At 71.4% G+C, this 57,671-nt stretch carries 44 protein-coding genes (1 of these 44 running past the window's edge); 21 read left to right on the plus strand and 23 right to left on the minus strand.

Annotation, left to right across the window (positions count from 1 at the left end; all coding sequences use genetic code 11):
• Positions 1 to 212: 212 nt before the first annotated feature.
• The 5 genes from BMX97_RS11370 to BMX97_RS11390 form a co-directional block, all read right to left on the minus strand.
• Positions 213 to 1,493 (minus strand): glycosyltransferase family 2 protein, encoded by a 1,281-nt coding sequence (locus BMX97_RS11370; RefSeq protein ID WP_091749549.1) that lies wholly within the window; start codon positions 1,491 to 1,493, stop codon positions 213 to 215.
• Positions 1,494 to 1,553: 60 nt separating this feature from the next.
• Positions 1,554 to 2,318, minus strand: coding sequence for a class I SAM-dependent methyltransferase (locus tag BMX97_RS11375; RefSeq protein ID WP_091749552.1), 765 nt, complete (start codon positions 2,316 to 2,318; stop codon positions 1,554 to 1,556).
• Between the two features lie 37 nt (positions 2,319 to 2,355).
• Positions 2,356 to 3,780 (minus strand): GlcNAc-transferase family protein, encoded by a 1,425-nt coding sequence (locus BMX97_RS11380; protein ID WP_091749555.1) that lies wholly within the window; start codon positions 3,778 to 3,780, stop codon positions 2,356 to 2,358.
• 90 nt (positions 3,781 to 3,870) lie between these two features.
• Positions 3,871 to 4,671, minus strand: coding sequence for a flagellin N-terminal helical domain-containing protein (locus BMX97_RS11385; protein WP_177202187.1), 801 nt, complete (start codon positions 4,669 to 4,671; stop codon positions 3,871 to 3,873).
• A 1,259-nt stretch (positions 4,672 to 5,930) separates the two neighbouring features.
• A complete protein-coding gene (locus tag BMX97_RS11390; RefSeq protein WP_091749561.1) occupies positions 5,931 to 6,317 on the minus strand; it encodes a flagellar biosynthesis repressor FlbT in 387 nt (128 codons plus the stop codon).
• A 325-nt stretch (positions 6,318 to 6,642) separates the two neighbouring features.
• On the opposite strand from BMX97_RS11390, the gene BMX97_RS11395 reads away from it, so the two are divergent.
• The 3 genes from BMX97_RS11395 (at position 6,643) to BMX97_RS11405 (ending at position 10,144) form a co-directional block, all read left to right on the plus strand.
• A complete protein-coding gene (locus tag BMX97_RS11395; RefSeq protein WP_177202188.1) occupies positions 6,643 to 8,046 on the plus strand; it encodes a GGDEF domain-containing protein in 1,404 nt (467 codons plus the stop codon).
• Between the two features lie 185 nt (positions 8,047 to 8,231).
• Positions 8,232 to 9,653 (plus strand): phosphatase PAP2 family protein, encoded by a 1,422-nt coding sequence (locus BMX97_RS11400; RefSeq protein ID WP_091749567.1) that lies wholly within the window; start codon positions 8,232 to 8,234, stop codon positions 9,651 to 9,653.
• Positions 9,654 to 9,919: 266 nt separating this feature from the next.
• On the plus strand, positions 9,920 to 10,144 hold the full coding sequence (locus tag BMX97_RS11405) for a hypothetical protein (protein ID WP_091749570.1): 225 nt from the start codon (positions 9,920 to 9,922) through the stop codon (positions 10,142 to 10,144).
• A gap of 100 nt (positions 10,145 to 10,244) precedes the next feature.
• On the opposite strand, the gene BMX97_RS11410 is transcribed toward BMX97_RS11405, so the two are convergent.
• The 4 genes from BMX97_RS11410 to BMX97_RS11425 all read right to left on the minus strand — a co-directional run bounded on the left by BMX97_RS11410 (position 10,245) and on the right by BMX97_RS11425 (position 15,453).
• Positions 10,245 to 10,436, minus strand: a complete 192-nt coding sequence (locus BMX97_RS11410; protein ID WP_143074604.1) for a hypothetical protein — start codon at positions 10,434 to 10,436, stop codon at positions 10,245 to 10,247.
• A 322-nt stretch (positions 10,437 to 10,758) separates the two neighbouring features.
• Positions 10,759 to 12,234 (minus strand): methyl-accepting chemotaxis protein, encoded by a 1,476-nt coding sequence (locus BMX97_RS11415; RefSeq protein ID WP_091749576.1) that lies wholly within the window; start codon positions 12,232 to 12,234, stop codon positions 10,759 to 10,761.
• Between the two features lie 665 nt (positions 12,235 to 12,899).
• Positions 12,900 to 14,627 (minus strand): class I adenylate-forming enzyme family protein, encoded by a 1,728-nt coding sequence (locus tag BMX97_RS11420; protein ID WP_091749580.1) that lies wholly within the window; start codon positions 14,625 to 14,627, stop codon positions 12,900 to 12,902.
• Between the two features lie 52 nt (positions 14,628 to 14,679).
• A complete protein-coding gene (locus BMX97_RS11425) occupies positions 14,680 to 15,453 on the minus strand; it encodes an SDR family oxidoreductase (protein ID WP_091749583.1) in 774 nt (257 codons plus the stop codon).
• 244 nt (positions 15,454 to 15,697) lie between these two features.
• Between BMX97_RS11425 and BMX97_RS11430 the strand changes: the two genes are divergently transcribed.
• The 5 genes from BMX97_RS11430 (at position 15,698) to BMX97_RS11450 (ending at position 24,034) form a co-directional block, all read left to right on the plus strand.
• Entirely contained in the window at positions 15,698 to 16,900 is a 1,203-nt protein-coding gene (locus BMX97_RS11430) for an acetyl-CoA C-acyltransferase (RefSeq protein WP_091749586.1), read from the plus strand.
• A 76-nt stretch (positions 16,901 to 16,976) separates the two neighbouring features.
• On the plus strand, positions 16,977 to 19,067 hold the full coding sequence (locus BMX97_RS11435; RefSeq protein ID WP_091749589.1) for a 3-hydroxyacyl-CoA dehydrogenase NAD-binding domain-containing protein: 2,091 nt from the start codon (positions 16,977 to 16,979) through the stop codon (positions 19,065 to 19,067).
• A gap of 252 nt (positions 19,068 to 19,319) precedes the next feature.
• A complete protein-coding gene (gene pimC / locus BMX97_RS11440; protein ID WP_091749592.1) occupies positions 19,320 to 20,528 on the plus strand; it encodes a pimeloyl-CoA dehydrogenase large subunit in 1,209 nt (402 codons plus the stop codon).
• Positions 20,529 to 20,779: 251 nt separating this feature from the next.
• Positions 20,780 to 21,928, plus strand: coding sequence for an acyl-CoA dehydrogenase family protein (locus tag BMX97_RS11445; RefSeq protein WP_091749595.1), 1,149 nt, complete (start codon positions 20,780 to 20,782; stop codon positions 21,926 to 21,928).
• Between the two features lie 129 nt (positions 21,929 to 22,057).
• On the plus strand, positions 22,058 to 24,034 hold the full coding sequence (locus BMX97_RS11450) for a transketolase family protein (RefSeq protein ID WP_091749598.1): 1,977 nt from the start codon (positions 22,058 to 22,060) through the stop codon (positions 24,032 to 24,034).
• 55 nt (positions 24,035 to 24,089) lie between these two features.
• Here the strand turns inward: BMX97_RS11450 and BMX97_RS11455 are convergent, their stop codons facing one another.
• From BMX97_RS11455 to BMX97_RS11475, 5 genes are all read right to left on the minus strand, one after another.
• The gene (locus BMX97_RS11455) at positions 24,090 to 25,097 is read right to left on the minus strand and encodes a TRAP transporter substrate-binding protein (protein ID WP_091749601.1); all 1,008 of its coding nucleotides are present in this window, start codon (positions 25,095 to 25,097) and stop codon (positions 24,090 to 24,092) included.
• Positions 25,098 to 25,278: 181 nt separating this feature from the next.
• A complete protein-coding gene (locus tag BMX97_RS11460) occupies positions 25,279 to 26,118 on the minus strand; it encodes an HTD2 family dehydratase (protein ID WP_091749604.1) in 840 nt (279 codons plus the stop codon).
• Positions 26,119 to 26,229: 111 nt separating this feature from the next.
• Positions 26,230 to 27,195, minus strand: coding sequence for a cation diffusion facilitator family transporter (locus tag BMX97_RS11465; protein ID WP_091749607.1), 966 nt, complete (start codon positions 27,193 to 27,195; stop codon positions 26,230 to 26,232).
• A 109-nt stretch (positions 27,196 to 27,304) separates the two neighbouring features.
• On the minus strand, positions 27,305 to 28,099 hold the full coding sequence (locus tag BMX97_RS11470; RefSeq protein ID WP_244538382.1) for an alpha/beta hydrolase: 795 nt from the start codon (positions 28,097 to 28,099) through the stop codon (positions 27,305 to 27,307).
• 355 nt (positions 28,100 to 28,454) lie between these two features.
• On the minus strand, positions 28,455 to 29,807 hold the full coding sequence (locus BMX97_RS11475; RefSeq protein WP_091749612.1) for a dicarboxylate/amino acid:cation symporter: 1,353 nt from the start codon (positions 29,805 to 29,807) through the stop codon (positions 28,455 to 28,457).
• 340 nt (positions 29,808 to 30,147) lie between these two features.
• Here BMX97_RS11475 and BMX97_RS11480 point away from each other — a divergent pair, with 340 nt between their 5' ends.
• Positions 30,148 to 32,049, plus strand: a complete 1,902-nt coding sequence (locus tag BMX97_RS11480; protein WP_091749961.1) for a sensor histidine kinase — start codon at positions 30,148 to 30,150, stop codon at positions 32,047 to 32,049.
• Positions 32,046 to 33,386: a sigma-54-dependent transcriptional regulator gene (locus BMX97_RS11485; RefSeq protein ID WP_091749615.1), complete on the plus strand. Its 1,341-nt coding sequence runs from the start codon at positions 32,046 to 32,048 to the stop codon at positions 33,384 to 33,386. Before BMX97_RS11480 ends, BMX97_RS11485 begins: the two co-directional genes overlap by 4 nt.
• A gap of 400 nt (positions 33,387 to 33,786) precedes the next feature.
• Here the strand turns inward: BMX97_RS11485 and BMX97_RS11490 are convergent, their stop codons facing one another.
• From BMX97_RS11490 to BMX97_RS11515, 6 genes are all read right to left on the minus strand, one after another.
• Positions 33,787 to 34,698, minus strand: coding sequence for an outer membrane protein (locus BMX97_RS11490; RefSeq protein ID WP_091749618.1), 912 nt, complete (start codon positions 34,696 to 34,698; stop codon positions 33,787 to 33,789).
• A gap of 202 nt (positions 34,699 to 34,900) precedes the next feature.
• Positions 34,901 to 36,226 carry a bifunctional folylpolyglutamate synthase/dihydrofolate synthase gene (locus tag BMX97_RS11495; RefSeq protein ID WP_091749621.1) on the minus strand — a complete coding sequence of 442 codons (1,326 nt, stop codon included), beginning with the start codon at positions 36,224 to 36,226 and terminating at the stop codon, positions 34,901 to 34,903.
• 151 nt (positions 36,227 to 36,377) lie between these two features.
• Entirely contained in the window at positions 36,378 to 37,334 is a 957-nt protein-coding gene (gene accD / locus BMX97_RS11500; RefSeq protein ID WP_091749624.1) for an acetyl-CoA carboxylase, carboxyltransferase subunit beta, read from the minus strand.
• 50 nt (positions 37,335 to 37,384) lie between these two features.
• Complete coding sequence (gene trpA, locus BMX97_RS11505) at positions 37,385 to 38,215, minus strand: tryptophan synthase subunit alpha (protein WP_091749627.1); 831 nt, start codon at positions 38,213 to 38,215, stop codon at positions 37,385 to 37,387.
• 119 nt (positions 38,216 to 38,334) lie between these two features.
• Positions 38,335 to 39,288 carry an ABC transporter ATP-binding protein gene (locus BMX97_RS11510; RefSeq protein WP_091749629.1) on the minus strand — a complete coding sequence of 318 codons (954 nt, stop codon included), beginning with the start codon at positions 39,286 to 39,288 and terminating at the stop codon, positions 38,335 to 38,337.
• 19 nt (positions 39,289 to 39,307) lie between these two features.
• Positions 39,308 to 39,616 carry a hypothetical protein gene (locus BMX97_RS11515; protein WP_091749633.1) on the minus strand — a complete coding sequence of 103 codons (309 nt, stop codon included), beginning with the start codon at positions 39,614 to 39,616 and terminating at the stop codon, positions 39,308 to 39,310.
• A gap of 198 nt (positions 39,617 to 39,814) precedes the next feature.
• On the opposite strand from BMX97_RS11515, the gene BMX97_RS11520 reads away from it, so the two are divergent.
• Complete coding sequence (locus BMX97_RS11520) at positions 39,815 to 40,201, plus strand: DUF2293 domain-containing protein (protein ID WP_091749636.1); 387 nt, start codon at positions 39,815 to 39,817, stop codon at positions 40,199 to 40,201.
• Positions 40,202 to 40,246: 45 nt separating this feature from the next.
• The gene (locus tag BMX97_RS11525; RefSeq protein ID WP_091749639.1) at positions 40,247 to 42,433 is read left to right on the plus strand and encodes a primosomal protein N'; all 2,187 of its coding nucleotides are present in this window, start codon (positions 40,247 to 40,249) and stop codon (positions 42,431 to 42,433) included.
• A gap of 393 nt (positions 42,434 to 42,826) precedes the next feature.
• Here the strand turns inward: BMX97_RS11525 and BMX97_RS11530 are convergent, their stop codons facing one another.
• Entirely contained in the window at positions 42,827 to 44,503 is a 1,677-nt protein-coding gene (locus tag BMX97_RS11530; protein WP_091749642.1) for a methyl-accepting chemotaxis protein, read from the minus strand.
• 375 nt (positions 44,504 to 44,878) lie between these two features.
• Here BMX97_RS11530 and BMX97_RS11535 point away from each other — a divergent pair, with 375 nt between their 5' ends.
• Positions 44,879 to 45,940, plus strand: coding sequence for an HD-GYP domain-containing protein (locus tag BMX97_RS11535; RefSeq protein WP_091749645.1), 1,062 nt, complete (start codon positions 44,879 to 44,881; stop codon positions 45,938 to 45,940).
• Between the two features lie 147 nt (positions 45,941 to 46,087).
• Here the strand turns inward: BMX97_RS11535 and BMX97_RS11540 are convergent, their stop codons facing one another.
• Both BMX97_RS11540 and BMX97_RS11545 read right to left on the minus strand, forming a co-directional pair.
• Entirely contained in the window at positions 46,088 to 48,628 is a 2,541-nt protein-coding gene (locus tag BMX97_RS11540; protein WP_091749648.1) for a putative bifunctional diguanylate cyclase/phosphodiesterase, read from the minus strand.
• 180 nt (positions 48,629 to 48,808) lie between these two features.
• On the minus strand, positions 48,809 to 50,266 hold the full coding sequence (locus tag BMX97_RS11545) for a MocR-like pyridoxine biosynthesis transcription factor PdxR (RefSeq protein WP_091749651.1): 1,458 nt from the start codon (positions 50,264 to 50,266) through the stop codon (positions 48,809 to 48,811).
• A 148-nt stretch (positions 50,267 to 50,414) separates the two neighbouring features.
• Here BMX97_RS11545 and BMX97_RS11550 point away from each other — a divergent pair, with 148 nt between their 5' ends.
• From BMX97_RS11550 to BMX97_RS11585, 8 genes are all read left to right on the plus strand, one after another.
• Positions 50,415 to 51,038: an FMN-binding negative transcriptional regulator gene (locus tag BMX97_RS11550; protein WP_091749654.1), complete on the plus strand. Its 624-nt coding sequence runs from the start codon at positions 50,415 to 50,417 to the stop codon at positions 51,036 to 51,038.
• Positions 51,039 to 51,112: 74 nt separating this feature from the next.
• Complete coding sequence (locus tag BMX97_RS11555) at positions 51,113 to 52,009, plus strand: LysR family transcriptional regulator (RefSeq protein ID WP_091749657.1); 897 nt, start codon at positions 51,113 to 51,115, stop codon at positions 52,007 to 52,009.
• A 117-nt stretch (positions 52,010 to 52,126) separates the two neighbouring features.
• A complete protein-coding gene (locus BMX97_RS11560) occupies positions 52,127 to 52,927 on the plus strand; it encodes a putative hydro-lyase (protein WP_091749660.1) in 801 nt (266 codons plus the stop codon).
• Positions 52,928 to 53,065: 138 nt separating this feature from the next.
• A complete protein-coding gene (locus tag BMX97_RS11565) occupies positions 53,066 to 54,316 on the plus strand; it encodes an ABC transporter substrate-binding protein (protein WP_091749663.1) in 1,251 nt (416 codons plus the stop codon).
• 268 nt (positions 54,317 to 54,584) lie between these two features.
• A complete protein-coding gene (locus tag BMX97_RS11570; protein ID WP_091749666.1) occupies positions 54,585 to 55,463 on the plus strand; it encodes a branched-chain amino acid ABC transporter permease in 879 nt (292 codons plus the stop codon).
• Positions 55,463 to 56,503 (plus strand): branched-chain amino acid ABC transporter permease, encoded by a 1,041-nt coding sequence (locus tag BMX97_RS11575; RefSeq protein WP_091749670.1) that lies wholly within the window; start codon positions 55,463 to 55,465, stop codon positions 56,501 to 56,503. Before BMX97_RS11570 ends, BMX97_RS11575 begins: the two co-directional genes overlap by 1 nt.
• The gene (locus tag BMX97_RS11580; RefSeq protein ID WP_091749673.1) at positions 56,500 to 57,231 is read left to right on the plus strand and encodes an ABC transporter ATP-binding protein; all 732 of its coding nucleotides are present in this window, start codon (positions 56,500 to 56,502) and stop codon (positions 57,229 to 57,231) included. Before BMX97_RS11575 ends, BMX97_RS11580 begins: the two co-directional genes overlap by 4 nt.
• Positions 57,224 to 57,671, plus strand: partial view of an ABC transporter ATP-binding protein gene (locus tag BMX97_RS11585; protein ID WP_177202194.1) — the 5' portion only. The gene runs 257 nt beyond the window's last position; the window shows 448 of its 705 coding nt (coding positions 1-448); its start codon is at positions 57,224 to 57,226; the stop codon falls past the right edge of the window. Before BMX97_RS11580 ends, BMX97_RS11585 begins: the two co-directional genes overlap by 8 nt.

The following is a 57,671-nucleotide window of genomic DNA, read 5'->3' on the forward strand; positions in this document are numbered from 1 at the left end:
GTCTGCTGGATGGTCACCAGGGTATCGCGGATACCCGAAGAAAGGGTCACAGGCATGGTCTATCCTTTTGAATTCCAGGAGCACATTTTCGTGCTAACTGACACCCTAGCCCCAGAAAGTTAATAACGCCCCACCATCCATAGTTAATAATGTATTTTCAGGTATTCGGATCGTCTCTACATGTTTCTGGGCCGCGTCGCTTCCGTCGTGTTCTAGGCTTGATAGCGCCGCATGGCGGCGGCGAGGTCGATGACCGCCGTGCAGGGAAAGTCGGGGACGTCGCCGAAGGCGATGTAGGCGGTCGCCTCCGCCTCGCGGGTGTCGCCCTGGCAAAGAAGCGTGACGTCCGGCTCGACCTTGATGACCTCCCGGAAGATCGAGAAGCAGCGCTCGCTGACCACGATCGAGCGGTGTCCGGTGCGGACCAGTTCCAGCACGCAGGCCTCCATGGCCGCGAGCGAGCTCAGCTCCGCGCACACCGACGGCGCCAGCGGCGTGATCCCGTAGGCTTCGAGCCGGCACTTCAGGTGCCAGGCGTGCAGCCAGTTCTTGTTGCCCGAATACAGATGCAGGTTCAGCGCGACCTCCATCCGGATGTTGGTGAACTGCTGGATCCGCTTGAGCAGATCGGGCTGCCCCTGGATCCACGACGGGTCGTGGCGCCGGGCGGCGGCCGCGAGATGCTCGATCCCCCCCCGGTACTCGTCCCAGCCGAACAGGGTCTCCACGTTGCCGACATGGGTGTCGTGCCCGCGCGAGACCGCCGTCACGATCGCGTACGGCTCGGGGGCGAACACGACGTCGCCGATCTCGAGCGCGTTCGAGAGCTGCGAGAAGAAATGGTAGGTCGTCCGGTCGTAAGGACCGGCGATGTCCGCCACCGCGTTCGTCCGGATGATGTACCACTCGGGGAAGACGTGTCGGTCGAGAACGAAGTCGAGGCAGCGCCCGTGCTCGCCGCGATAGAAGCGCATTTCGCTGTCGATTTCGTACGCACGACCGGATATCTTGTTGTCGCTGTACTCGTCGAGCAGGAACCACGGAGCCTGCACCATGACGATGTCGGGGTCTTGCGCCATCCGCAGGATGTGCTGGCGCAGGGTCTCGCCGATCAGCAGGTCGTCGTTGCCGACGTAAGCCGTGAAATGGCCCTTCGCCTCGCGCAGGCACGAGAGGTAGTTCGGCCGGAAGCCGACATTCGTCGCGTGACGGATCGACCGGATGTGCGGGCAGGTCTCCGCCCATGACGCGACGATATCCTGGGTGTTGTCCGGAGACGCATCGTCGACGACGAGGATCTCATAGCTGAATCCGATCTGGTCCAGCATCTTGACGTGGTGCTTGAAGAACCGGTCGAGGAGATCCGTCCGCTTGTAGGTCGGCAGGACGATCGAGAGCACCGGCCGCGCGAGCTGCGGCTCGGCGATGCCGTACGACTCGTCCGACGGGGAGGCATCCCGCGCGGAAGCGGCGGCGGCGTGGGCGAGGGACATGAGGCGCTCCGAAGCTGCCTGACAGAAGTTGGACCCGAGATGGTGCGAAGGGAGGACGGATCAGAGCCAGAACCGGTTGGCACAGAATTCCGGCGAAACCAGCTGGCGCGCGGCCACGGGCTCGGCTTCGTCGATGAGGCGCGCGACGCCGTAATCGGCGAGATCGACGGCCAGCCACTCCGCGACGATGTCGAAGTAGTGCTGCTGCAGGACGGTGGAGGCCGGGTTCAGGTTGGTGAGGAACACCAGCCCGGTCGGGGCGGCATCCGTCGCGATGGCGCGGATGTCCGGCCGGTAGCGCCGCAGGATCGGCAGGAGCTTCCAGACGTCGCCTGCCCAGAAATCGGGATTGCGCGACTGGGCCCGCCGCGGATCGTTCATGCTCCGGGCGGTGATGTGCGCGTCCCCCGGCAGGCAGTCGTGCAGGACGACGACCGAGTTGGGCCGGCAGTGAGCCTCGGTATGGATCAGGTCGCGCAGGAGGAACTCGAACCGATGCATGCCGTCGAGGAACGCCAGGTCGATCGGCGCACCGAAGATCGCCGTCGGATCGTGGTCCTTGAAGAAGGCGTCGCTGGTCTTCTGGAAGAGGTGGAGCACCTGGCATTCGGTGGGAAGCCCGCCGGTGATCCGGAATTCCGGATCGACGGCGATCGTCGGGCAATGCGACAGCCGCAGCGTGTTGCCCGTGAAGGTTCCGACCTCGAGATACGTCGCCGGCCGCAGGTTGCGGTGGATCGCCTTCAGGATCTCGAGGTAGTTGACCCCGCCGACGCGGGCGAAGCAATCTTCACCCGATGCGGGTTTGGTGTGGAGGAACTGCATCGCCGGTATCCTGGAAGCTCGAAAGGCGGAGGTCGTCTCAGGCGCTCAGGGCCTGCGGGGGCGCCTGGCGGGTATCGGGCACCTCCGCCGCCGCGTTGACGCGCTCGACCGAGGCGACGAGGCGGGCGAGTTCCGACACGAGAGCCGCCTGGTCCCAGTTCATGAAGTCGTGCTTCAGGGCCTCCCGGCGCGCGAAGATCTCGGCCCCCTTGCGCATCTGGAAGACGTCGGCGAGATCCGACTTCGCGATCGCCAGCATCACGCCGACCATCTCGTCGGACAGCTGCTCGATGGACCATTCCCGCATCGCGATCCGCAGCAGGCGTTCCGTCTCGCTCATCATGGCCGGCGGCGCGTGCGAGGCCGAATCGAGGCAGGCGACGCTGAACTTGACGACTTCGCTGATGTTCGGGATGTAGCGCGCCCGCAGGGCGTATTCGCTGACTTGCTTGTTGCGGAAATCGACCCCGGAGAAATCCTCGTACGCCGCGAGGGTGCGGGCCTCGCCGAGGCCGAACATGTCGAGGTCCGCCGTGTCCCTCGGATGGGTCGAGCGCCCGTGCCGGGTCATGTGGTCGAAGCGCATGTAGGCGCGCCGGGTCATGTCCATCGTGCGCGCCTCGTGGGCGGCGTCGTAGTTGGTCTTGCGCTTGAGCGTGTTGTTCTGACGGTACTGATGCCACATCGTGCGTTCGGTGACGGAATACACGTCCCAGCCATGCGTGAAGAGGCGCACGGCGTAGGAGGCTTCCTCCAGGGCGAAGCACTGGTAGGGATCGTAGGGCACGTCCCGGATCATCTCGCCCGGCCCGAACACGCCGCCCGCCAGAATGAACGGCATGCGGAACTGCTCCTCGACGGGCTCGGTCGGCCACACGCCGGTGAAGCGGATGCCGCCGCAATCGTGGAAGGGTCCGGTGGACAGGAGGCCGGGATACAGGTCCGACAGCACGTCGCCCGGCGACAGGTAGGGCGGCGAGGCGAACGAGAGCAGCGACTTGTCGTTGGGGCAGCGCCGCAATTCGTCGACGAGCGCCGTGTCCCAGCCCTTCGCGAAGATCATGTGCGCGTCGATCTGGAGGAAATACGCCTCGCCGCGCCACAGGCTCTGGGCCAGGAAGCGCGCCCAGCACACGCCCCGGCTCTCCCGCCAATCGAAGCGCAGCTCGCGCACGCGATCGACCGGGATCTCGGGGCCGGCCAGGTGGTCGATGTCCTCGACGGGGTCCATCTGCCGGACGAGCCCGACCGTGACGCGCTCCGGCCGGTCGGCCTTGGCGAAGAGGTCGGCGATCGTCCTCTGGCATTCCGGATCGCGGAAGGCCGCGATCGAGACGAAGATGCGGTCGTGCCCCCACACCTTGTCGGGAACCGTCGGATCCCCCTCCGCGCGCACGGCGAGGGCGCGCTCGTGGTGGCCCTGCAGGTCCTGGTCCTGTAACGGCCGAGCAAGATGCAGCATCGTAGAGCTCGAAGGCTGGCCGACCGCGGAAGGTCGCGTGAGGCTGGTGCGGGGATCGTCGCCGGGCCGCGGATGGCGGCCGGACGGGGCTTATCTCAGAAGCTGGAGGACCTGCTGGTCGCGCTGGGTGGCGAGCGACAGGGCGGTCTGGGCGAGCTGGCCGCGGGTGTTGAGCGAGCCCGAGCCGCTCTTCAGCGTGTTGACCATCGAGGTCGTGAAGGCCTGGCGCGCCGCCACGATCGCCTGCGTCGAGCCGAGGCCGCTGGCCTCCGTCCGCAGCGTACCGATCGCGGTGCTCAGCTGCGTCAGCTTGGCGGCGATCGCCGCGTCGCCGACCGTGTTGCTCGTCGCCGAGGTACCGCCGGCCACCGTCGTCGCGTTGGTCCACGCGCCCGCGGCCGCCGTCGCCACGCCGAGGTTGTTCGAGGTCAGGGCGCCGGTGCCCATCGAGCCGGCATTCGTCTGGATCGACAAGGTCGAGGTGGTCGACTTGGCGTCGAACGACACCGAGAGCTTGTCGCCGTTGAGCAGGTTGGTGCCGCCGTAGCCCGAGTTCTTCATCAACTCGTCGACCTGGGAGAGGACGGTGTTGAACTGGGTGGTCAGGGTGTTGCGGCGGGTCGGGTCGCTCTCGGCGGCGGCGGAGTTCGCCAGGCCCTGGGCGGTCTGGAACAGCTTGGTCATGCCGTCGATGCCGGAGCTCGCGGCGGTGAGGGTGCGCACGGCCTGCTGCATGTTGTCCTGCAGGCCGGACAGGTCGCTGGCCCGCTGGTCGAGGCCGGCGGCAGCGAAAAAGTTCAGCGGGTTGTCGAGGGCGGAGTTGACCTTCTTGCCGGTCGCCAGCCGATTCTGAGCGATGGTCGCGTCGGCAACGGTCTGCTGAATGGTCACCAGGGTATCGCGGATACCCGCAGAAAGCGTCACAGGCATGGGTCGATTTCCACTTCGTCAAGCCAGTTGCCGTGTTGTACGCCATTAATGATTAATAAAACGTTCTCCTCGCCCCGCCGCGGCCGTACCATGGGGCTCCGGAACGGCGCCTGACGCGGATCACGGCAGCGTCACCGACGACAACCACGCGGTCCGGGATTACTCCGGATTGCATCGACCGGGGCGGATGAGATCAGACGACATGACGACGATCATCATGCCTCGATAGCGGCGGATCGAATTCTTCCCAATATAATATATCATTCAATTTTCGTGTCATATATATTATTTTTTTTCGTTATTTACTATACAAATCAAATTTGATTTCGTTTTTCGTATCATTTATTGATTTTCTGACAGTTTATATCGTAATTCAATGCCGCGATCACGTAGATATCACTCTCGTTGGCCTCGCCGATACACTTCAAATTGGCTCGGAGCATCCGAGCGCAAGATCATATCTATGCCTTTACCGAGCGATGGGCCGCGAACCGGTCGCCGTACGAAGACGCCGACCAGCGGCCTTCGCGCCACTTATTCACAATCCGCCCACGAAAAGGGGAGGCGGGCGCGGCGCAGACAGCCCCGTTCGGTCTCGGCGTTTACTCTTTTCCCGCTGAGAGGAGCCGGCACAGCCCGCGACCGACGATCTCTGCCGGCGCATCCCGGTCTTCCTAAGCAGATTTCGCCGAAGTGGTTACCGGTTCGGCGCCGAAAATCTGCGACGAAACAAGAACCTAAGCGGGCGAAGCGTTGGCCTGCCAACGCAAGTCTGCTTAGGCATCACGTCCTAGGCCGCCCGGTCGAGCGGCTATCGTTCTAAGGGGAGGGCATGGATACCGGGGGGAGCGATCGCGCCGTCCCGGGGGATGGATCGAAACGGCGATCTGCGACCGCGGCATCCCCGAACCCCGCCGCCCTGTCGCGGAACGGGCCGGCGCGCCGATGCCGTCGGGCGGTGGGGCAGGGCAGGATCCTGCCGCCGGTGCCCTCGGCGTCTCGGGGCGCGATCCGCAAGGTGCCGTCCGGCCGTCGGGGCGGAACACCTCGCGAAGGCGATGGCGGAGACACGCGACGCGCCGGGGCATCGAGGGGGTTGCACGCGAGCGGCCCAGGCCGCCGACCCATGCGGGGCGGCGCCCGGGGACGTCCGAGGGGAGAATCGCCGTCGCGATGCGGCCTGACGAGCGCAGGTCAGGCGGCGCGCGGCCGGCCTCGCGTCACTCGACCAGATTCGTCAGGTATTTTTCGTAGTTGATGAGCTCCTGCCCGGCCTTGAGGGCCAGGTAGTAATCACCGTCTTCGATCTTTTTATGGATGTCGGCGATGTACAACCCCATCGACGGTACGCTGGTCATGATCTCGTTCGCGTGCTGCACGAACTCGTTCTCGATCAGGAGATCCTTGTCGGTCAGGTAGATCGCCTGGAGGATGACGTACAGCTTCTCGCAGGCGGTCCTGGCCTGGCTTTCCGTCAGGATGTCCTTCTCGCGCAGGAATTTCGCCTTCGTCTCGAAGGTCAGCGAGGCGCGACGACCGCCGTTGCGGATCGAGACATCGCCGATGATCAGCCGCTCGTGCGGTTTGAGGTCGATGCGCAGGGCCATGAATCGAGCACTTTTTTCCCACCCTTCCTTGCGGCATCACGGTTAATTTTTGCCTAACCATGCCGGCACGGAGGCCTGACGAGGCGGTGCGGCGACACCGCCTGCGGCATGGCCCGGTATCCCGTGGGGGAGCGGTCGCGGCACGCTCCCTTCGGGTGGCCGTCGTGGTAACGGAAGCTACGGAACGGTCCCCGGGCACCTCGCGGGACCGGCGATGCGGCATGCCCCGCCGCGTCGCGAGGCGCGTTCGCAGGCCGTCATGACCCCTTTGCCCGCTCCCTCCCTCCGCCGGCCCGGGCCGGGTACGTCGCCGGCGGGGCGGGCCGTGCGGGATTTCGCCTGGGCCGGGGCGATCGTGCTGCCCTGCGCCCTGTTCGCCGTCCTGGCGACCCGGATGCTGGGGCCGCTCGCCCTGTTCTGGCCGGCCAACGCCGTGCTGCTCGGCATGCTGCTGCGCCATCCCGGCCGCGCCACCCCGGCGGCGTGGCTCGGCGCCCTCGCGGCCTATCTGGCGGCGGATCTCGCCGTCGGCACCGCCTGGCTCCCGACCGTGTGGCTCGCCCTCGCCAACCTGGCCGGCGTCGGGACCGGCTACCTGGTCGCCGGCCGCGTCCTGACGGACGGTGCGCGCCGTCTCGACCAGCCCCGGGCCATGCCGTCGGTGCTGGTCGTCTGCCTTGCCAGCGCCGCGGCCGAGGCCCTGATCGGGGGGGCCGCCGGCGCGGTGGTGTTCGGGCGCGGGTTCGTCGCCAGCCTGCTCGACTGGTTCAACGGCCAGCTCGCCGTGGCGATCATCCTGCTGCCGCCGTTCCTCGCGGCGCCGCGGCGGCCCCTGCGCCTTCTCCTCGAGCGGCTGCGCGCGGGCCCCCGGTGCCGGCGCGAGGACCTCCTGCCGGTGGCCGCCCTCGCGCTGTCGCTGGCCTGCGCGGTCGTCCTCGGGGGGCCGGGGGTGCTGGCACTGCCCGTCCCGGCCCTGATCTGGTGCGCCCTGCGCTATCCGGTCTTTCCGACGCTGGTGCTGACGGCATCGATCAGCGTCGTGCAGCTCTTCGCCATCGCGGTGGGCCTGCTGCGGCTGCCGGACAGCAACTTCCTCTACATCAACTCGGTGATGTCGGCGCGGCTCGGCATCGCCCTGGTGGCGCTCGGACCGATGGCGGTGGCCATCGTCAACGGCGCCCGCAACGATCTGCTGCGCCGGCTCGACCACCTGGCGCGGCACGACCACCTCACGGGCGTCCTGCGGCGCGGAGCCTTTTTCGAGCGGGCCGGCGCGATCCTGGCCGAGCTCGCCGCCGCGGGCCGGCCGGCGGCGGTGCTGATGATCGACATCGACCACTTCAAGCAGATCAACGACCGCTTCGGCCATGCACAGGGGGACCGGGTTCTGGCGGCGGTCGCCGCCGGGCTGCAGGCGGGCCTGCGCGAGGGCGCGATCCTGGGACGGCTCGGCGGCGAGGAATTCGCCGTGCTGCTGCCGGCGGCCGGGGCGAGCGAGGCTTGGCTCGCCGCGGAGCGCCTCCGCCTGCGGGTGGCGGCGCTGTCCGTGCCGGCCGAGGACGGCGCGGGCGGATCCGTCCCGCCCCTGTCGGGGATGAGCGTGAGCCTGGGTCTCGCGGTCGCGGACGCGGACCGGCCGCCGTCCCTGGAGGCGCTGCTCGCCCAGGCCGACGCGGCGCTCTACGCCGCCAAGGCGGCCGGGCGGAACCGGGTGGAGCGGGCCGCCTGACATCGGCGGGGCAGAGCGGCGTGGGGCTGGATCCGCGTTCGACCTCCGATGCCCACCGCCCGACCCGTCGGGATGCGAAAGGTCGCGGTCCGGGCTGGACAGGAGGCGGCCACCGCGCCCAACAGGAGGCGGGCGGCCCCGTCTCGCGGCGGCGCCATCGAGCCACGCGGCGGGAGGCCGACATCATGCGCAGGGCGACGATTCACGGTGCGGCGGTTCGCGGTGCGGCACTGGCCTGCCTGCTGCTGCCGCTTCCGGCGGAAGCGCAGACCGCGACGAACCTCACCGCCCTGAAGGGGCTCGCCACCGTGAGCGCGCTGCCGCGGACCGAGGCCGGGCGGGCGGCGCTCGCCGCCAACCTGCGGGTCACCGGCGACATCCAGTCGGGCGCCGGGCAGCAGCCCTACCTGATGCCCCTCGACGAGCAGCGGCAGCTCGCCCTGCGCGACTGCTTCATCACCGACGGCAACGCCACCGAGCTCGCCGACGGGCTCGGCAGCCGGCTCGGTACGATCTACCAGGAGCGGGCGCGCTACACCGACTACAAGACCTTCGGCAACGTGACCCAGTCGGTCGCCGACGTGATCGGCTACACCAACAACATCACCAAGTCGGATTCGAACTCCGGAAAATACTTCTTTGCCAACGGCACCACCGACGGCAAGGCGCCGGTCTCGGAGGCGGCCGCGGCGATCCTCGCGGCACGCGGCGGCGTCGCCGACGTGTTCGGCAAGGCCTACGAGCGGCCGGCCGGCGCCAAGGGTGCCGACGCCTACGGCAATTCCCGCCCGTTCCAGACCCTGGCGCGGCTCACCGCCTATCGCGGGGCCGACTATTTCGGGCAGGGCTCGCACAGCCTCGACTGGCTGCACGGGCCGAGCCAGAACCTGACCGACAGCCCGTCCTATCCGAGCGGCCACACCACCTACGGCTACACCGAGGCCCTGGTCCTCGCGCTCCTCGTCCCCGAGCGCTACCAGCAGATGATCGTGCGGGCGGCCGAGTACGGCAACAACCGCATCGTCGTCGGCGCGCATTACGCCATGGACGTGCTCGGCGGACGCACGGTGGCGCTCCACGCGGTCGCCCACCTGCTCGCCAACGATCCGGCCTATGTCGGCCAGATCCGCAAGAACCCGGCGGTGATCGGCGAGATGAGCCGGGCCACCAACGACGCGGTCGCGATCACCGATTACCGCGCCGCCCTGGAGGCCGCCCGCTCCGACCTCGCCCGGGTGCTCAAGGAGGTCTGCGGCGACGCGGTGGCGACCTGCGCGCAGGCCGATACCGGCCGGTTCCGGGACGCCACCGCCAACGCCGCCTTCTACGAGACGACCCAGACCTACGGCCTGCCGGTGGTCCATGCCGAGACCGCCGGCACGGTCGAGGACGTGGCCAAGCTCGCCCCCGAGGCGGGTCACCTCCTGACCGCGGCCTTCCCGTCCCTGTCCCTGGCGGAGGCGAACGTCATCCTGACCGAGACGCAGGGGCCGGGCGGCGGCTTCCTCGACGACGGCTCGGCCTTCGGGGTCTATTCGCGCCTCAACCTCTACGCGGCTTCGGGCAAGGCGGCGGAACTGGCCGCGCGCAAGCAGGCCGGACGCTGAGGCGATCCGGGCGGCGCCGATCCGGCGGGCGGGACGCCCGGTCGCCGGATCGCGCGGGCACGAGACGGCGCCGAGATGAGGGGCCCTCGATAGGGGGCCCTGCTCGGATGCGGTCTGACGATGTCGCGCTCCGATACCGGGGCTTCAAGGATGCGGTCCGCGGCTTGGGATTCTGAGGCAAGAAACTGGGACGCAGCGACGTTTCCCGCATGTCGCATCCGTGTTTGAACTTAAGCCACGACAAACCTGCAGTGGCTCATCCGACCATGTCGAAGCGAAGCTCCTCCTCGATCCCGGCCTGGCTGCGTCGTCGCGGCTACTCCCCCCGCGCGATGGTGGCGATCGCCGCCGCGATCCGGCGGACCGGCCGGAGCCGCGACGCCGAGGCGACGGAGCGCGCCTGCCTGATCATCCCGTTCCCCAAGCGCCCGCTGTCGTCGGCTCCCTCCGTGGCGGCCGGCGAGGGCGGCCTGCTCCAGGTCGGCGCCTGAACTGAGAAAGGCGCCCGCGCCTGATCACGCGCCGAGCCCGAGCGGGCGCGTGAACCTGAAGGAGGCCCGCCGAGCCTACGGACCGGCCGGGCGTTCCTCCTCAGCTGCCCGGGTTGACGAACAGGCTGTCGAATTCGCCGGGCTCGTAGTCGCGGCCGGTGATGTCGGTGATCACGACCCACTCGTGGCCGTCCGCCGCGAGTTCGTCGGCCTTGTCCAGGGCCGCCTGCGGCGAGGTCCGCTGGTAGGAAAGGTGCCCATCCGGCGTATGGGCCGTCACAACAAGATGCATGGCTCTCCCTGTCTGTCGCAGGAGCCATACTACCGGAACATGACTGCCGGAGCGAGTCGGTGGCGGTGGCGGGATCGTCCGGACCGCGCTGCCGCACCGTCACGGAGCGGCCGTACTCCGGCGCTAGCCCTCGCTCGAGCGCTAGCCCCTAGCGCATCGCCGCTGTCCCGGAGGTCGTCCGATGCCCGTGCTGCTCGCCGCAGGCTCCTGCCTCGCCCTCGGCATCGCCCTCGTGGTGCTGCTCGGGCTCAGCGCCTGACGGGTTCGCACCCGGGCGGCCTGCCGTCGCGCGGGCTCGCGCTTGCGCGAGCCGGAGTGAGGGTCACAGCAGCGCCCGCGCGGCCTGCGCGATCTTGCGCACCGAGACGTCGACCGACTCGGCCGAGCCGCTGATCCGCTCCACCGTCCGGCGCACCGCGGCGACGCCCTCGGCGGCGCCCTGCATGCTGGCCGACATGTCGCGGGTCGCGCCGGCCTGCTGCGCGATGGCGGAGGCGACGCCGACCGAGATGTCGCTGACCTCGCCGATCGCCGCCGCGATGGCGTCCATCGCCGACACCGCCGACGCGGTGGCGCCCTGCACGGCCGCGATCTGCGTGCCGATCTCGTGGGTCGCCTTGGCGGTCTGCCCGGCGAGCTCCTTCACCTCGGCGGCCACGACCGCGAATCCCCGGCCGGCCTCGCCGGCCCGGGCCGCCTCGATGGTGGCGTTGAGGGCGAGCAGGTTGGTCTGGTCGGCGATGGCGCGGATCAGCGACACCACCTCGCCGATCCGCCCGGCGGCCTCGGCCAGCCCGTTGACGATGGAGCCGGCGTCCCGGGCCTGGCGCAGCGCGACCTCCGAGGCGGCGCGAGCCTCCTCGGCGTGGCGGCCGAGCGCGGCGACGGAGGCCGAGAACTCGCCGGCACCGGCGGCCACCGCCTCGACGCTGTCGGCGGCCCGGACCGTCTGTTCGGCGCTGGCGCGGGCCTGGTCCGACACGTCGGTGACCGCGAGCGTGACCGCGGCGATGTCGGACTCGATCGCCCGCTGGCCGGCGGCCAGGCGTTCGCGGTCCCGGACCTCGTGGGTGATGTCGGTGGCGAACTTCACCACCGCGCAGGGCCTGCCGTCGAGGCCGAGCACGGGGTTATAGGCGCCGAAGATCCAGACCTCCCGCCCGTCCTTGCCGACGCGGCGGAACTCCCCCGCCTGGTGGCGGCCCTCGGCCAGCGCCCGCCAGAACGCGAGGTAGGCCGGGTCGTCGCGCTGCGCTTCGGGAACGAACAGGCGGTGGTGGTGCCCCACCACCTCGTCGCGGGCATAGCCCATGGTGGCGAGGAAGGCGGCATTGGCCTCGGTGATCACGCCCTCGGGCGTGAAGTGGATCACCGCCTGCGACCGGTCGAGGGCTGCGACTTGGCCCGCCAGGTAGGCGTCGCGCTCCTTGCGGGCGGTGATGTCGGAGGCGAGCTTCACCACCCGGACGACGCGGCCGCGGCGATCGAGCACCGGGTTGTAGGACGCCTGGATCCAGATCGAGCGGCCGTCCTTGGCGATGCGGCGGAACTCGCGGGTCTCGAACCGGCCCTGCCGCAACCCGTCCCAGAACGCGGCGTAGTCCGGGCTCTCGCGCTCCTCGGGCGGCATCAGCAGGCTGTGGTGACGGCCGCGGAGCTCGGCCAGCGAGTAGCCGATGAGGGCCAGGAAACACGCATTCGCGTCCCGGATCGTTCCGGCGGGGTCGAACTCGATCCGTCCCTGGGATCGGTCGACCGCCGCGAGGAGCGCGGCATGGCGGGATTGCAAGAAGGGCACGGCGTCGACCTCTCGGGGACTTGCCCGTCACGATGCACCACGAATCTTATTGGATAGTGAAGGACAGGATGCGTCCTGTCCAACATCTAACAGTAAATGGATGCGGCTTTTCGCAAATGCTCAATCGGAAACACATGTTAAATGACAGCAGGCGTGCAGCGATGCGCGGTACCTCCGGGCAAACCTGGCCCATGGCCTCGGGACGGAAGGCAAGTTCGACAATGGAGCGTCGCCGTGGCACCCATCCGCGCGAGCCGAAGCCGATCGGCCGCCGCGGGACCGGTCGTGCGGGATCGACGCTCTCGATCGCCGCGGTCGCGCCGGCAGACGGCAGCCAGACGCGCCGATGTTTCGGGGCGAGGCCCTCCGCCCGATCGATTGTCCGCCCGCACGCCTGGATTACGGGCGCAGCCCGGAGCGACATGGAGGATGGCCGATCCGGCCGCGTCGGGATTGTCGCCCGTCCCGCGCCGGCCGGTCGATCGCGCTGCGAACGCTGCGCGGTCACCTTCGCGAGATCGGGGGCCGTTCGACCGGCTCCGAAGACCGGGTCTTTCCCCGACCTCGCGACGAGGCCGCGGGCAGGAGGCAAGACCCCTCGGGCAAGAATCGTCGGGCAAGAATCGTCGCGCAAGACCCTTCGGGACCGAACAGCGGATTGCCGTTCAGAACAGCTTCTTCAGCTCGCTCTTCAGGATCTTGCCGTTGGGGTTGCGCGGCAGGATCTCCTCGTGGAGCAGGACGCGGACCGGCACCTTGAACGAGGCCAGGCGGGCGGCCACGAAGGCGCGCAGCTCCTCCTCGCTCGTCTGCGCACCGCGGGCGATCGCCACCACGGCGCCGGGCTCCTCGCCGAGCGTCGGATGCGGGATGCCGACGAGGGCGGCGTCGACCACCGCCGGGTGCTCGTAGAGGACGCTCTCGACCTCGCCGCAATAGATGTTCTCGCCACCGCGGATCAGCATGTCCTTGGCCCGGTCGACGATGGTGACGAAGCCCTCCTCGTCGATCCGCGCCAGGTCGCCGGTGCGCAGCCAGCCCTCGCGCATCACCTCGGCATCGGCGTCGGGCCGGTTCCAGTAGCCCGCCACCACGTTGGGGCCCTTGACCCACAACTCGCCGACCTCGCCGGGGGGCAGGGTGCGGCCCTCCGGGTCCACGGCGCGAGTCTCGCAGACCGGCAGGGCCGGGCCGCAGCTGTCGGGGCGGTGGACATAATCCTCGCCCTGGTGGTGCGTGAAGGTGCCGGAGGTCTCGGTCATGCCCCAGCCGGTGGCGGGCTGCGCCTTCGGGAAGGCGGCGCGCAGGCGCCGGACCAATTCGGCCGGGGCCGGGGCGCCGCCGTAGCTGATCGTCTCCAGGGAGGAGAGGTCGTGGGTGCCGGCCGCCATCCCGTCGAGGAGCTGGAACGCGATCGTCGGCACGCCGCCGGCACTGGTGCAGCGCTCGCGCTCGATCAGCGCCATGGCGCGGGCGAGGTCCCAGCGCCGCATCATCACCAGGCGCCCGCCGCGATAGAGGTTCGGTACCAGGGTGGCGAAGCAGCCGGTGACGTGGAAGAGCGGGATCGACAGCAGGGCGGCCCGCTGGGGCGCGGCCGGGTCCGGCGCCGGCACCGGCTCGCCCCGGCGCAGGAAGGCCCGCGCGGCCGAGAACGGATGCGCCATCACCCCGCAGGCGCCGGCCCGGTGGGTGCCGATCGCGCCCTTCGAGCGGCCGGTGGTGCCGGAGGTGTAGAACAGGGTGGAGACGTCCTCGGGGCCGACCGCGACCTCCGGCAGGCTTCCCTCCGGCAGCCCGGCCCACTCGGCGACCGGGCCGATGATGTCGGACAGGCTCTCGGTACCGGGCGCGACCGGCGCGCGGGCGAGGAGCACCCGCGCGAGCGCCGGGTAGGCGGCGCGGCGCTCCGCGATGCGGGCCCAGCGCTCCTCGTCGACGATGGCGACGCTGGCGCCGGAATCCAGGAAGCCGTGATCGAGCTCGGGGCCGGTCCACCAGGCGTTGAGCGGCGTGACGACCGCGCCGGCCAGGATCGCGGCGAAGAACGCCACCGGCCATTCCGGCAGGTTGCGCATCGCCACCGCCACCCGGTCGCCGGGCCGGACCCCGCCGCGGATCAGGTCGGCGGCGAGCGCCAGGGTGGCGCGGCCGAACGCCTCGAACGTCGCGCGCTCGTCCTCGTAGACCAGGAAGGTTTTTTCGCCATGCGCCCGCCCGGCGACGAAGACGTCGCGCAGGGTCAGCGGCGCGTTGGCCCAGATCCGGGTCGGCACGCCGCGGATCGGGGTCTCGGCGACGGCGAAGGGGGAACCGGGCGCGGTCAACCGGGCGGTCGCCTCGGCGAAGGGGAGGGCGGGCCAGAGAGGCGCGGTCATGTGCGGCGCAGTCATCGGCGGGCTCGTGATGGGTGGACTCTCGGGCGGTGCGGAAGGGGATGGGCGCTCAGGTGATGGTCTGGCCGCCGTCGATCACGATGCTCTGGCCGGTCATGAAGGCGCCGGCCGGGCTCGCCAGGAAGACCGCCGCTCCCGCGATCTCGTCGGGCTGGCCGATGCGGGCGAGCGGCGTGCGCGCCGTGTAGGCGGCCCGCGACGTCGGGTCCTCCCACAGGGCGCGGGCGAAGTCGGTCTGGATCAGGCCCGGCGCGATGCAGTTGACCCGCACGTTGTGGGGCCCGAGCTCGACCGCGAGGTTGCGGGCGAGCTGGAAATCGGCCGCCTTCGAGACGTTGTAGGCGCCGATCACGCCCGACCCCTTCAGGCCGCCGACCGACGAGACGAGGATGATCGACCCGTCCCTCCGCTCGATCATGCCGGGGGCGCAGAAGCCGATCAGCCAGTGGCTGGCAATCACGTTGTTGTCGAGGATCTTGCGGAACTGGTCGTCCGAGATGCCGCTCATCGGCCCGTAATACGGGTTCGAGGCGGCGTTGCAGACGACCGTGTCGATGCGGCCGAAGCGGTCCTCGGTCCCCTTGGCCAGCCGCTCGAGGTCGGCCTTCGACGAGATGCTGGCGGGGATCACGATCGCCCGCTCCTCGCCGTGGCGGGCGTTGATCGCCTCGGCCACGGGTGCGCAGGCCTCCGCCTTGCGCGAGGAGACGACGACCTTCGCGCCGTGCTCGGCCAGGCGCTCGGCGATGGCCCGGCCGATGCCGCGCGACGAGCCGGTGACGACGGCGACGCGGCCGGTCAGATCGAAGAGCGGCGTCTGCATGGAGCGTCCTCCCGGGTGGGCCTTTGCCAAAACAGGCCTTGCTTTTGCGCCGACCTTAGCCCCGTATGACGATTAAGCAAGCCGCCTTTTCGAAAACGCGGCCGTGGGGAGGGATGGACGCGGGGCTTACCCCTCGCTCAGGTCCCGGTTTCGGGGCCCTTGCGGCACCATACCCAATCCCCGATAATGAGGCAGAACCCCGTGCTGCCGGAAGAGCGGCGCCGGGACCATCGGAGGAACCGAGATGCGGGAAGCCGTCATCGTCGCCACCGCGCGCACCCCCATCGGCAAGGCCTACCGGGGCGCGTTCAACGACACGCAAGGGCAGGCGCTCGGCGGCCACGCCATCGCGCATGCGGTGCAGCGCGCCGGCATCGACCCGGCCGAGATCGGCGACGTGGTGATGGGCGCCGCGCTCCAGCAGGGCTCGACCGGCGGCAACGTCGCCCGCCAGGCCGCTCTCAGGGCGGGCCTGCCCGAGACGGTGGCGGGCATGAGCCTCGACCGGCAATGCGCCTCGGGCCTGATGGCGATCGCGACGGCCGCCAAGGAGATCATCACCGACGGGCTCGCCGTCGCGGTGGGCGGCGGGCTCGAGTCGATCTCGCTCGTCCAGAACGACAAGGTCAACCGCTTCCGCGGCCAGGATCCGTGGCTCGTCGAGCACGTGCCGGCGATCTACATGACGATGATCGAGACCGCCGAGAACGTCGCGGCGCGCTACGGCATCAGCCGCGAGGCCCAGGACGCCTACGCCCTGCAATCGCAGCAGCGCACCGCCAGGGCGCAGGCCGAGAACAAGTTCGCCGACGAGATCGTGCCGATGGACGCCCGCATGGCGGTGGTCGACAAGGCGACCGGCGCGGTCTCGCACAAGGACGTGACGCTCTCCCAGGACGAGGGCAACCGGCCCCAGACCAAGCTCGAGGACCTTCAGGGCCTCAAGCCCGTGTTCAAGGACGGCCTGCGGATCAAGGAAGGCCGGTTCATCACCGCCGGCAACGCGAGCCAGCTCTCCGACGGCGCGGCGGCGGTCGTGCTGATGGAGGCCCGCGAGGCCGAGCGCCGCGGCCTGACGCCGCTCGGCGCCTATCGGGGCATGGCGGTGGCCGGCTGCAACCCGGACGAGATGGGCATCGGTCCGGTCTTCGCGGTGCCCAAGCTCCTCAAGCAGCACGGGCTCAGGGTCGAGGACATCGACCTGTGGGAGCTGAACGAGGCCTTCGCCAGCCAGGTGCTGTATTGCCGCGACACGCTCGGCATCCCGGACGAGCGCCTTAACGTCAACGGCGGCGCGATCTCGATCGGCCACCCCTACGGCATGTCGGGCGCCCGGATGACCGGTCACATCCTGCTGGAAGGCCGCCGCCGGGGCGCCAAGTACGGCGTGGTGACGATGTGCGTCGGCGGCGGCATGGGCGCCGCGGGCCTGTTCGAGATCTACTGATCCTGCCACATTCCGGCTCGTGACGGCGCCCGCCGAGAGGCGCCCGGAGGAGACCGGCAGAGGGACGAAGCCGAAGATGGCTCAAGACGTGAACGCGAACGACAACGTCGTGTCGACCGCCCGCGAGGGCGCTGTCGCGGTGCTGACGCTGCAATCCGGCCCGGTCAACGCGCTCGGCACTGCGCTTCGCCAGGGCATCCTGGCGGCGGTCGAGGCCGCGGAGGCCGATGCTGCCGTCGAGGCGATCGTGCTGATCGGCGGCGGCCGGATGTTCTCGGCCGGGGCCGACATCACCGAGTTCGGCAAGCCGCAGAGCGGCATCAGCCTGCCCGACCTCCTCAACCGCATCGAGGCATCGACCAAGCCGGTCGTCGCGGCGATCCACGGCAACGCGCTCGGCGGCGGGCTCGAGACCGCGCTCGCCTGCCACTACCGGGTGGCGGTGCCGAGCGCCAAGGTCGGCCTGCCGGAGGTCAAGCTCGGCATCCTGCCGGGTGCAGGCGGCACCCAGCGCCTGCCGCGGGTGGTGGGGCCCCGCAAGGCCCTCGACGTCATCGTCGGCGGTTCGCCGATCGGCGCCAAGGCGGCGGCCGCGATGGGGCTGATCGACGAACTGGCGCCGGAAGACGGTCTTCGCGCCCACGCGGTCGCCTTCGCCGAGCGGGTGGTGGCGGAAGGCCGGCCGCTCCTGAAGATCCGCGACCGCGACGACAAGATCGCCGAGGGACGCGAGAATCCCGGCCTGTTCGCGGCGTTCCGCGAGGAGAATGCCCGCAAGACCCGCGGCTTCGAGGCTCCGCAAGCCTGCATCGCCTGTATCGAGGCGGCCTGCCGGCTGCCCTTCGACGAAGGGCTGGCCTTCGAGCGCGCGGAGTTCCAGAAGCTCGTCTCCGGCACCCAGTCGGCGGCGCAGCGCTACGTCTTCTTCGCCGAGCGCCAGGCCGCCAAGATCCCGGACGTGCCGGACGACACGCCCGCCCGCACCATCGCCCGCGTCGGCGTGATCGGTGCCGGCACGATGGGCGGCGGCATCTCGATGAACTTCCTCAACGCCGGCATCCCGGTGACGATCGTCGAGACGAAGCGCGCCGCGCTCGACCGCGGCCTCAAGACCATCCGCACCAACTACGAGAACACCGCCAAGAAGGGCCGGCTGAAGCCCGAAGACGTCGAGACCCGGATGGGCCTCCTTACCGACACCCTGGAGCTCGAAAAGCTCGCCGAGTGCGACCTCATCATCGAGGCCGTGTTCGAGGATATGGGCATCAAGAAGGAGATCTTTTCCAAGCTCGACACCATCGCCAAGCCCGGCGCGATCCTGGCCTCCAACACCTCCTACCTCGACATCGACGCCATCGCGGCGATGACCAGCCGGCCGGCCGACGTGATCGGCATGCACTTCTTCTCGCCGGCCAACGTCATGCGCCTGCTGGAGGTCGTGCGCGGCGAGAAGACCGCCAAGGACGTCATCGCGACCGCGATGCAGATCGGCCGCAAGGTCGGCAAGATCCCGGTGCTGGTCGGCGTCTGCCACGGCTTCGTCGGCAACCGCATGCTGGCCCAGCGCCAGCGCGAGGCCAACCGTCTGATCCTGGAGGGCGTCACCCCCTGGGACGTCGACCGGGTGGTCTACGAGTTCGGCCTGCCGATGGGCCCGTTCACCATGAGCGACCTCGCCGGCCTCGACATCGGCTGGAGCCGGGAGACCAACAAGTCGGAGAGCGTGCGAGACCTCCTGTGCGAGCAGGATCGCCGCGGCCAGAAGACGAGCGCCGGCTTCTACGACTACGACGCCAAGCGCAAGGCGACGCCCTCCAAGGTGACCGAGGAGATCATCGCGAAGGTCGCCGAGCGCCAGGGCGTGGCGCGCCGGAACGCCAACGACCAGGAGATCCTGGAGCGCACCCTCTACCCGATGATCAACGAGGGCGCGAAGATCCTCGAGGAGGGCAAGGCGATCCGAGCCTCGGACATCGATATCGTGTGGATCAACGGCTACGGCTGGCCGGTCTATCGCGGCGGCCCGATGTTCTGGGCCGACACGATCGGTCTGCCGAAGGTGCTGGAGCGCCTGCGCGCCTACGAGGCCGAGTACGGCGAAGACTTCAAGCCGTCGGCCTTGCTGGAGCGGCTCGCCGCCGAGGGCAAGGGCTTCAAGGACCTGTAGCGCCGTTCAACCCTCCCCCCTCTGCGGGGGAGGGTGCCCGGCTGCGAGTGCGAAGCACTCGTGCGCCGCGCGGGAGAGGGGACGCCGCTTCCGGATATGGCGGCATCGTTCTGACGGACGCCCCCTGGATCAGCGTCGCGCTGCCCCTCTCCCGGCCCCTGCTCACGCAGGGTCCACCCTCCCCCGCAGAGGGGGGGAGGGTTCGGCGTCGAGCCAGACATTCGAGACAACAAACGAGTCAGGAGGCACCCCATGGACCTTCGCTTCACCCCCGAGGAGCGCGCCTTCCGCCAGGAAGTCCGCACCTTCTTCCAAGAGAATCTCCCGCAGGAGATCCGCCAGAAGCTGATCGACGGTCGTCATCCGTCGAAGGACGACATCGTCATCTGGCAGAAGATCCTCAACAAGAAGGGCTGGGCGGTGCCGAACTGGCCCGTCGAGTGGGGCGGCACCGGCTGGGATCCGGTGCGCCAGTACATCTTCTTGGATGAACTCCAGAGCTTCCCGGCCCCGTCGCCGCTGCAATTCGGCGTCTACATGGTCGGGCCGGTGATCGCCCAGTTCGGCAACGAGGCGCAGAAGAAGCACTTCCTGCCCCGCATCGCCAACATCGACGACTGGTGGTGCCAGGGCTTCTCCGAGCCGGGTTCGGGCTCCGACCTCGCCTCGCTCAAGACCAAGGCGGTGCGCGAGGGCGACCAATACATCGTCAACGGCCAGAAGACCTGGACTACGCTCGGCCAGTACGCCGACTGGATCTTCTGCCTGGTGCGCACCGACGCCACCGTGAAGAAGCAGGAGGGCATCAGCTTCCTCCTCATCGACATGAAGACGCCCGGCATCACCGTGCGGCCGATCCAGACCATCGACGGCGGCCACGAGGTCAACGAGGTCTTCTTCGACGACGTGAAGGTGCCGGTCGAGAACCTGGTCGGCCAGGAGAACAAGGGCTGGGACTACGCCAAGTTCCTGCTCGGCAACGAGCGCACCAACATCGCCCGGGTCGGCGTCTCGAAGCAGCGCATCCGGCGCCTGAAGGAGCTGGCGGCGATCGAGCGGGTCGGCGACACGCCGATCCTGGAGAACCCGCGCTTCCGAGAGAAGCTGGCGGCGCTCGAGATCGAGCTGAAGGCGCTGGAGATGACCCAGCTGCGCGTGGTGGCCGCCGAGCGCACCCGCGAGAAGGGCAAGCCCGATCCGGCCTCCTCGATCCTCAAGATCAAGGGCTCGGAGATCCAGCAGGCGACGACCGAGCTGCTGCTCGAAGTGGTCGGCCCCTACGCCCTGCCTTACGTGGCCGAGGACGAGGGCGACGATTCCTTGAGCAACGAGCCGCCGGTCGGCCCCGACTGGGCGGGGCCGGCGGCGCCGACCTACTTCAACTGGCGCAAGATCTCGATCTACGGCGGCTCGAACGAGATCCAGAAGAACATCATCGCGAAAGCGATCCTGGGGCTGTAGCCCCGGGGCTTCCTTACTCACTCCGCCCTTTCCCGGACGACTAGAGCGTCAGCGGAAGGAGATCCGGGAACCAGCGCAAGGACTCGCGAAGCGACCGATCTCTGCAACGTTGCAACCTGCAGAGCCGCTTCGCGGCACTTTCCCTGCTGGATCCCGGATCTCCCTCCGCTTCGCTTCAGTCGTCCGGGAAAGGGGTGCGTCATCGTTTTCGGCCGTGCGGCCGGCCCCCGACCGATCAGGAACACACGTCGATGGATTTCGATCTGAGCGAGGAGCAACGCCTCCTCAAGGACAGCGTCGAGCGGCTTCTCGCCGACCGCTACGACTTCGAATCCCGCAAGCGCTACGGCCGTGAGCCCGAGGGCTTCGCCAAGGCGATGTGGGCGGCTTACGCCGAGCAGGGCCTGCTCGCGGTGCCGTTCTCCGAGGAGGATGGCGGCATCGGCGGCGGGCCGGTCGAGACCATGATCGTCATGGAGGCGTTCGGCGGCGCCCTGGCGCTGGAGCCCTACCTGGCGACGGTCGTACTCTCCGGCGGCGTGCTGCGTCATGCCGCGAGCCCGGAGCAGCGCGCCGAATGGCTGCCGGGCCTCATCGCCGGCGAGACCCGCTACGCTCTCGCGCATAGCGAGCGCCAGGCCCGCTACGATCTCCACGACGTCGGCGTCACCGCGCGCCGCGACGGCGACGGGTGGGTGCTGGAGGGCGAGAAGTCGCTGGTCCTGCACGGCGATAGCGCCGACCGGCTGATCGTCTCCGCCCGGACCTCCGGCTCGCGGCGCGACCGCGACGGGATCGGGCTGTTCCTGGTCGAGGCCAACGCCGAGGGCGTGTCGCGCCGCGGCTACCCGACCCAGGACGGCTTGCGGGCGGCGGAAATCTCGCTGTCCTCGGTCCGCGTCGGGGCGGACGCGGCGATCGGCGATCCCGCGGGCGCGCTCCCGGTGATCGAGCGGGTCACCGACGAGGCGATCGCCGCGCTCTGCGCCGAGGCGGTCGGCGCCATGGACCGGATGCACAACCTGACGGTCGAGTACCTCAAGACCCGCAAGCAGTTCGGGGTGACGATCGGGTCGTTCCAGGTGCTGCAGCACCGGGCCGCCGAGATGTTCATCGCGCTCGAACAGGCCCGCTCGATGGCCTTCCTCGCCACCATGATGGCGGGTGAGGACGATGCGGAGGAGCGCGCTCGCGCCATCGCCGGCGCCAAGGTGCAGATCGGCCGTTCCGGCCGCATCGTCGGTCAGGGCGCGGTGCAGCTCCATGGCGGCGTCGGCGTCACCATGGAGTACAGCGTCGGCCACTACTTCAAGCGGGTGACGATGATCGACCAGCTCTTCGGCGACGCCGACCACCATCTCGGCCGCGTCGCCCGGATGGGCGGGCTGATCGCCGCCTGACGCAGAACCGCGCGGGAGATGAATCCCGCTCATCTCGGCGCGGATAAAACTCGTTTGAGTTCCGCCCCGGGCGATTGTTGGGTGATCGTGCCTCAAGAGCACCCGACAATCCCCGGGAGGGACCCCAAGATGACCGGCACCGAGCCGCGCGCGCTCGCGGATGCGATCCGCTTTCTGTCCATCGACGCCATCGAGCGGGTGGGCGAGGGGCATCCGGGCACGCCGCTGGGCGCCGCCGACACGGTGACGGCGCTGTTCACCCGCCACCTCAAGTTCCTGGCCCGCGAGCCCCTGTGGTTCGACCGCGACCGCTTCGTCGAGTCGAACGGCCACGGCTCGATGCTGCTCTACTCGCTGCTCCACCTCTCGGGCTACGAGGGGATCGGGCTTGACGACATCAAGCGCTTCCGCGAGCTCGGCTCGCCCTGCGAGGGCCATCCGGAATACGCCCCCGCCCACGGCATCGAGACCACCACCGGCCCGCTCGGCCAGGGCATCGCCAACGCCGCCGGCATGGCGCTGGCCGAGGCCTATCTCAACCGCTGGCTCGGGCCCGACATCATCGACCACCGGACCTATGCGCTCGTCGGCGACGGCTGCCTGCAGGAGGGCGTCGGCCAGGAGGTGATCTCGCTCGCCGGCCATCTGCGGCTGGGGAAGCTCACCTTCCTCTGGGACGACAACCAGATGACCGACGACGGCGCGATCGACCTCGCGCTGAGCGACGACATGGCGGCGCGCTTCCGCCTGAGCCACTGGCACGTCCAGGAGGTCGACGGCCACGACATCGAGGCGGTCTCGGCGGCGCTGCTGCTCGCCAAGGCCGATCCGCGCCCCTCGATGATCCGCTGCTCCACGGTGATCGGCCGCGGCCTGCCCGGCGTCGAGGGCACGCGGGCGGCCCACTCCGCCCGCATCCCGGCATCTTTAAGCGAGGCCGCCCGCAAGGCCCTGAACTGGCCGCACCCCGCCTTCGAGATTCCGGACGAGATCCGCGCCGCCTGGCGCGAGGCCGGCGAGCGCAACGCCCCCGAGTTCGACTCCTGGACCCGCCGCGTCGCCGCCCTGCCGCCGGAGCGCCGCCGCCTGCTCGACCGCCTGCGCGAGGGCAAGCTGCCGGAGGGCTGGGAGGCGCCGTTGCAGGCCTTCCGCGACGAGGCGGCCCGGTCGGGCACGGCGCAATCCGGCATCGCGCTCTCGGGCGAGCTGGTCGACCGCCTCGCGGACGCCATCCCCGAACTCCTCTCCGGCGCACCGGACCTCGAGGGCGCGACCCAGCACAAGCGCAAGCTCAAGGCCTTCACGGCCGAGGACCAGGGCGGGCGCTACGTCCATTACGGCATCCGCGAGCACGCCATGGGGGCGATGATGAACGGCATGGCCGCCCATGGCGGCGTGGTGCCGGTCGGCGTCACCTACCTGGTCTTCTCGGATTACCTGCGCCCGGTGTTGCGGCTCGCCGCCATGATGGGGCTGCCGGTGCCGTTCGTGTTCAGCCACGATTCGGTCGGCATCGGCCGCAACGGCCCGACCCACCAGCCGGTCGAGTACCTGGCCTCGCTCCGCGCCATTCCCAACATGCTGGTGCTGCGCCCGGCCGACGCCGTCGAGGCGGCGGAATGCTGGGAGATCGCGCTCCAGACCCGCACCGGCCCGTCCTCGCTGATCTTCGCCCGCCAGGCCCTGCCGGCCGTGCGGCGCGACGGCGCGGGCGAGAACCGCTCGGCCCACGGCGCCTACGTGCTGGAGGAGGCGACCGGCCCCCGCCGCGTCACGCTGCTCGCCACCGGCTCCGAGGTGGCGCTCGCCGTCGAGGCGCGCCGGCGGCTCGAGGAGGAGGGCATCCCGACCGCAGTGGTCTCGATGCCGTCCTGGGAGCTATTCGAGCGCCAGGACGCCGCCTATCGCCGCGAGATCCTGGGCCCGGGCACCGTGCGGGTCGGGGTCGAGGCGGCGGTGCGCCTCGGCTGGGACCGCTATCTCGGCGAGGACGGCGGCTTCGTCGGCATGAGCGGCTTCGGCGCCTCGGGCGCGGAGGCCGACCTCGCCCGCCATTTCGGCCTCACCCCGGAGCGGGTGGTCGAGGAGGTGCGGGCGCGGCTCTGAGGAGCGTGGCCAGCGAGGGTTTCCCTCTCGCCGGCCGGGGCCGGGATGGCGGCCGCTACTGCGTCCCGCCCTTCGCCTCCTTCTGGAACTCGTCGATCACGTCCTTGCCGACCCGCTTGGCCATGTCCGCGGTGACCGGCTCCAGGGCCGCCTTCCAGGCCGCCTTCTCGTCGGGGGTAAGGGTGACGAAGGTGGTCTTGCCCGACTTCTTCATCTCCTCGAGCGCGTCGGCATTGTCCTTGTCGGCGACCTGGTTGGCGTAGACGGTCGCCTCCGTCATCGCCTTGTCGAGTTCGGTGCGCACCTCGGCCGGAAGGCCGTCCCAGAACTTCTTGTTGGTGATCACGGCATAGCCGATATAGCCGTGATCGGACAGGGTAATGAACTTCTGCACCTCGTGGTGCTTCTGGGTGAACATGTTCGAGGGGGTGTTCTCCGAGCCGTCGACGACGCCGGTCTGCATGCCCTGGTAGACCTCCGAGAAGGCCATCACCTGCGGGAGCGCCCCGAGCGCGCGGAACTGCGCCTCCAGCACCTTCGAGGACTGGATCCGCATCTTCAGGCCGCGGAAATCGGCCGACATCCGCAACGGCTTGTTGGCGCTCATCACCTTGAAGCCGTTGTCCCAGTAGGCGAGCCCGATGATGCCCTTCGATTGTAGCTTGTCGAACAGCCGCTTTCCGAGCGCCCCGTCGGTGACCCGGCGCAGGGCCGCCTTGTCGGGCAGGATGTAGGGCAGGTCGAAGACCTCGAACTCCTTGGCGCCGAGCGGGCCGAACTTCGCCAGCGACGGCGCCAGCATCTGCACCGCGCCGAGCTGCAGCGCCTCGACCTCCTCCTTGTCCTTGAACAGCTGCGAATTCGGGTAGACCTCGACCTTCACCTTGCCGTTCGTGTACTTCTCCGCCAGCTCCTTGAACTTGTCGGCGCCGCGGCCCTTCGGCGTGTCGGGCGCGACGACATGGCTGAACTTGATCACGATCGGCGCCTGGGCCAGGGCGGCGCCCGACAGGAGCAGCAGGGCGGTGCCGGCCGCGAGGGCGCGGCGGGTCAGGGTCGGCATGGCGTTTCCTCGTTGTCGCGGTCTGTTTCGCGTTCTGGTTTGGTCGCAAGGCTGACAGTTCGGGTCCGCCGGCGCAAGGCGACGATCGCTCGCCGGACCTTATCCGTGCGCTGACGCTCCCCGCTCCGGTCACAGGCGAGCGGTGAGACGAGGTGAGATGGCCCGTGCAGCGCGGGGCTCCTCAGCCCTCGGCCTCCGCCTCCATGCAGACCGCTCCGCCGACGGCGGTCCAGCCGCGGAAATCCTCGGCCTCGCGTCGCCCCGCCACCGCGAAGCGCGAGCCGGCGATCATCGGCGCGACGCCGCGGTAGCGGAATCGCGCCGGCACCCTGCCGAGGCGCTGCGCCGCGAGGTTGAGGAGCAGGCTCGCCTGCATCGGCCCGTGCACGACGAGGCCGGGATAGCCCTCGACCTGCGTGGCGTAGGAATGGTCGTAGTGGAAGCGATGGCCGTTGAAGGTCATCGCGGAATAGCGAAACAGCAGCACGGAATTCGCCTCGACCGACCAGGCGGCCTCGTCCCCGGCGGGAACGGGTTTCGCCGCCGGCGCGGCGTCGTCCGGCCGGCTCGCCTCGCGGTAGACGATGTCCTGGCGGTCGCGGATCGCCGGGCCGCGCGCGGTCTCGTACTCGTGCCGCACGGTGACGAAGCACAGCGTACCGGTGCGCCCGTGCTTCACCGCCACGTCCGAGACCGTCTCGCGCCGCACCACCCGGTCGCCGATCCGCAGCGGCGCCAGGGTCTCGATCTCGCCGCCGGCCCACATCCGCCGCGGCAGCGGCACCGGTGGCAGGAATCCGCCCTTCGCCGCGTGGCCGTCCGGCCCGAGCGCGTCGGCCGCCGGGGTCTCGGGGGCGAGGCACCAGTGCAGCGCCAGCGGCGCCTCGCCCGATGCCACCGGGGCGAGGTGGGGGGCGAGCGTCGCCCGGTACTCGGCGACGAGGCGAGGCGTCACGATGTCCTCGACCTCCCGGCTGCGCCCGATCCAGCCGCGCAGATGGTCGATATCGATCTCGGGCATCCGGCACTCTCCCGTCGTCGCCCGCCGTCCCGGGCCTGTTCGCCCTTATAGCGACGGCTCTTCGCGCCCGCACATCTGCCGTCTGGACCCCGCCCCGGGCCGGTGCGCCGCCTACACCACGTGGTCCGGCGCCAGCGCGCAGGCCGGTCCCCCGGCCAGCTCGACCTGGAGCGTGACGTGGGCGATGCCGAAGCGGCGGCGCAGGGTGGCGGCGCAGTCGTTGAGGAAGGCGTTGCCGGGGTGGCCCTCCGGCATCACCAGATGGGCGGTGAGCGCCGTCTCGGTGGTGCTCATCGGCCAGACGTGGAGGTCGTGGACCTCCGTCACGCCCGGCCGCTCGGCGAGGCAGCGGCGCACGTCCGCCGGGTCGATGCCCGGGGGCACGGCGTCGAGCGAGAGCACGACGCTGTCGCGCAGGAGGCCCCAGGTCCCGGCGACGATCACCGCCACGATGACCAGGCTGGTCAGCGGGTCGACCCAGGTCCAGCCGGTCCACAGGATGACGAGGCCCGCCACCACCACGCCGGCCGACACCGCGGCGTCGGCCAGCATGTGCAGGTAGGCGCCGCGGATGTTGAGGTCGCCCTTGCGGCCCGAGGCGAACAGCCAGGCGGTGACGCCGTTCACCGCGATCCCGATCAGCGCCACGATGGTCACGGTGAGGCCCGGGACCGGGGCGGGCTCGTGGAAGCGCTGCACCGCCTCCCAGGCGATGGCGCCGACCGCCACCAGCAGGAACACCGCGTTGAACAGGGCGGCGAGGATCGAGGACGAGCGCAGTCCGTAGGTGAACCGCGCCGTCGGCCGGCGCTGGCCGAGCGTCGCCGCCGCCCAGGCGACGACGAGGCCGAGCACGTCCGACAGGTTGTGGCCGGCATCGGCGAGGAGCGCCACGGAATCGGTGAGGAACCCGTAGAACCCCTCGATCAGCACGAAGCCGGTGTTGAGCGCGATGCCGATCGCGAAGGCGCGGCCGAAGCTCGCCGGGGCGTGGACGTGGCCGGGGCCGTGACGGTGCCCTGCATGCTCGTGATCGTGGTCGCCATGGTCGTGCGCGTGGTCGTGGTGCTGGCCCATGCCCGGTTCCTGTTCCTCGCCCGGGCCGCCCTCGGGGCCCGTGCGGTCGTCGCGGCGCCGTTAGCTTTAGGGCGGGAAAGGCGGAGCGGCGAGCCCCGCCCGGGCAGGGTCACCCGGTCGCCAGCCGCAAGGCCGCCTCGGTCAGAGCCCCGTCCGGCCGGATCATCTGGTCGAGCACCGTGAAGTGGTCGTCGCCGGCAAGCGGCAGGAGGTCGCCGGCGAGGCCCGTCCCGGCCCAGGCCGCCTGGTAGACCTGCGACTGCCGGCACAGCTCCGGCAACTCGTCGGCGCCGTAGGCCACCGTGAGCGGCCCGGCGCGACGCGGCAGATGCCGGATCGGCGAGAGCGCCGCGACCTCGTCCGCGGTGAGGCGGAGCGCGTCGTCGAGCGCCGTGCGCCGGATCGGCGCGAGGTCGAAGATGCCGGAGACCGCCAAGCCCGCATCGACCTCCGGGCAGGCCATGGCGAGCGCCGCGAGGTGGCCGCCGGCCGACCAGCCCGACACGACGAGGCGCGACGGCCCCGCATGGGCGCGAAGGCGCGCCAGCGCCGCCGGGATCTCGGCGCAGAGCGCCGTCATCGTCGCCTGAGGGCAGAGGGTGTAGCCGATCATCGCGACGTCGAGTCCGCGGGCGAGCGGCCCCTCGGCCAAAGCCGCGAAGCCGGCCTTGTCGTTGCGCTGCCAGTAGCCGCCGTGGATGAAGGCGAGGAGCGGCGCGCCGTCACGGCCGCACCGGAAGAGGTCGAAACGCTGGCGCTCGCCCGCGCCGTAGGGGAGGTCGAGCTCGCCGGTCCGCGCCGCGCGGAAAGCCGCGCTGCGCTCGCGCAGGGACGCCATGAAGGCGCTGCTGCCGGCGACCGCGCCGGAATTGTCGTAGGCCCTGCTCAAGGTCGCGCGGTCCATCCCGCGCCAGTCGCCGCCCGCCATCGTCGTCCCCCGAGAGAATTTCAAAACGTATCGAACCAGAAGAACACGTGTCTTTTCCCCATCCACGACCTCATCCTGAGGCGTCAGTCCATCGACGATGGACTGACCTCGAAGGAGGGCTCCAGACGTCTCACCGCTCTCTGGAGCCCTCCTTCGAGGCTCCCGTTGGTCGCACCTCAGGATGAGGTCGGGGGTGGGAGGACGCGAGTCGTTCCGGTCGGACAAGCTCTTGGCATGAGGATAGCCCGGAAACGCGAAGGGGCGGCCCCGCGCCGCGCGCAGGGCCGCCCCCATCCGGAATCCGGGGTCGTGGAGACCCCGGGATCGTGCCTTACTCGGCCGGCTGCAGGGTCGGCTGCAGGGGCGGTAGGACCTCCAGCGGCATCGGGTTGCCGTCGAGGGCGGCCTTCAGGCGGTCCATGTCGACCTCGTTCTCCCAGCGGGCGACCACGATGCAGGCCACCGCGTTGCCGATGAAGTTGGTGAGCGCGCGGCACTCCGACATGAAGCGGTCGATGCCGAGGATCAGCGCCATGCCGACCACCGGCACGGAGGGGACCACCGCCAGCGTCGCGGCCAGCGTGATGAAGCCCGAGCCGGTGACGCCGGCCGCGCCCTTCGAGGAGAGCATCGCGACGAGGAGCAGCAGGGCCTGCTCGCCGTAGGAGAGGGGCGTGTCCGTCGCCTGGGCGATGAACAGGGCCGCCATGGTCATGTAGATGTTGGTGCCGTCGAGGTTGAACGAGTAGCCGGTCGGGACCACCAGGCCGACGACGGGCTTCGAGCAGCCGGCGCGCTCCATCTTCTCGAGCAGCGAGGGCAGGGCCGACTCGGAGGACGAGGTGCCCAGCACGAGCAGCAGCTCCTCCTTGATGTAGCGGATGAGCTTGACGATCGAGAAGCCGTTGTAGCGGGCGACGAGACCGAGGACGCCGAAGACGAAGATCGCCGAGGTCAGGTAGAAGGCGCCGACCAGGTAGGCGAGGTTGGCGAGCGAGGAGATGCCGTACTTGCCGATGGTAAAGGCCATCGCGCCGAAGGCGCCGATCGGGGCGACCTTCATGATGATGTGGACGACGCCGAAGATCGCCTCGGACAGGATCTTGATGAAGTCGAGCACCGGCTTGCCGCGCTCGCCCAGGAAGGCGAGGCCGAAGCCGAACAGCACCGAGAAGAACAGGACCTGCAGGATCTCGCCACCCGAGAACGCACCCACCGCCGTCGACGGGATGATGTTCATCAGGAAGTCGGTGATCGTCTGCGTCTTCGCCTTGTCGGCGTACATCGCGATCTGCTTGGGATCGAGCGACTTCGGATCGATGTGCATCCCCGCGCCCGGCTGGACGAGGTTCGCAATGATCAGGCCGACGATCAGCGCGAGCGTCGAGAAGGTGAGGAAGTAGATCAGCGCCTTGCCGCCGACCCGGCCGACCTTCTCGAGGTTGGTCATGCCGGCGATGCCGGAGACCACGGTGAGGAAGATCACCGGGGCGATGATCATCTTGACGAGCTTGATGAAGGCGTCGCCGAGCGGCTTCATGTCGGCGCCGAGCTGCGGGTAGAAGTGCCCGAGCGCGATGCCGATCGCGACGGCGACCAGGACCTGGAAGTACAGGGTCTTGTAAAGCGGCTTGGGGGCCGGGGGCGCGTGCGGCGCGGTCAGCGGGGACGGGATCGTAGCCATCGGACGTTCTCCCTATAATGGCTCGTTGAAAGGACGGGCGTTGGCGGCGGACCGCGGGATGCTCTTGCTGTTGCGCCTTGCGGCGGGTCTGTGGCCTTGCGGCGGGAACTTCGGCCTGGTGACAGGCCGGCCGCGCACCGGAAGGCTGCGGACGGACAGACAATGGCAACCGGCGTGCCAGCCGGCGAAAAACCGAAATTTTTTGTTAAACCCAACAGAATAAAAGAGTTTTCATGACACAGGGGGAAGCCGCCCGCCGCACCCGTCCGGCGCGCCGCAACGGCGGGATGGAAACCGTGCGGAAATCCGCAACCGTCCGGGCGTGCCGCGCGGGGCGGCCGTGACCGGCTGGCGCTCGCTGCCGCGCTCGCCGGCCCTGCCCTGGCTTCTGGGGCTCGCCGCGGTGCTGGCCGCCGCGGTGCTGGCCGGCCGCCACGCCGAGCGGGCGGCACTCGCGGACGTGCGGCGCTCGGCCACCGCGACGCTCGCGCTCCACGTCGCCGCCTTCCGCACCGAGATGCAGAAGCAGGGCTCGCTGCCGCTCGCGCTCGCCAGCGACCCGGAGATCGCCGCGGTGGTCGGCGCCTCGCCCGACCCGGCCCTCGTCGCCCGGGTCGACGACCGCCTCGCCGAGATCGCCCGGGCGTCGGGCGCGGCGGTCGTCTACGTCATCCGCCGGGACGGACGGGCGGTGGCGGCGAGCAATGCCGGCGAGCCGGGCAGCTTCGTCGGGGCGATGTACGCCTTCCGGCCCTACTTCCAGCAGGCGCTCGCCGAGGGGGCCGGGCGCCAGTTCGCCCTCGGCACCGTCAGCGGCCGGCCCGGCCTCTATCTCAGCCGCCGGGTCGCCGGGCCCGGCGGGCAGACCGGGGTCGTGGTGGTCAAGGTCGAGTTCGACGCCATCGAGGCCGCCTGGCGAAAGGGGGCCGAGACCGGCGGCGAGACCGTGATGGTGACTGATCCCCGCGGCATCGTGCTGGTGGCGAGCGAGCCGGCCTGGCGCTTCGGCGCCCTGCGCCCGGTGCCCGACGACGAGCGTCGGCTGATCCGCGAGCGGCTGGAATTCGGCGAGGCGCCGCTCCAGGCGCTGCCGCTGCACCCGGCGGCCGACGGGACCCTGGTGCGGGTCGGCCACGGGGCCGAGCCGGCGCGCCTCGCCATGCCCCTCGACGCCGCGATCCCGGGCACCACCTGGCGGCTCCACACCCTGACGCGGATCGGCGTGGCGGTGGCCCGCGAGCGGATCCAGGCCCAGGTCATCGCCGGCCTGATGGTCGGCCTCGCCTGCCTGGGCCTCGCCGAGGTCGCCGGGCGGCGCCGGCGCCTGCGGGCGAGCCTCGCCGAGGCGGCGGCTCGGCGCACCGAGCTGGAGGCCCGGGTCCGCGAGCGGACCCGGGCGCTGACGGAAGCCAACCAGAAGCTCAAGGGCGAGATCGCCGAGCGCCGGCGGGCGGAGGCCGAGCGCCAGCGCCTCGGGCGCGAGCTCGCCCATGCGGGCCGCCTCGCCGCGCTCGGCCAGTTCGCCGCCAGCATGGCGCACGAGATCAACCAGCCGCTCGCGGCGATCCGCTCCTACGCCGACAATGCCGGCATCCTGATCCAGCGCGAGCGGCTGCCGGAGGCGACCGAGAACCTCGCGGCGGTGGGCCGCCTGACCGAGCGCATTGCCGGCCTGACGCGCCAGCTCAAGGGCTTCGCCCGCAAGGCCTCGGGCCGGCGCGATCCGGTGGCGCTCGCCGGCGTGGTGCGGTCGAGCCTCGAGGTGGTGGACGGGCGGCTCGCCGGCATCGCCCTCGACCTCGCGCTGCCCGAGCCCTCGCCCTACGTACTGGGGGAGGGGCCGCGGCTGGAGCAGGTCGTCGTCAACCTCGTCCAGAACGCCCTCGACGCGGTCGCGGGCGTCGCCGAGCCCCGCGTCGCCGTGACGGTGCGGGTCGCGGGGGAGCGCGCGGTGCTGGAGGTGGGCGACAACGGCGGCGGCCTGCCCGACGGGGGCGCCCAGGTGTTCGACGCCTTCTTCACCACCAAGACCGGCGGCCTCGGCCTCGGCCTCGCCATCTCGCGCGGCATCGTCGAGGATTACGGTGGCAGCCTCTCGGCCGGCGCCTCGCCGGAGGGCGGGGCGCTGTTCCGGGTCGAGCTGCCGCTGGCCCCCACCCCGCCCGCCGGGGGCGGGGCCGAGACCGCCGGATCCGGGACGCCCGGGCCCCGCAAACCCGCAACCGAGGGAACCGCCGCATGAGCGCGCCGTCCGACCGCGTGGTCTTCGTCGACGACGAGGAGGAGGTGCGCCGGGCCAACGGCCAGAGCCTCGACCTCGCGGGCTTCGCCGTCGAGACCCATGGCGACGCCGAATCGGCCCTGCGGGCGGTCCTCGCCGATCCGCCGGGGGTGGTCGTCACCGACGTGCGCCTGCCGGGCCTCGACGGGCTCGGGCTGTTCTCCGCCCTGCAGGAGGCCGATCCCGAATTGCCGGTGATCCTGATCACCGGCCACGGTGACATCACCATGGCGGTGCGGGCGATGCGGGCCGGCGCCTACGACTTCCTGGCCAAGCCCTACCCGGCCGAGACGCTGGTCGCCTCGGTGCGCCGCGCGCTGGAGCGCCGCCAACTGGTGGTCGAGAACCGCTCCCTGCGCTCCCGCCTCGACGCCGCGGTGGCCGAGGACCCGGCCTTCCTCGGCGTCTCGCCGGCGATCACCCGCCTGCGCCAGTTCGTGCGGGAGGTGGCGCAGGCCGACGTCGACGTGATGGTGCTGGGCGAGACCGGCTCGGGCAAGGAGGTGGTGGCGAGCGCGCTCCACCGCTGGAGCCGGCGGGCCAAGGGCAACTTCGTCGCGATGAATTGCGGCGCGCTGCCCGACACCGTGGTTGAGAGCGAACTGTTCGGTCACGAGGCCGGGGCCTTCACGGGCGCGCTCAAGAAGCGGGTCGGGCGCATCGCGCATGCCGATGGCGGCACGCTGTTCCTCGACGAGATCGAGAGCATGGCGCTGAACATCCAGGTCAAGCTCCTGCGGGTACTGCAGGAGCGGGTGGTGGAGCCGCTCGGCACCAACGCGATCCAGCCCGTCGACATGCGGGTGGTGGCCGCGACCAAGATCGACCTCGGCCAGGCCGCCGCGCAGGGGACGTTCCGGGACGACCTATACTACCGCCTGAACGTCGTCTCGGTGGCGATCCCGCCGCTGCGCGAGCGGCGCGAGGACGTGGCGCTGCTATTCGAGCACTTCCTGCGCAAGGCCGCCGCCCGCTTCAACCGCGAGCCGCCGCCGGTGACGCCTGCGATCCGCGAGCACCTGAGCCGGCACGACTGGCCGGGCAACGTCCGCGAGCTTGGCCATTTCGCCGAGCGCTGCGCGCTCGGCCTCAATCCGACCGGCCCGGCCGTGCCTGAGCCGGCCAAAGCCGCGACGCTGGCCGAGCAGATGGACCGCCACGAGCGTGGCCTGATCCGCGATGAGCTGATCATGGCCGGGGGCGATGTCCGGGTGGCGGCCGAGGCGCTCGGGACGCCCCGAAAGACGCTCTACGACAAGATCGCCCGCCACGGCCTCGACCCGAACGACTATCGCTGAGGCTGGAGGGGCGGGCCGGTCCGGAAGGCTTCGGTGTGGATGCCCGCACGTCGTCCTAAAGGTGCGGTGCACGCCTCTTCGGTGGGCGTGGCCGTCACCTGAGCGAAGGTGGTTCGCCAAGACTGCGCCCTCGCCCGGAGGACGCAACGGTATCGGCCGCGGCGCGATGCCGGAACGGCGGGAGCGCGGCGAGGGCAGGCGGGACCGGGTGAGGCCGCGGCGGTGCCGGTGCGCCCCGTGCCGTTCGTTTCGAAGGCGCGGCGGCGCGCCCGTTCACTGTCGAGCGACGGGATCGTCCAATCCAGCAGGCCGCCCCGAAAACGTCTTTCGATATCCCAAACGCGAAGAGCCCGGCCGTGAGGCCGGGCTCCGCTCCGTCGTGATGACGGAAAGTCGGATCCTAGTAGGAGCCGAACTTGTAGTTCAGGCCGGCGCGGACGACCGCGAACTCGGTCTCGCGACGGTACAGGTTGGCCGGGCCGACCGACACGACGCCCGGCGAGAACACCGAGTACTGCGTGCCGTTGGCGGTCTGGGCGAACACGCCGTTGTTGCGGTTGCCCTGGTCCAGGTTCACGTACAGACCTTCGACCTTCAGCGTCACGGCCGACGAGCGGAAGAAGTTCAGGAACGAGTCGGTGGGCAGAGCGTACTCGACGCCGCCGCCGACGACCCAGCCGGTCTGGAAGTTGTCGCGCGAGCTGTTCGGCAGGCCGAAGTCCTGGCCGCCGCCCGAGCCGTAGGCGAAGCCGCCGGTGGCGTACACGAGGGTGCGGTCCCAGGCGTAGCCGAGGCGGCCGCGCACGGTGCCGAAGAAGTCCAGGCCCGAGATGCCGTTCGGGTTGAACACCTGGGTGCCCGGGGCGATGCCGCCGCCCGGCACGGTGGCGAAGGCGAAGCGGTTGCGGCTGCGGCCGAAGTCGACGTACTGGGCGTCGGCCTCGATACCCACGACCACGCCCGAGCCCGGGGTGAACTGGTAGTTGTAGCCGATCTGGCCGCCGCCGACGAAGCCGTCGTTGCTGTTGCGGTTGCCGAAGGCGACGACGCCGGTGGCCGGGCGGCCGAACTGGTCGATGAACACGCTGTTGGCGGCAACGGTGCCGGCCGGCACGCCGATCACGGTCGGGGCGCGGGTGTCAGCGGTGTTGAAGCCGTAACCGGCGTTGAAACCGGCGTAGAAGCCCGTCCAGGTGAAGACCGGCACCGGGGTGAAGACCGGCGGCGGGGCGACGCGACGCGGCAGGTCGGCAGCCGAAGCGGCGGCGGTCAGCGCGGTGAAGGCAGCGAAAGCACTCAGGAGTTTCTTCATGATGGTCCCCAGCAGGTTCCCCTATCGACACCAAGCTAGACCATTTCGGTGGCGCACGATGTAGCAGTTAGGTCACATCGGGGAGGCAACGACACGGCCGGCGGCCGGGCTTCCGCGGAAAATGTCAAGCCTGCCGGCAAACCATCCCGCGAATCCACCGGGCGTCGGTGGCGCGGATGCGGGCAGGGACGAAGGTCCGGCTTCAGACCGGCGGGGTCCCGTTGGCGGAGAGCACCGCCCCGGCGAGGTAGAGCGAGCCGCAGATCAGCACCCGGGGCGGGCGCTCCCAGGCCCGGTCGCCGAGCGAGGTGAGCGCCGCCTCGAGGCTCGGTGCCGTCGCGGCGGTCAGGCCGGCCCGGCCGGCGATCTCCGCGACCTCCTCGGGCGGCCGCGCCGCCATCTGGCCTGCGAGGGGCACCGCCACCAGGAAGCGGGCGAGCCCGCTGAAGTTGGCCAGGAACCCTTCCGCGTCCTTGGTGCCGAGCAGCGCCGAGACGAGGACCAGGGGCGCGTCGCCCCGCTCCTGCAGGTCGGCCATCGCGGTAGCCAGGATGCGCCCGCCATCGACGTTGTGGCCGCCGTCGAGCCACAGCTCCGAGCCCGGCGGCAGCAGGCCGGCGAGACGGCCCTGGCGCAGGCGCTGGAGCCGGCCCGGCCACTCGACGGCGGCAAGCCCGGCCTCGAACGCCTCGGTGCCGATGTCGCCGAAGCCCGCGGCGCGCAACGCCGCGATCGCCGTGCCGGCATTGACGATCTGGTGGCGCCCGGCGAGCTTCGGCCGCGGCAGGTCGAGGAGCCCGTCCTCGTCCTGGTAGACCAGCCGGCCGCGCTCCTCGTGGGCCGAGAAATCCTGGTTGCCGACGAGGATCGGCGTGGCGCCGACCGCCTCGGCCCGGGCGCAGAGCACCGCGTCGGCCTGGGCGTAGTCCTGCGGGGCGATCACCGCCGGGCAGCCGCGCTTGAAGATGCCGGCCTTCTCGCCCGCCACCGCCTCGACGGTGTCGCCGAGATACTCGGCGTGGTCGCGGCCGATCGGCGTCACCACGGCGCAGGCCGGGCGGTCGATGACGTTAGTGGCGTCGACCCGGCCGCCGAGCCCGACCTCGAGCAGCAGCACGTCGGCGGGCGCCTCGGAGAACAGCAGCAGGGCCGCCGCGGTGGTGATCTCGAACACCGTGATGGGGGCGCCGGCATTTACCGCCTCGCAGCGGGCGAAGGCCTCGGCCAGCCGGTCCTCCGGCACGAAGCGGCCGCCGCCGACGGCGCCGAGCCGGATGCGCTCGTGGAAGCGCACGAGGTGGGGCGAGGTGTAGACGTGGGCCGAGAGGCCGCCGGCCTCCAGGATCGCCCGCATCGTGGCGATGGTCGAGCCCTTGCCGTTGGTGCCGGCGACGTGGATCACCGGCGGCAGCCGCCGCTCCGGGTGGCCCAGCGCCGCGAGCAGGCGCTCGATCCGTCCGAGCGACAAATCGATGGTGCGCGGATGCAGGGCCAGGAAGCGCGCCATCAAGGCGTCGGAGGATTCCATCGGGGTGTTCCGCGGGGTCTTCCATCCGGCCCGCCGCCGGTGCGGCGGGCGCGGGAGGGGATCATACGACGACCGGGCGAGCGGACGGCAAGGCCGAAATCGGCCCCCGCGCTGCACTGAAGCGGGAGCGCGATCCGGAGACGGGCCCGGCTCAGGCCGGGACGGCGCGGGGCTCGGGCTTCGGCTCGACCTTTGGCTCGGGCTTGGCCTCGACCTTCGGCTCGGACACCGCCTCGGCCGGGGCCGCGACCGGGACCTGCATCAGGAGCCCGCACAGGCCCGCGACGGTGGCCTTCATCTCGCGGCGGTGGACGACCTGGTCGACCATGCCGTGCTCCTTCAGGTACTCGGCGCGCTGGAAGCCGTCGGGCAGCTTCTCGCGGATGGTCTGCTCGATCACCCGCGGGCCGGCAAAGCCGATCAGCGCCCCCGGCTCGGCGAGGTGCACGTCGCCGAGCATCGCGTAGGAAGCGGTGACGCCGCCGGTGGTCGGGTTGGTCAGCACCACGACGTAGGGCAGGCGGGCGTTGTTCAGCCGGCGCACCGCCACGGTGGTGCGGGGCATCTGCATCAGCGACAGGATGCCCTCCTGCATCCGCGCCCCGCCGGAGGCCGCGAACAGCACGTAGGGCGTGCGCTTCTCGAGCGCCGTCTCGGCGCCGCGCACGAAGGCCTCGCCGGCCGCCATGCCGAGCGAGCCGCCCATGAAGCCGAAATCCTGCACCGCCAGCGTCATCGGCAGGCCGGCGACGCGGCCGTACCCGACCTTGAAGGCGTCGGTCATGCCGGTCTTGGCGCGGGCGTCCTTCAGCCGGTCGGCGTAGCGCTTCTCGTCGCGGAACTTCAGCGGGTCGGCCGGCGCGTCGGGCAGCGGCACGTCGAGCCAGGTGCCCTGGTCGAACATCAGCTTCAGGCGCTGCTGCGCGGTGATGCGCAGGTGGTGCTCCGAGCCGGGGATCACCCAGCCGTTGGCCTCCACCTCCTTGTGGAAGACCATCTGGCCGGTCTCCGGGCATTTCACCCAGAGGTTCTCCGGCGTCTCGCGCTTGAACAGCGTCTTGATCTTCGGGCGCACGACCTCGGAGATCCAGTTCATCGCCTCGACCATGATCGCTCCTCGGTCGTCGGAATCATATCGGTTCTAGATGGGGACGCGGCTCAGCCCGCGCGACCGGCGCGCACGCCGGCGGCGAGGTCGCGCACGAGCGCCGTCACCGCCTCGACCGCGGCCGCGCCACCCCGGCCCTCGCCGTCGAGGGTGCGGGCGAGCGTGTCGACGATCGCCGAGCCCACCACCACGCCGTCGGCGTAGCGGGCGATCGACGCGGCGTGCTCGCCGGTCTTGACGCCGAAGCCGACCACCACCGGCAGGTCGGTGTGGCGGCGGATGCGCTCGACCGCGCCGCCGACCACGCCGAAATCCGGGGTCGCGGTGCCGGTGATGCCGGTGATCGAGACGTAGTAGACGAAGCCCGAGGTGTTCGCGAGCACGGCGGGCAGGCGCGCCTCGTCGGTGGTCGGCGTGGCGAGCCGGATGAAGGCGAGGCCGGCCTGAAGCGTCGGCAGGCAGAGCTCGTCGTCCTCCTCCGGCGGCAGGTCGACCACGATCAGCCCGTCGATGCCGGCCGCCTTGGCCTCGTCGAGGAAGCGGGCGACGCCGTAGATGTAGATCGGGTTGTAGTAGCCCATCAGGATCACCGGCGTGCCGGCGTTCTCGGCCCGGAAGCGGCGCACCAGCTCCAGGGTGCCGGCGAGCGTCTGGCCGATCTTCAGGGCGCGCAGGCCCGCCGCCTGGATCGCCGGGCCGTCCGCCATCGGGTCGGTGAACGGCAGGCCGAACTCGACGATGTCGGCACCGGCCTCCGGCAGGGCGCGCAGCACCTGCAGCGAGGTCTCGGGGTCGGGGTCGCCCGCCATCACGTAGGTGACGAGGGCGGCGCGGTTCTCCGCGCGGCAGCGGGCGAAGGTATCGGCGAGACGGGTGGTCATCGGGAACGACCTCGGGGCGGGCTCCGGGCGGCGACGCGGGCCCCGGCGGGGACGCGCCGCGGCGCGCACGGGCGAAACGGATCGCCGCGCCTACACCATCGGCGGCCGCAGATAAAGTTTCAGGCCGGTGGCGCTTCCGCGGGTGCCGCTCCGGCGGCTCGGCACAGGGACGCGAGCGTCACCCGGCCGCCCTCGAGACCGACCTGCGCCTGTCCGCTCGCCAGCATCAGGGAAAGCGCGTCCTTGAGCGAAGCGCCGGGATCGAGGCGGGGCGCGGCCGCCCCGGCGGACTCGGGCTCGGGCTCGGCGTAGTCCCGAGCCGGCAGCAGGGCGAGGCGCCTCAGCCACCGGTCGGCGCCCATGAAACGCTCCGCGAAGGCGTCGGCGGGCGCGGCGAGGAGCTTTTCCGGGGGAGCGGCCTGGACGAGCCGACCCCCGCGCATCAGCGCCACCGTGTCGCCCATCCGCACCGCCTCGTCGAGGTCGTGGGTGACCATCAGCACGGTCTTCCCCAGGCGGGCCAGGATGCCCCGGACCTCGTCCTGCAGCCGGGCGCGTGCCACGGGATCGACGGCGCCGAAGGGCTCGTCCATCAGCAGCACCGGCGGGTCGGCGGCGAGCGCCCGGGCGACGCCGACCCGCTGGCGCTGGCCGCCCGACAGCGCGTCGGGCCGCCGGTCGCGGACCTCGCCGGGATCGAGGCCGACGAGGTCGAGCATCGCGTCGACCCGCCCGGCGATCCGCCGGCGGTCCCAGCCGAGGAGGCCCGGCACCGTCGCGACGTTCTGGGCGACCGTGCGGTGGGGAAACAGCCCGACACCCTGGAGCACGTAGCCGATGCCCCTGCGCAAGGAGATCGGGTCGAGCCCGGCGACGTCCCGGCCTTCGACCAGCACCCGGCCGGCGCTCGGCGTCACCAGGCGGTTGACCATCTGCAGGGCCGTCGACTTGCCGCAGCCCGACGGGCCGATCAGCACGCAGGTGGTGCCGGCCTCGACCGTGAGGTCGAAATCGTCCAGCGCCGGACGGGCCTGCCCGGGATAGGTCTTGGAGGCGCCCTCGAAACGGATCATCGGGGTGATCGCCGGAGTGTCAGCAGCCGTGGCAGATCGACCCGAGGGTGCGCTTCATCCGGACGTCCCAGGCCTTGTCGCGGGCGGCGGTCGCGGCCTGCGCCTTGCGGGAGGCTTCCGCCATGTCGGCCTTCGCGCCCTCGGGCTTCACCGCCGCCTGGGCGGCGTCGCCCCGGCGGGGCTGGCGCCGGCCGTTCGCGGGAGCCGGGTTCGCCGCGGGCGCGGTCACGCCGAGGGGTGCCGTGCCGGCCGGGGCGGAGGCCTCGGTCTGCGCCGCGGCGGTGCCGGCGGCGAGGGCGAGAAGGGTGGTGGCGAGGAGGAGGCGCATGGCGGGGTCTCGGGGCCGCCCGCCGCGTCGCGGGAGGCTGGGACAAGGAACGGGCGTCGCACCTTATGCGGTTTCCGCGGCGCGCGACACCGGCGCCGATCGGCGCATCCGCGTGCCCTGTTCGCAGCGTGGCCGCCGGGGGTGACAGGGCGGGCGCGCTCCGGCAGGGTCGCCCTCCCGCCCGCGCCGGAGGCCCCGATGACCCGCCGCCCCGATCCCGCGCCCCGTGCGCTGCCCACGCGCCGCGAGGCGGTGGCGGCGGCGCTCGTTCGCCTGGCGCCCCGGGTGCCGGACTTCGAATCGGAAGCGATCGTCGACCGGGCGCTGGCCAGCACCGGCCTGCGCAATGCGGCACCCGAGACCGCGGCCTGGCTCGGCCTGGTGTCGTATGCCCGCCACGTCTTCACCGAGTACGATTCCCTCCTGGAGGAGGGCTACGACCAGGACAGCGCCCGCCACTTCATCCTCGACGACCTCAACGCCGTGCTGGCCGAGTGGGGCGTGCGGCGGCGGATCGGCGAGGACGAGGACACCGCAGGATCCGGCATCTCTCGATCCGGAACCTCCGGGGGCGAGCCGGCGTGACCGTTCCTATATGATGGGGCAGCCCCGCCCGACCTTCGAAGCCCGATGACCGCCCCGATCGCCGACGTCCTGATCCCGCTCGCCCTCGACCAGGCCTACAGCTACGCCGTGCCGCCCGAGCTCACCCTCCAGGAGGGCGACGTGGTGCAGGTGCCGCTCGGCCCGCGGGAGACCGTGGGCGTGGTCTGGTCCCTGCGCGACGGGGCCGGCTCGAACCTGCGCCGCGTCAGCGGGCGGGTCGACGCCGAGGGGTTGAGCCCGGCGCTGCGCCGCCTCGTCGAGTGGATCGCCCGCTACACCCTGGCGCCGAAGGGCCTGGCGCTCGCCATGACCCTGCGCCTCCCGGAGGAGGGCCGCACCGAGACCGCCAAGGTCGGCGTGCGGGCGACCGGGATGCCGCCGAGCCGGATGACCCCGGCCCGGGGCAAGGTGGTGGCGGTGGCGGCCGACGGCGCGGTGCGCGGCAAGCGCGCGCTGAGCCTGGAGGCCGGCGTCAGCGCCAGCGTGGTCGACGGGTTGATCGACGACGGCGTGCTCGAGACCGTGGCGCTCGCCCCCGACCGCGTCGCCGAGCCGCCGGACCCGGACCATCCGCACGATCCCCTCTCGGGGCCCCAGGCCGAGGCCGCCCGGGCGCTGATCGCGACGCTCACCGCGCCGCCGACGGATGGCGGTGCGACGGGCGAGGGCGGGGTGACGCTGCTCGAGGGCGTCACCGGCTCGGGCAAGACGGAGGTCTATTTCGAGGTCGTGGCCGAGGCCCTGCGCCGGGGCGTGCAGTCGCTCGTGCTGATGCCCGAGATCGCCCTGACGGCCCAGTTCCTCGATCGCTTCGCCAAGCGCTTCGGCGTGCGTCCCGCCGCCTGGCATTCCGGCGTCGGCGGGCGCCGTCGCGAGAAGATCCGGGCCGGCGTGTCGTCGGGCGAGGTGCAGGTGGTGGTCGGTGCCCGCTCGGCCCTGTTCCTGCCGTTCCGCACCCTCGGCCTCATCGTGGTCGACGAGGAGCACGAGGGCGCCTACAAGCAGGATGACGGCGTGTGCTACCACGCCCGCGACATGGCGGTGGTGCGCGGCAAGCTCGAACACGCCGCCGTGGTGCTGGCCTCGGCGACGCCCGCGATCGAGACCCGGGTCAATGCCGAGCGCGGCCGCTACCGCCGGGTGGTGATGCCAGAACGCTTCGGCGGCCGGCGCCTGCCGGAGATCCAGGCCATCGACATGCGGCGCGAGAAGGTGCCGCGCGGGCATTACCTGTCCCCGAGCCTCGTCTCCGCCATCGCCGAGACCAATGCCCGGGGCGAGCAGGCGCTGCTCTTCCTCAACCGGCGCGGCTACGCGCCGCTGACGCTCTGCCGGGCCTGCGGCCACCGCTACCAATGCCCGAACTGCTCGACCTGGCTCGTCGAGCACCGCTTCCGCCGGGCGCTGGTCTGCCACCATTGCGGGCACGCCGAGCGCCGGCCCGAGGCCTGCACCGAGTGCGGCACCTTCGACAACCTGACCGCCTGCGGCCCGGGGGTCGAGCGCATCGCCGAGGAGGTCGCCGCCACCTTCCCGGACAAGCGGGTGATCGTGCTCTCGAGCGACTTTCCCGGCGGGGCCGAGCGGCTGCGAGCCGAGCTCCAGACCGTGGCGGAGGGCGGCTGCGACATCGTGGTGGGCACCCAGCTCGTCGCGAAGGGCCACAACTTCCCGCACCTGACGCTGGTGGGCGTGCTCGACGCCGATATCGGGCTCACCTCCGGCGATCCCCGCGCCGCAGAGCGCACTTTCCAGCTGCTGCAGCAGGTGACGGGCCGCGCCGGGCGCGGCGAGAAGCCGGGCCGGGCGCTGGTCCAGACCTACCAGCCCGAGCACCCGGTGATCTCGGCGCTGATCTCGGGCGACGCCGAGCGCTTCTACTCGGAGGAGACGGCCGCCCGCGAGGTCGCCGGCCTGCCGCCCTTCGGCCGGCTCGCGGCCCTCGTCATCTCCTGCACCGACCGCGAGGCCGCCGAGGCCCATGGCCGCGCGCTCGCCCGCGTCGCCGAGCCGCCGCCCGGCGTGATGGTGCTCGGCCCCGCCGAGGCGCCGCTGGCGCTCGTGCGCGGCCGCTACCGCTTCCGCCTCCTGGTCAAGACCGAGCGCGAGATCGACCTCCAGGGCTACCTGCGCGACTGGCTCGCCCGGGGGCCGAAGGTGCGGGGCAATCTCAGGGTCGGGATCGACGTCGATCCGCAGAGTTTCTTGTAGGGCGCGGATCCGATCGGCCCGGTCGCGCGAGGGGCTGCCGAGAGGGGGCGAGCTGCCCGGTTCGACCATCGAGCTGTCGAAGCTGTCGGTCCATGCGAATGGTCGTGGCCGGGGGCCGGCGTTCCGGGAGGCTTTGGACCGGGTGTGCCGGTCCGTAACGGTGGCGATCGCCGAACGTTCGGATCCTCGGGTCGGGTTCGGGGGCCTGCCCGAGCGGTGGATCGTAGGGCGGACGATCGGCCGGTTTGATCGATGCCGACGGCTGGCGAAGGGGTGGGAGTGCCGCACCCGCAAGGCGCCGGCTTCCCGACGCCTTGCCCCCGTCCGCATCAGGCCGAGAACACTCCGCCTGAAATCGACAGGATCGCGGACGGATGCTCAATTCAGCCCGCCTCATGCCGCCCTGACCGAGGCGAGGAAGCGCGCGACCTCGCCGCCGAGATGCTCGGACTGGTGCGACAGGGCGGAGGAGGCCGTAAGGACCTGACCCGCCGAGAGGCCGGACTGCTCGGCGGCGCCCGCCACCGCCGCGACGTTGCCGGTGACCGATTCGGTGCCGAGCGCCGCCTGGGCGATGTTGCGCACGATCTCGCGGGTCGCCGCGCCCTGCTCCTCGACCGCCGCGGCGATCGCCGTGGCGACGCCCGCGATCTCCTCGATCCGCGCGGTGATGCCGGCGATCGCCCCGGCGGCCAGACCTGTCGAGGCCTGGATCGCGGCGATCTGCGAGGTGATTTCCTCGGTGGCGCGCGCCGTCTGGCCGGCCAGTTCCTTCACTTCCGCCGCCACCACCGCGAAGCCGCGGCCGGCCGCACCCGCGCGGGCGGCCTCGATGGTGGCGTTCAACGCGAGCAGGTTGGTCTGGGCGGCGATCGACGAGATCAGCCCGACAACGTCGCCGATGCGATGGGTCGCCTCGGTGAGGGTGCGGACCTGGTCGGCGGTCCGGCCGGCTTCCGCCACCGCGGCCTGGGCGAGCCGGGCCGAGCCGTCGACCTGGCGGCCGATCTCGCCGACCGAGGCGCCGAGTTCCTCGGCCGCCGCCGCCACCGTGCCGACGTTGGAGGAGGCCTCCTCGGCGGCGGCGGCCACGCTGGTCGATTGCGCGGCGGTCTCCCGCGCCGTCGCGGTCATCGCCTCGGCGGTCGCCTGCAGCTCGGTCGCCGAGGTCGAGACCTGGCCGACGATGCCGCCGACCGCCACCTCGAAGGCGTCCGCCATCTGGCGCATCGCGGCGCGGCGCTGCTCCTCGGCCGAGGCGCGGGCGAGCACGGTCTCCTCCTCCAGGGCGCGAGCCCGCTGCATGCTTTCCTTGAACACCTGCACGGCGCCCGCCATCGCGCCGATCTCGTCGCGCCGGCCGGTCGCCGGCACGGGCTCGTCGAGCCGGCCGCGCGCCAGCGCCGCCATGCTGCCCGACAGCGCAGTCAGCGGCCGGGCGATGCTGCGCCCGATCAGCGTCGCGACGACGCCGACGACGAGCGCCACGAGGCCGGCCCCGGCGAAGAGGTTGCGCAGCCAGGCATGGACCTGGGACGCGGTGTCGTCGGCAAAGACGCCGGTGCCGACGACCCAGCCCCACGGCGCGAACAGGCGCGCGTAGGACAGCTTCTCGACCGGCACGTCGGAGCCGGGGCGGAACCAGGTGTAGGTCTCGAAGGCGGCGCCCTCCGCCTCGACCTTGCGCATCATCTCGGCGAAGAACCGGCGGCCGGACGGCTCCGTGAAGGTGCTCGCGTCCCGGCCGATCATGCGGGTGTCGGCATGCGCGATCATCCGCGATTGCCGGTCGTTGACCCAGAAGAACTCCTTGCCGCCGTAGCGCAGGCCGGTCACCGCCGCGGCCGCGGCGGCCTGCGCCGCTTCCCGGGTCATCCGGCCGGCCCGCTCCTCGGCCTCGAAATGCGCGAGTAGGCTGTGGGCGGTCTCGACCAGATCCTTCGTCTTGAGGGCGCGGGCGCCGCTCACCGCCCCGGCGAGGTCGTAGGCGGCGAGGCCCAGGATCAGGGCGAGCCCGATGAGGGCGACGCCCGTCAGGGACTGGATCCGCGCGGCGATCTTGAGCGACATGGGCAGGCTTCCGGATGCGACGGGCCACGCACGCCCGTCGGATGCGCACCGGCGGGCGGGGAGTACGTGGCGTGTCGAAGGGAGGGTCCGATCGGGTCGGCTTGTCCGTCGCGTGTGAGGCCTAACTGTTACGATCGTCATAACGCATGGTCAGCGGCTGGCGGGCGACCATCGTTCGCAGGTTGCATTCCTCGCCCCGCGGCAGCTTTGCGTATGGGTGCTCGGGCGATGCCGCCGGATCCGCGCGACGACGCGCGGCCGCGCGATCTTCAGCTTGCCGCAACGCCATCTCCGCCATCGCCGTAAGCATTTGTTCGGGACTAAACCTGTAATCGGGGGGCACAGGAGAGCCGTGCGGCTGCCGGGAGGGACGCGATGCCCGACGAGAGGACCTTCGTCCTCGTGACAGACAGGCCGGACCGCAGTGCCGCGATCGGCGCGGCCCTGCGGAGCATCGGGATCTGCGACGTCGTCGGCCCCGACGAGACCTGGCGGGGCCGCCGGGCGCTCGCCGGCGTGGTGTCGGACATGACCCTCGCCCGGCCGGAAGCCGACCACTGCCTGCGCACCCTGCAGCGCCGGTTCGCCGACAAGAACCTGCCGGTGATCTGCCTCCTGCGGAAGGCGACCCAGGACGCGCTGCGCCACGCCAAGACCCTCGGGGCGACGGTGTGCATGCCCGCCTACGTGCCGCCCGAGACCATCGTGGCGGCCCTCGCCAACCAGGTCGGGATCATCGCCGAGGGCGAGGCCCAGACGGTGAGCCAGGGCGTGGCCCGGGCCGGCGAGGCGCTGAACGGCCTCCTCGCCGAGGCGCGGGCCGGCCAGCCGATCCGCATGGGCGCCGTCGAGGCCGGCCTCGGCCCGATCCTCACCGCGGTGCGCGAGGGCGGCCTCGCCCGCTGGCTCGATACGGTGTGGACCCACGACGACGCCACCTACCAGCATTGCCTGCTGGTCGCCGGCCATGCCGCGCAGTTCTCGCTGCATCTGGGCTTCCGCCACGAGGACCAGTTCCGCTTCGTGCGCGCCGCGCTGATCCACGACGTCGGCAAGGCCCGCATCCCGCTCGAGATCCTCAACAAGCCCGGCCGGCTCACGCCCGACGAGATGAGCGTGATGCGCACCCACGCCGCCATCGGCCACGAGATCCTGGTGGCGGGCGGCGAGCGCGACCCGATCACCCTGCTGGCCGCCCGCCACCACCACGAGATGCTCGACGGATCGGGCTATCCGGACGGCCTCGCCGAGGGGCAGATCGGCGACATCGTGCGCCTGCTCACGATCTGCGACATCTACGCCGCCCTGACCGAGCGCCGTCCCTACAAGCCGCCGATGCCGATGGCTGACGCGATGGCGATCCTGTCCGCCATGGACGGCAAGCTCGAAGCCCGCCTGGTGCAGTCCTTCGGCGAATCGCTCAAGGCGGCGGGCTGAGCCGGCTCCGCGCTGCGGAGCGGCGGCCGAGCGACCGTCGGGCCGACGGCGGCCCGGTCCACGCGGCCGCATGCCGGCTGCTCCATCGTGGTATCCCGTCACGAACGACCGATCCGCCTTCCGGGCGGCCGTTCTGCGGGGCCCCGCTCACGCGGTGCGCCGCTCGCCGGGGCAGGTGAGGGCGGTGAACGCCTCGGCGGGCATCGGGCGGCCGAACAGGTAGCCCTGGGCCTCCTCGCAGCCCTGCGCCCGCAATCCCTCCGCCATCGTCTCGGTCTCGACGCCCTCCGCGATGACGTCGAGCCCGAAGCTGCGCCCGAGCGTCAGCACCGATTGCACGATCGCCCGGTCCTGGGACGAGGCGACCATGCCCTGCACGAACGAGCGGTCGATCTTCAGCCGGGTGAGCGGGAAGCGCTTGAGCAGGCTCAGCGAGGCGTAGCCGGTGCCGTAATCGTCGAAGGCGAGGCCGACGCCGAGGGCGCGCAGCGCCCGCAGCGGCGCGATCAGCGCTTCGTCGTGCTGCAGGATGATGGTCTCGGTGATCTCGAGCTCGAGGGCCGAAGCCGGCAGGCCGGAATCGGCCAGCGCGGCCTTCACCTCGTCGACGAGGCTCGCCGAGTGGAACTGCGCCCCGAACAGGTTGACGCCGATCCGGAGGTCGCCGGCCCCGGCCCGGCGCCACGCGGCGGCCTGGGCGCAGGCCTCCCGCAGCACGAAGCGGCCGACCGGCACGGCGAGCCGGCTCCCCTCGAGGGGGGCCAGGAACTCCGCCGGGGACAGGAGGCCGAGGCGGGGATGGCGCCAGCGGATCAGCGCCTCGGCGCCCACCACCCGGCGGTCGGCGAGGCGCAGCTGCGGCTGGTAGAACAGCACGAATTCCCCGGCCGCCAGCGCCCGCGGCAGCTCCTGCTGGCGCGCGGTCCAGGACAGGGTGGCGTCGCGCAGGGCCGGCGTGAACAGGCGGTGGCAGTGCCGTCCGGCGCGCTTGGCCTCGTAGAGCGCCATGTCGGCGCAGGCGAGCAGCCCGTCGGCGAGGGGAGCGTGGAGCGGGCTGAGCGCGATGCCGATGCTCGCCCCGATATGGATGGCCTGGTCCTCGACCTGGAACGGCTCGGAGAGGCTGTGCAGCAGCGTGTCGGCGAAGGCCGTCGCCGGTCCGGGCTCGCCGCGGCCGGGCAGCAGCACCGCGAACTCGTCGCCGCCCATCCGGGCGACGTACCCGTCCCGGCCGATGCAGGCGGAGAGCCGCGCGCCGGCCTGCCGGATCAGGTCGTCGCCGGCCTCGTGGCCGAGGCTGTCGTTGACCTTCTTGAACCCGTCGAGGTCGATCATCAGGGCGGCGGCCCCGGAACCCTCCGGCGCGTCGGCGAGGCGCGCCATCGCCAGGGCGAGGCCTCGGCGGTTGCTCAGGCCGGTCAGGCCGTCGGTCTCGGCCTGCCGCCGCAGGCTCGCCATCAGGCGCGTGCGCTCGCGCATCCGCTCCTCCAGCACTCCGAGCGCATCGAACAGCCGTCGGATCTCCGTCACCCGCACGACCTGAGGCCGGGGCGGGGCCGGCACCCCGTCCTGCGACAGGGCCATCACGGTCTCGCGGGCGATCAGCAGCGGGCGCAGCACCGAGGCGCGCAGCGATTGCAGCACGGCGACGAGCAGCGCCAGGAGCGCGACGGTGCCGCAGGCGACGACGGCGAGCCGGGTCCCCACGGCGTCGCGCTCGGCGGCGAAGCCCGCGACCATTCCGGCGAGGTAGCGGTCGCGCAGGGACTCGACCGGCTTCAGGGTCGGGACGTAGCGGCGGGTGAGCTCGTCGGCCGAGAGCGCGTAGCGCCCGCCGGCCCGTCCCTCCGCGATCGCCGCGTCGATCAGGCCGAGCCCGGTCTCGCCGAAGGTCGTCTCGACCTCGCGCAGGAGGTCCGCCAGGGGTTCGCCCGGCCCGAACGCCGCCTGGCCGCGCAGGAGCCGCATCAACTCGACGATGCGGCCGCGCATCTGCCTCGCCTCGGCGAGCTGGGCCACGCCGAGCGGCTGCTGCACCGCGACCGCCGGGATGATCGCCGAGCCGATCCGGCCGCCGAATTCGCGCAGGTCGCTCACCACGTGGGCGACGAGGCCGGGCCCGATCAGGACCGGGTCGGCCCGGCCGAGGGTGCGGATCTCCCAGGCGACCGCCTCCTGGAAGACGTCGACCACCGCCACCATCCGGGCGACCGCCGCGGCGATGTCGCCGGCCCGGCGCCCGTCGGCCGGCAGCGCGGCGACCCGGTCGACCTCCCGGCGCGCCTCCTTCAGCCGGGCCAGGGTCGCCGCGACGACGCGGGCCGGCACGGACCGGTCTTCCCCCGGCGAGGCGGCCGGGCCGGCCCGTTCGAGGATTGCGAGGGCCGCGTCGCTCGTCGCCCGGAACGCGGCGAGCCGGCCCTCGGCCGCCGGGTCGCTGCCGGGCGCGATCGCCATGACCACGTTCGAGGGGCCGCGCTCGGCCGAGAGGCGGTTGGCGGCCTCCAGCACCTGCCGCAGCCGGGCGATGCGCGCGAGGTTGTTCCGGCTGTCGCGGTAGGCGGTGACCGAGGGGGCGACGACGATCGCCGTCAGGGCGAGGAGGCCCGCCGCCAGCAGCAGGGCGGTGCCCCGGAGCCGCCGGCCGAGCCCGACCTCCCGCCGCCGGGTCGGCCCGGCCCCTGCCATGCCCGAGGAAGCGGCCGATGCCGGAGAGGGTTGATGCACGGAAGTCCCCGGCGAGGCTGGATCGACGCTGCGCGGTGTCGTCGCGCGGCGGGGCCAGGGGAGGGGGCCGCGGGACGGAGTCGCCCGGGCCTAACGGAAAAGCGTTGCCGAATCGCTGCGGGGCGAACCGGTCCTCCCGGCTCACCCGTTAAACCGCTTCGGGCGGCCGGCGAGGGCGGCGGCGAGGCTCCGGATACCGGCCCGGATCGCATTGGGCTCGCTGCCGGCAAAACCCAGGACCAGCCCGGCCCGGTCCGGCCGCGCCGCCGCATCGTGGTAGAGCGGGCCGACCGGGTAGACGCCGATCCCGGCCGCCCGCGCCGTCGCCACGATGGCGGCCTCCCGCGAGGCCGGTTCATGCGGGAACCAGGCGACGAGGTGCAGGCCCGCCGCCGCGCCCTCGACCCGGACCTCGGCACCGAAGCTTTCGGCGAGGGCGGCCAGCAGGGCGGCGCGGCGGGCGGCGTTGCGCCGGCGGGCCTGGCGCAGGTGGCGCTCGTAGGCGCCGCCGGCCATCAGCTCCGCCAGGGCGGCCTGTTCCAGCCCCGGCGCCTGCCGGTCGGCGAGGCGCTTGGCCTCGGTCACGACGGCCGCGAGGGCCGGCGGCACCACGAGGTAGCCCAGGCGCAGCTGCGGCGAGAGGGTCTTGGAGACCGTCCCGACATGGACGACGCGGCCGGTGCGATCGAGGCTCGAGAGCGATTCCACCGGCCTGCCGTCGAAGCGGTACTCGCCGTCGTAATCGTCCTCGACGACGATCGCGCCGCAGGCCTCCGCCCAGGCGAGCAGGGCCTGCCGGCGGGCGACCGGCATCACGCCGCCGAGGGGGAACTGGTGCGAGGGCGTGACGTAGGCGAGCCGTGCGGGCCCGAACCCGACGAGGCATTCGGTCCGCATGCCCTCCGCGTCGACCGGGACCGGCACGATCGCGGCGCCCGCGACCGCGAAGGCCCGCCGCGCCGTGCCGTAGCCCGGATCCTCGAACGCCACCCGGTCGCCGGGATCGACGAAGAGCCGGGCGCAGAGGTCGATCCCCTGCTGCGAGCCGTTGACCACGACGATCTGGTCGCGCTCGCAGCGCAGGCCGCGGGCGCGCCAGAGGTAGCCCTGCAGCGCCGCCCGCAGCTCCGGCAGCCCGCGGGGGTCGCCGTAGCCGAGCCGGGCCGGCCGGCGCAGCAGGACCGCGTTGAGCGCCCGCCGCCAGGCGAGGACCGGAAAATCGCCCCCCGAGAGGTCGCCGTAGCGGAAATCGATCGCCGGACCCGGGCGCGCGTCGGGCGGCGGCTCGGCCAGGAGGCGCCGGCCGAAGGCGGCGAGCCGCGGCGGCGCAGCCGAGGTGTCGGGCGTCGCCGCCGGCACGGGCAGGATGCCGGCGGCGACGCGGGTGCGCCCGCCGGGCCTCGTCTCGAGCCAGCCCTCGGCGGCGAGCTGGTCGTAGGCGGCCGTCACGGTGGTGCGCGAGACCCCGAGCTCGGCCGCGAGCGCCCGGCTCGACGGCACCGCCGATCCCGGCGGATAGACCCCCCGGACGATCTGCGCCTTCAGGTCGGCGCCGATCCGGCGGCTGCCGGGCGCGGTGCGGGGCGACGCGTCGGTCAAGCTGGCCCACCGTTTTCTCTGCGAACTGGCCGTTCAGCATGGGCCGGTTTCGGGGCAAGGACCAGCGCCGGACCCGTGCCGCCCGACAAGACCCGCCGCCCGACAAGACCCGCCGCCCGAAACGACCTGCCGCCGGAGGAGACCTTCGATGTACGTCCCGCCCGCCTTCCGCGAGACCGACGAAGCCGCGATCCACGAAACGATGCGCGCCGCGCCGCTCGCGAGCCTCGTGACCGCGACGGCGGACGGGCTCCTGTGCACGCCGCTGCCGCTCCTCCTCGCGCCAGAGGAGGGCGAGCGGGGCGTGCTCTACGGCCATCTCGCCCGGGCCAACCCGCATTGGCGCGCGCCGGCCCTGGCGGAGTCCCTGGCGATCTTCTGCGGGCCCGACGCCTACGTGACGCCGTCCTGGTACGCGACGAAGCGCGAGACCGGGAAGGTCGTGCCGACCTGGAACTACGTCGCGGTCCACGCCTACGGCACCGCCGAGTTCTTCGACGAGCCCGACCGCCTGCTCGCCGTCGTCACCCGGCTCACCGAGCGGCACGAGGGCGCGCGGGCGGCGCCTTGGGCGGTCGCGGACGCGCCGGCGGACTTCGTCGCCGCGCAGCTGCGCGGCATCGTCGGCCTGCGGCTGCCGATCGCCCGTCTCGAGGGCAAGCGCAAGATGAGCCAGAACCGCAGCGCGGCCGACCGTGCCGGCGTCGCGGCCGGGCTCGCGGCGGGCGATGACGGCGCGCGCCGGGTGGCCGGCCTGATCCCCGAGGGCTGATCCGCCCGACCGGAATTTGCCCCCGGTCCGATCCTTGCTCCAAGATGCCCGGCGAACGCGAACCGGGACGGGGCATGGCGGACCTGCGAAGCCTGGAGATCTTCTACTGGGCCGCCTCGTTGTGCAGCTTCCGCAAGGCGGCGGAACGGATGAACACCTCGCAGCCGGCGGTGTCGCAGCGCATCGCCGCCCTGGAGGACGAGTTCGGGGTGCGGCTGTTCGAGCGCCGCGCCCGTTCGGTCGCGCTCACGCCCAAGGGGCGCGACCTCCTCGGCTATGCCGAGCGCTTCCTGCACCTGCGCACCGAGATGATGCGGAGCGTGGCCGGGCCCGGCGCGATGCGGGGCGTCCTGCGCCTCGGGGTGTCCGAGACCATCGTGCATACCTGGCTGATGCGCTTCATCGCCCGGATGAACGAGACCCATCCCGGGGTCACGGTGGACATCGCGGTCGACATCTCGCCCAACATGCGCGACGCGCTGCTGAACCGCGACCTCGACCTCGCCTTCCTGGTCGGCCCGATCACCATGCCGAGCCTCGTCAACCTGCCGCTCTGCAGCGTGTCCCTGGCCTGGATCGCCGCGCCGCAGCTCGATCTCGGCCCCGGCGAGGTCAGCCTGGCGAGCCTCCTGCGGCATCCGCTGATCACCTACCCGAAGAACACCAACCCGTACGTGTCCCTGCGCGAGATGCTGGCGCGCTCCGACCTGCCGCCGCCGCGTCTGCACAGCAACGCCTCGCTCTCCACCATCGTGCGCATGGCCCGCGAGGGCATCGGCATCGGGGTGATCCCGCCCGAGGTGGTGCGCCGCGACCTGGAGGAGGGCGCCCTGCGGGTGATCGCCCCGGCGCCGGCCCTGCCCGACATCGCCTTCACGGCCACCTATGCCAGCCTGCCCGACAGCGGCCTCGCCGCGGAGGCCGCCCGGCTCGCCTGCGAGGTCGCCGCCGCGCCGGACTGGCGCCAGTGACACGGATAAGGCCCGCTTATCGAAACCGATGCGAAATCACGATTGGCCGTGACGTGCCTGCGATGTGATCATGCTTCATCCTTGGGCAGGACATCTGCCGCGAGCAGGGGATCTGCGATGACCCTTCCCTTCGACCGGGCGCGGATAAGCGGCGAGGCCGCCCGGCTCGCCTGCCGCAGCGGCGCCATCACGGGCTGCACCGCCGGCATCGCCGACGGCTTCGTCCAGGGCAACCTCGCGGTGCTGCCGGCCGACCTCGCCGCCGAGTTCCTGCTGTTTGCCCAGCGCAACCCGAAATCCTGCCCGATCATCGGCGTCTCCGCGCCGGGCGAGCGGCGGATCCCCGAACTCGGCCTCGACCTCGACATCGCGACCGACATCCCGGGCTACCGGGTCTGGCGCGACGGCGAGGTGGTGGCCGAGCGCGACGAGGTCGTCGACCTTTGGCGCGACGACCTCGTCGCCTTCGTGATCGGCTGCTCCTACTCGTTCGAGGCGGCGATGGCCGAGGACGGCCTGCCGCTGCGCCACGTCGAGATGGGGGTACGGGTGCCGATGTACCGCACCAGCATCCCCTGCACCCCGACCGGCCGCTTCGCCGGGCCGATGGTGGTGTCGATGCGCCCGCTCACCCCCGCGCAGGCCATCCGGGCGGTGCAGATCACCTCGCGCTTCCCCGCCGTGCACGGCGCGCCGGTCCATCTCGGCCGGCCGGACCTGATCGGCATCGCGGACATCGCCGCCCCCGATTACGGCGATCCCGTCACCATCGGTGCCGACGAGATCCCGGTCTTCTGGGCCTGCGGCGTCACCCCGCAATCGGTCATCGCCGCGGTGCGGCCGGCCTTCGCCATCACCCATGCCCCGGGCTGCATGCTGATCACCGACCGGCGCAACAGCGAATATGCGGTGCTCTAACAGATGTCCCCTATCACTTCGTCTTAGCCTTTTGTTCGCATTATTCCCGCGCTCAAGCCGTCGACGGTGCCGGCGTCGGCTTTTCAAAAGCAGCGGAATGAGGCTTAGAAGAACTCCCCGACCCCTGGAGGCCAGCGCATGATCCGTCGTCGAGAACTCTTGGTGGGCGCCGGCGCCCTGTCCCTCGCCTCGCTCCGCGGTGCGCCCGCCCGCGCCGCGGCGCCGGAGGTGGTGGTCGGCGTGCTCTACGCCATGTCGGGGGCGAGCGCGCAGGTCGGGGTGGATGCTCGTCACGCCATCGAGACCGCGCTCGACCTGATCAACAACGACCACGATCTCGACCTGCCGGGCGCCAAGGGCGTCGGGCTCGCCGGGTTCGGCGGCGCCAAGATCCGCCTCGTCTTCGCCGACCATCAGGCCGACCCGCAGAAGGGCCGCGCCGAGGCCGAGCGCCTGATCACCCAGGACAAGGTGGCGGCGCTCGTCGGCTGCTACCAGTCGGCGGTCTCGGCCACCGTCAGCGCCACCGCCGAGCGCTACGGCGTACCCTTCGTCTGCGCCGATTCCTCGTCGCCGAGCCTGCATCGCAAGGGCCTGAAGTACTTCTTCCGGCCGGCCGCCCACGACGAGATGTTCTCGACCGCGATGTTCGATTTCCTGGACGCCCAGCGCAAGCGGGGCCAGACGATCGACTCGGTCGCGCTGTTCTTCGAGGACACCATCTACGGCGTCGATTCCTCGACGGTGCAGCGCAAGCTCGCCGCCGAGCGCGGCTACAAGCTCGTCGCCGACGTGAAGTACAAGAGCAACTCGCCCTCGCTGACCGCCGAGGTGCAGCAGCTCAAGACCGCCAACGCCGACGTGCTCCTGCCGACGAGCTACACCACCGACGCGATCCTGCTGACGAAGACGATGGCCGAACTCGGCTACAAGCCGAAGAGCATCATCGCGCAGGCCGCCGGCTTCTCCGAGAAGGTCACCTACGACGCGGTCGGCGACAAGCTCCAGGGCCTGATCTCGCGGGGCAGCTTCTCCCTCGACCTCGCCGCCAAGCGCCCGATGGTCGCCACCGTCAACGCCATGTACAAGGCCCGCGCCGGCCGCGACCTCAACGACAACTCCTCGCGCCAGTTCATGGCGATGATCGTGCTCGCCGACGCCCTCGACCGCGCCGGCTCAACCGACGGCCAGAAGATCCGCGCCGCGCTCGCCGCCACCGACATCCCGGGCAACCGCACGGTGATGCCCTGGACCAAGGTGGCCTTCGGCCCCGACGGCCAGAACATCCACGCCGATCCGGTCCTGCTGCAGTGGATCGGCGACAAGTTCGTCACCGTCTTCCCGGAATCGGCCGCGGTGGCGCCGGCCAAGTGGCCGATGAACGCGTAAGGCGATGCTCTTTCTCCTCTCCCCGCGGGCGGGGAGAGGGCCGTGTTCCCGTCCAGGGAACACGGCAAGCGGAGGCGAAGCCGGAGCGAGGGTGAGGTGCCGGACGAGCCTCGTCCGGAGACATCCCCTCACCCTCGCCCCGCGGGCTCGCCGACCCCTCTGAACGAGGGCTCGGCCCTCTCCCCGCCCGCGGGGAGAGGAGGACCCTGCGCCATTCCTCGCGCCGAGCGATCCATCATTGCACGCCCCCACCGGAGCCCCCACCCCCATGACCACGCAAGCCCTGGTGCAGGTGCTGGCGAGCGGCCTCCTGATGGGCTTGATCTACGCCCTCATCGCGGTCGGCCTCTCGCTGATCTTCGGCCTGATGGACGTGGTGAACTTCGCCCATGGCGAGTTCCTGATGCTCGCCATGTACGCGACCTTCGGGCTGGTGCTCGTCACCCAGCTCGATCCGGTGGTGCTGATGCCGCTGGTCGCCGCCCTGCTCTTCGTTCTCGGCGCCGCCGCCTATCTGGGCGTGGTCCGCTTCGCCATGCGGGCCAAGGCCAACCAGGGCATGGTGCAGATCTTCGCCACCTTCGGCCTGGCGATCCTGCTCCAGGGCGCCGCCCAGTACCTGTTCACGCCCGATTACCGCAACGTCCAGAACACCTGGCTCGGCGGGCGCACCCTCGAACTCGGCGGGATCTTCCTGCCCTGGCCGCAGCTGTTCGGGGCCGTGGTCTCGCTCGCCGCCTTCGGGGGGCTGCACCTCCTGATGAGCCGTACCGATTTCGGCCGCGCGCTGGAGGCGACGCGCGAGGACCAGGGCGCGGTGGCGCTCGTCGGCATCGACCGCAACCGGGTCTTCGCCCTCGGCTGGGGCCTGGGCGCGGCACTCGTCGGCCTCGCCGGCGCGGTGCTGGCGATCTTCTACTACATCCACCCCCAGGTCGGGGCGAGCTTCGCGCTGATCGCCTACGTCACGGTGGCGCTCGGCGGCTTCGGCAGCGTCGCCGGAGCGCTGGTCGCCGGGATCATCGTCGGCCTCGTCGAGGCGTTCACGGCGGTGATCCTGCCGCCGGCGCTGAAATCGAGCGGGGTCTACGCCCTCTACCTCGCGGTGGTGTTCGTGCGGCCGCAAGGCCTGTTCGGGAGGCTCTGATGACCGCCGCGACCACCCCCCTGGCCCCGGGTTCCGGCCTCGCGCGGGCCGAGGCGAGCCACGCCGCCAAGCGCCGGCGCAAGCTCGTCGTCGCCGCCCTGGTCTTCGCGGGGCTGGCCGCGCTGCCCTACGGCATCACCGACGTCTACCTGCAGAACGTCCTGATCCTGACCCTGATGTACGCCGCGCTCTCGCAGAGCTGGAACATCCTGGGCGGCTATTGCGGACAGGTGTCGCTCGGCCACGCGCTCTATTTCGGCCTCGGTGCCTACGCGACCTCGGTCCTGTTCGTGACTTACGGCGTGCTGCCGTGGTTCGGCATGCTGGCGGGCGGCCTGCTTTCGGCCGCGGTGGCGCTGGTCCTCGGCTATCCGTGCTTCCGCCTGGCCGGCCACTACTTCTCGATCGCCACCATCGTGATCGCGGAGATCGGGCTGCTGCTCGTCCACAACTGGGACTTCGTCGGCGGCGCGATGGGCATCCAGTGGCCGTTCAACCCCGATTCGTGGTGGACGCTCCAGTTCGCCCGCGACAAGGTCCCGTACGTCCACTTCGCGGTCGGGTTCCTGGCGGTGGTCTGGTTCGTCACTTGGCTGATCGAGGGCTCGCGCTGGGGCTACTGGTGGCGCGCCGTCAAGGACGACGCCCAGGCCGCCGAGAGCCTCGGCGTCGAGGTGTTCCGCTCCAAGATGGCGGCGGCCGCGGTCTCGGCCTTTTTCACCGCGATCGGCGGCGGCTTCTACGCGGCCTACGTCTCCTACATCGATCCCGAGAGCGTGATGAGCTTCCGCTTCTCGCTGCTCTTCGCCTTGCCGGCGGTGCTCGGCGGCATCGGCACTCTATGGGGGCCGCTCGTCGGCGCGGCGATCCTGATCCCGCTCACCGAGATCAGCCGCTCCTATCTCGGCGGCAGCGGCAACGGCCTCGACCTGATGCTGTACGGCGTGCTGGTCATGGTGGTGGCGCTCGCCCGGCCGGAAGGCGTGCTCAGCCTGTTTGCCCGCACCCGCCGGGCCCGCAACGAGGAGGCCGCGCCGTGAGCGAACCTTTGCTGCGCATCGACCACGTCACGCTCCGCTTCGGCGGCCTCGTCGCCAACGCCGATGTCAGCCTCGACGTGCCGGAGGGCCAGATCCTCGGCCTGCTCGGGCCGAACGGGGCCGGCAAGTCGACCCTGTTCAACCTGATCTCCGGCACCTACCAGCCGAGCGAGGGACGGATCTTTTTCCGGGGCGAGGACATCACCCCGCTCTCCGCCCCCGAGCGCTGCCGACGCGGCATCGCCCGCACCTTCCAGGTGCCCCGCTCGTTCGATTCGATGAACGTGCTCGAGAACGTCGTCGTCGGGGGCTTTGCCCGGCACGCCAGCGCCGCCGCGGCCCGCCGCCGGGCGCTCGAGACCCTCGACTTCGCCGGCCTCGCCCATCGCGCCGAGGCCGTGGCCGGCGAGCTGACCCCGCCGGAGAAGCGCCGCCTGGAAGTGGCGCGCGCGCTCGCCACCGAGCCGAAGCTCCTCCTCCTCGACGAGGTGCTGACGGGATTGACCCCCAGCGAGGCCAAGGCCGGCGTCGAGCTGATCCGCAAGGTGGCGGCGAGCGGCGTCACCGTCATCATGGTCGAGCACGTGATGGAGGTGGTGATGCCGCTCGTCGACCGCGCGGTCGTCCTGCATCTCGGCCGGGTCCTCGCGGAAGGTCACCCGACCGAGGTGGTGCGCCACGAGGGCGTGATCACCGCCTATCTGGGGGAGCGCCACCGTGCTGCTTGAGGTCCGCGGGCTCTCCACCGCCTATCAGGGCTTGCTCGCCATCCAGGGCGTCTCGATCGAGGTCGCGAGCGGCGAGATCGTCGTCGTGGCGGGCGCCAACGGCGCCGGCAAGTCGACCTTGCTCAAGTCCATCGCCGGGATGGAGCGGCCGAAAGCCGGCGAGGTGGTGTTCGACGGCGCCCGCATCGACGGGCTGCCGGGCCACGCCATCACGGCCAGGGGCATCGCCTACGTGCCGGAGAACAAGCGGCTGTTTCCCCGCCTCTCGGTTGCCGACAACCTGCGGCTCGGCAGCTATCTCCACCGCAAGGCGCCCGACCGCGAGGCGCCGCTCGAGCGGGTGTTCTCGCTGTTTCCCCGCCTCAAGGAGCGCCTGCCGCAGCGCGCCGGCACGCTCTCGGGCGGCGAGCAGCAGATGCTCGCCATCGGCCGCGCCCTGA

The organism is Methylobacterium sp. ap11 (assembly GCF_900110515.1).
In the GTDB taxonomy this organism is placed as follows: domain Bacteria; phylum Pseudomonadota; class Alphaproteobacteria; order Rhizobiales; family Beijerinckiaceae; genus Methylobacterium; species Methylobacterium ajmalii.

Coding starts and splice junctions, on each gene's coding strand:
- BMX97_RS11425 (WP_091749583.1), bottom strand. CDS start 15,453: ATGCAGACGCCGCTCTTCGATCTGACCGGCCGCGTCGCCGTCGTCACC.
- BMX97_RS11515 (WP_091749633.1), bottom strand. CDS start 39,616: ATGCGCCTCCTCCTCGCCACCACCCTTCTCGCCCTCGCCGCCGGCACC.
- BMX97_RS11535 (WP_091749645.1), top strand. CDS start 44,879: ATGCCCGACGAGAGGACCTTCGTCCTCGTGACAGACAGGCCGGACCGC.
- BMX97_RS11445 (WP_091749595.1), top strand. CDS start 20,780: ATGGATTTCGATCTGAGCGAGGAGCAACGCCTCCTCAAGGACAGCGTC.
- BMX97_RS11465 (WP_091749607.1), bottom strand. CDS start 27,195: ATGGGCCAGCACCACGACCACGCGCACGACCATGGCGACCACGATCAC.
- BMX97_RS11485 (WP_091749615.1), top strand. CDS start 32,046: ATGAGCGCGCCGTCCGACCGCGTGGTCTTCGTCGACGACGAGGAGGAG.
- BMX97_RS11555 (WP_091749657.1), top strand. CDS start 51,113: ATGGCGGACCTGCGAAGCCTGGAGATCTTCTACTGGGCCGCCTCGTTG.
- BMX97_RS11435 (WP_091749589.1), top strand. CDS start 16,977: ATGGCTCAAGACGTGAACGCGAACGACAACGTCGTGTCGACCGCCCGC.
- BMX97_RS11430 (WP_091749586.1), top strand. CDS start 15,698: ATGCGGGAAGCCGTCATCGTCGCCACCGCGCGCACCCCCATCGGCAAG.
- BMX97_RS11575 (WP_091749670.1), top strand. CDS start 55,463: ATGACCGCCGCGACCACCCCCCTGGCCCCGGGTTCCGGCCTCGCGCGG.
- BMX97_RS11550 (WP_091749654.1), top strand. CDS start 50,415: ATGTACGTCCCGCCCGCCTTCCGCGAGACCGACGAAGCCGCGATCCAC.
- BMX97_RS11565 (WP_091749663.1), top strand. CDS start 53,066: ATGATCCGTCGTCGAGAACTCTTGGTGGGCGCCGGCGCCCTGTCCCTC.
- BMX97_RS11510 (WP_091749629.1), bottom strand. CDS start 39,288: ATGATCCGTTTCGAGGGCGCCTCCAAGACCTATCCCGGGCAGGCCCGT.
- BMX97_RS11460 (WP_091749604.1), bottom strand. CDS start 26,118: ATGCCCGAGATCGATATCGACCATCTGCGCGGCTGGATCGGGCGCAGC.
- BMX97_RS11375 (WP_091749552.1), bottom strand. CDS start 2,318: ATGCAGTTCCTCCACACCAAACCCGCATCGGGTGAAGATTGCTTCGCC.
- BMX97_RS11450 (WP_091749598.1), top strand. CDS start 22,058: ATGACCGGCACCGAGCCGCGCGCGCTCGCGGATGCGATCCGCTTTCTG.
- BMX97_RS11420 (WP_091749580.1), bottom strand. CDS start 14,627: ATGACTGCGCCGCACATGACCGCGCCTCTCTGGCCCGCCCTCCCCTTC.
- accD (WP_091749624.1), bottom strand. CDS start 37,334: ATGGTCGAGGCGATGAACTGGATCTCCGAGGTCGTGCGCCCGAAGATC.
- BMX97_RS11540 (WP_091749648.1), bottom strand. CDS start 48,628: ATGGCAGGGGCCGGGCCGACCCGGCGGCGGGAGGTCGGGCTCGGCCGG.
- BMX97_RS11520 (WP_091749636.1), top strand. CDS start 39,815: ATGACCCGCCGCCCCGATCCCGCGCCCCGTGCGCTGCCCACGCGCCGC.
- BMX97_RS11410 (WP_143074604.1), bottom strand. CDS start 10,436: ATGCATCTTGTTGTGACGGCCCATACGCCGGATGGGCACCTTTCCTAC.
- BMX97_RS11400 (WP_091749567.1), top strand. CDS start 8,232: ATGCGCAGGGCGACGATTCACGGTGCGGCGGTTCGCGGTGCGGCACTG.
- BMX97_RS11530 (WP_091749642.1), bottom strand. CDS start 44,503: ATGTCGCTCAAGATCGCCGCGCGGATCCAGTCCCTGACGGGCGTCGCC.
- BMX97_RS11370 (WP_091749549.1), bottom strand. CDS start 1,493: ATGTCCCTCGCCCACGCCGCCGCCGCTTCCGCGCGGGATGCCTCCCCG.
- pimC (WP_091749592.1), top strand. CDS start 19,320: ATGGACCTTCGCTTCACCCCCGAGGAGCGCGCCTTCCGCCAGGAAGTC.
- BMX97_RS11470 (WP_244538382.1), bottom strand. CDS start 28,099: ATGGACCGCGCGACCTTGAGCAGGGCCTACGACAATTCCGGCGCGGTC.
- BMX97_RS11390 (WP_091749561.1), bottom strand. CDS start 6,317: ATGGCCCTGCGCATCGACCTCAAACCGCACGAGCGGCTGATCATCGGC.
- BMX97_RS11570 (WP_091749666.1), top strand. CDS start 54,585: ATGACCACGCAAGCCCTGGTGCAGGTGCTGGCGAGCGGCCTCCTGATG.
- BMX97_RS11525 (WP_091749639.1), top strand. CDS start 40,247: ATGACCGCCCCGATCGCCGACGTCCTGATCCCGCTCGCCCTCGACCAG.
- BMX97_RS11380 (WP_091749555.1), bottom strand. CDS start 3,780: ATGCTGCATCTTGCTCGGCCGTTACAGGACCAGGACCTGCAGGGCCAC.
- trpA (WP_091749627.1), bottom strand. CDS start 38,215: ATGACCACCCGTCTCGCCGATACCTTCGCCCGCTGCCGCGCGGAGAAC.
- BMX97_RS11455 (WP_091749601.1), bottom strand. CDS start 25,097: ATGCCGACCCTGACCCGCCGCGCCCTCGCGGCCGGCACCGCCCTGCTG.
- BMX97_RS11405 (WP_091749570.1), top strand. CDS start 9,920: ATGTCGAAGCGAAGCTCCTCCTCGATCCCGGCCTGGCTGCGTCGTCGC.
- BMX97_RS11490 (WP_091749618.1), bottom strand. CDS start 34,698: ATGAAGAAACTCCTGAGTGCTTTCGCTGCCTTCACCGCGCTGACCGCC.
- BMX97_RS11560 (WP_091749660.1), top strand. CDS start 52,127: ATGACCCTTCCCTTCGACCGGGCGCGGATAAGCGGCGAGGCCGCCCGG.
- BMX97_RS11495 (WP_091749621.1), bottom strand. CDS start 36,226: ATGGAATCCTCCGACGCCTTGATGGCGCGCTTCCTGGCCCTGCATCCG.
- BMX97_RS11475 (WP_091749612.1), bottom strand. CDS start 29,807: ATGGCTACGATCCCGTCCCCGCTGACCGCGCCGCACGCGCCCCCGGCC.